The sequence below is a fragment of the Cohnella nanjingensis genome, assembly GCF_014212125.1.
Classification (GTDB): Bacteria; Bacillota; Bacilli; order Paenibacillales; family Paenibacillaceae; genus Cohnella; species Cohnella nanjingensis.
On sequence record NZ_JACJVP010000018.1, the window covers coordinates 1 to 57,671 of the forward strand.

Annotated in this window: 52 protein-coding genes and 1 pseudogene (1 of these 53 running past the window's edge); 35 read left to right on the forward strand and 18 right to left on the reverse strand. The window is 62.8% G+C overall.

Features of this window, described 5'->3' with window-relative positions; translation table 11 throughout:
* Window positions 1-383: 383 nt before the first annotated feature.
* Together H7C19_RS10745 and H7C19_RS10750 are read right to left on the reverse strand one after the other, a co-directional pair.
* Window positions 384-674, reverse strand: coding sequence for a transporter (locus H7C19_RS10745; RefSeq protein WP_185142654.1), 291 nt, complete (start codon window positions 672-674; stop codon window positions 384-386).
* Window positions 675-719: 45 nt separating this feature from the next.
* Window positions 720-1,148: a hypothetical protein gene (locus H7C19_RS10750; protein ID WP_185142655.1), complete on the reverse strand. Its 429-nt coding sequence runs from the start codon at window positions 1,146-1,148 to the stop codon at window positions 720-722.
* Window positions 1,149-1,415: 267 nt separating this feature from the next.
* Here H7C19_RS10750 and pyrH point away from each other — a divergent pair, with 267 nt between their 5' ends.
* Window positions 1,416-2,150 (forward strand): UMP kinase, encoded by a 735-nt coding sequence (gene pyrH / locus H7C19_RS10755; RefSeq protein ID WP_185142656.1) that lies wholly within the window; start codon window positions 1,416-1,418, stop codon window positions 2,148-2,150.
* A gap of 64 nt (window positions 2,151-2,214) precedes the next feature.
* Here pyrH and H7C19_RS34700 read toward each other — a convergent pair whose 3' ends face one another.
* Window positions 2,215-2,313, reverse strand: coding sequence for a sporulation protein YjcZ (locus H7C19_RS34700; protein WP_313731558.1), 99 nt, complete (start codon window positions 2,311-2,313; stop codon window positions 2,215-2,217).
* A gap of 101 nt (window positions 2,314-2,414) precedes the next feature.
* Window positions 2,415-2,627: a TetR family transcriptional regulator C-terminal domain-containing protein gene (locus tag H7C19_RS10760; RefSeq protein WP_185142657.1), complete on the reverse strand. Its 213-nt coding sequence runs from the start codon at window positions 2,625-2,627 to the stop codon at window positions 2,415-2,417.
* Between H7C19_RS10760 and H7C19_RS10765 the strand changes: the two genes are divergently transcribed.
* A complete protein-coding gene (locus H7C19_RS10765; RefSeq protein WP_221469176.1) occupies window positions 2,619-2,816 on the forward strand; it encodes a hypothetical protein in 198 nt (65 codons plus the stop codon). The genes H7C19_RS10760 and H7C19_RS10765 overlap by 9 nt on opposite strands.
* Before the next feature lie 121 nt (window positions 2,817-2,937).
* On the opposite strand, the gene H7C19_RS10770 is transcribed toward H7C19_RS10765, so the two are convergent.
* The gene (locus H7C19_RS10770) at window positions 2,938-3,861 is read right to left on the reverse strand and encodes a phosphotransferase family protein (RefSeq protein ID WP_185142659.1); all 924 of its coding nucleotides are present in this window, start codon (window positions 3,859-3,861) and stop codon (window positions 2,938-2,940) included.
* Between the two features lie 212 nt (window positions 3,862-4,073).
* Between H7C19_RS10770 and H7C19_RS10775 the strand changes: the two genes are divergently transcribed.
* The 8 genes from H7C19_RS10775 to H7C19_RS10810 are packed head-to-tail and all read left to right on the forward strand — an operon-like array spanning window position 4,074 to window position 11,276.
* Window positions 4,074-4,541 (forward strand): hypothetical protein, encoded by a 468-nt coding sequence (locus H7C19_RS10775; RefSeq protein WP_246469428.1) that lies wholly within the window; start codon window positions 4,074-4,076, stop codon window positions 4,539-4,541.
* Window positions 4,538-5,560, forward strand: coding sequence for a CehA/McbA family metallohydrolase (locus H7C19_RS10780; RefSeq protein ID WP_185142660.1), 1,023 nt, complete (start codon window positions 4,538-4,540; stop codon window positions 5,558-5,560). The genes H7C19_RS10775 and H7C19_RS10780 overlap by 4 nt, the downstream gene beginning before the upstream one ends.
* Entirely contained in the window at window positions 5,557-6,306 is a 750-nt protein-coding gene (locus tag H7C19_RS10785; protein WP_185142661.1) for a glycerophosphodiester phosphodiesterase, read from the forward strand. Before H7C19_RS10780 ends, H7C19_RS10785 begins: the two co-directional genes overlap by 4 nt.
* Complete coding sequence (locus H7C19_RS10790; RefSeq protein ID WP_185142662.1) at window positions 6,303-7,304, forward strand: LacI family DNA-binding transcriptional regulator; 1,002 nt, start codon at window positions 6,303-6,305, stop codon at window positions 7,302-7,304. Before H7C19_RS10785 ends, H7C19_RS10790 begins: the two co-directional genes overlap by 4 nt.
* A 21-nt stretch (window positions 7,305-7,325) precedes the next feature.
* Window positions 7,326-8,150: an ABC transporter permease gene (locus tag H7C19_RS10795; protein WP_185142663.1), complete on the forward strand. Its 825-nt coding sequence runs from the start codon at window positions 7,326-7,328 to the stop codon at window positions 8,148-8,150.
* A gap of 31 nt (window positions 8,151-8,181) precedes the next feature.
* Entirely contained in the window at window positions 8,182-9,225 is a 1,044-nt protein-coding gene (locus tag H7C19_RS10800) for an ABC transporter ATP-binding protein (protein ID WP_185142664.1), read from the forward strand.
* Window positions 9,226-9,240: 15 nt separating this feature from the next.
* Entirely contained in the window at window positions 9,241-10,440 is a 1,200-nt protein-coding gene (locus H7C19_RS10805) for an extracellular solute-binding protein (protein ID WP_185142665.1), read from the forward strand.
* A complete protein-coding gene (locus H7C19_RS10810; protein ID WP_185142666.1) occupies window positions 10,437-11,276 on the forward strand; it encodes an ABC transporter permease in 840 nt (279 codons plus the stop codon). Before H7C19_RS10805 ends, H7C19_RS10810 begins: the two co-directional genes overlap by 4 nt.
* Window positions 11,277-11,363: 87 nt before the next feature.
* Here H7C19_RS10810 and H7C19_RS10815 read toward each other — a convergent pair whose 3' ends face one another.
* Together H7C19_RS10815 and H7C19_RS10820 are read right to left on the reverse strand one after the other, a co-directional pair.
* Window positions 11,364-11,615, reverse strand: a complete 252-nt coding sequence (locus H7C19_RS10815; RefSeq protein ID WP_221469177.1) for a hypothetical protein — start codon at window positions 11,613-11,615, stop codon at window positions 11,364-11,366.
* 540 nt (window positions 11,616-12,155) lie between these two features.
* Complete coding sequence (locus tag H7C19_RS10820) at window positions 12,156-12,506, reverse strand: hypothetical protein (protein ID WP_185142668.1); 351 nt, start codon at window positions 12,504-12,506, stop codon at window positions 12,156-12,158.
* 156 nt (window positions 12,507-12,662) lie between these two features.
* Between H7C19_RS10820 and H7C19_RS10825 the strand changes: the two genes are divergently transcribed.
* Window positions 12,663-13,400, forward strand: coding sequence for a MerR family transcriptional regulator (locus H7C19_RS10825; protein ID WP_185142669.1), 738 nt, complete (start codon window positions 12,663-12,665; stop codon window positions 13,398-13,400).
* A 366-nt stretch (window positions 13,401-13,766) separates the two neighbouring features.
* Here H7C19_RS10825 and H7C19_RS10830 read toward each other — a convergent pair whose 3' ends face one another.
* Entirely contained in the window at window positions 13,767-14,720 is a 954-nt protein-coding gene (locus H7C19_RS10830; RefSeq protein WP_185142670.1) for a nucleoside hydrolase, read from the reverse strand.
* Between the two features lie 632 nt (window positions 14,721-15,352).
* Entirely contained in the window at window positions 15,353-15,892 is a 540-nt protein-coding gene (locus tag H7C19_RS10835; RefSeq protein WP_185142671.1) for an NAD(P)H-dependent oxidoreductase, read from the reverse strand.
* Window positions 15,893-16,104: 212 nt separating this feature from the next.
* Between H7C19_RS10835 and H7C19_RS10840 the strand changes: the two genes are divergently transcribed.
* Window positions 16,105-16,485 carry a winged helix-turn-helix transcriptional regulator gene (locus H7C19_RS10840; protein ID WP_185142672.1) on the forward strand — a complete coding sequence of 127 codons (381 nt, stop codon included), beginning with the start codon at window positions 16,105-16,107 and terminating at the stop codon, window positions 16,483-16,485.
* 32 nt (window positions 16,486-16,517) lie between these two features.
* Window positions 16,518-16,808 carry a DUF6509 family protein gene (locus H7C19_RS10845; protein ID WP_185142673.1) on the forward strand — a complete coding sequence of 97 codons (291 nt, stop codon included), beginning with the start codon at window positions 16,518-16,520 and terminating at the stop codon, window positions 16,806-16,808.
* Window positions 16,809-16,815: 7 nt separating this feature from the next.
* Here H7C19_RS10845 and H7C19_RS10850 read toward each other — a convergent pair whose 3' ends face one another.
* Window positions 16,816-17,202, reverse strand: coding sequence for a DedA family protein (locus H7C19_RS10850; protein WP_185142674.1), 387 nt, complete (start codon window positions 17,200-17,202; stop codon window positions 16,816-16,818).
* 263 nt (window positions 17,203-17,465) lie between these two features.
* Here H7C19_RS10850 and H7C19_RS10855 point away from each other — a divergent pair, with 263 nt between their 5' ends.
* Window positions 17,466-19,244: an ABC transporter ATP-binding protein gene (locus H7C19_RS10855; protein WP_246469429.1), complete on the forward strand. Its 1,779-nt coding sequence runs from the start codon at window positions 17,466-17,468 to the stop codon at window positions 19,242-19,244.
* Between the two features lie 142 nt (window positions 19,245-19,386).
* Window positions 19,387-21,198 carry an ABC transporter ATP-binding protein gene (locus tag H7C19_RS10860; RefSeq protein ID WP_185142676.1) on the forward strand — a complete coding sequence of 604 codons (1,812 nt, stop codon included), beginning with the start codon at window positions 19,387-19,389 and terminating at the stop codon, window positions 21,196-21,198.
* A gap of 649 nt (window positions 21,199-21,847) precedes the next feature.
* Here H7C19_RS10860 and H7C19_RS10865 read toward each other — a convergent pair.
* A complete protein-coding gene (locus tag H7C19_RS10865; RefSeq protein WP_185142677.1) occupies window positions 21,848-22,738 on the reverse strand; it encodes a LysR family transcriptional regulator in 891 nt (296 codons plus the stop codon).
* Window positions 22,739-22,867: 129 nt separating this feature from the next.
* Between H7C19_RS10865 and H7C19_RS10870 the strand changes: the two genes are divergently transcribed.
* The 8 genes from H7C19_RS10870 to H7C19_RS10905 all read left to right on the forward strand — a co-directional run bounded on the left by H7C19_RS10870 (window position 22,868) and on the right by H7C19_RS10905 (window position 35,780).
* Window positions 22,868-23,938 carry a branched-chain amino acid aminotransferase gene (locus tag H7C19_RS10870; protein WP_185142678.1) on the forward strand — a complete coding sequence of 357 codons (1,071 nt, stop codon included), beginning with the start codon at window positions 22,868-22,870 and terminating at the stop codon, window positions 23,936-23,938.
* Window positions 23,939-24,807: 869 nt separating this feature from the next.
* Entirely contained in the window at window positions 24,808-25,644 is an 837-nt protein-coding gene (locus H7C19_RS10875; protein WP_185142679.1) for a carbohydrate ABC transporter permease, read from the forward strand.
* Between the two features lie 270 nt (window positions 25,645-25,914).
* A complete protein-coding gene (locus H7C19_RS10880) occupies window positions 25,915-27,288 on the forward strand; it encodes an ABC transporter substrate-binding protein (protein WP_185142680.1) in 1,374 nt (457 codons plus the stop codon).
* Between the two features lie 71 nt (window positions 27,289-27,359).
* Window positions 27,360-28,268, forward strand: coding sequence for a carbohydrate ABC transporter permease (locus H7C19_RS10885; protein ID WP_313731555.1), 909 nt, complete (start codon window positions 27,360-27,362; stop codon window positions 28,266-28,268).
* Window positions 28,269-28,314: 46 nt separating this feature from the next.
* Window positions 28,315-30,702 carry a DUF5005 domain-containing protein gene (locus H7C19_RS10890; RefSeq protein ID WP_185142681.1) on the forward strand — a complete coding sequence of 796 codons (2,388 nt, stop codon included), beginning with the start codon at window positions 28,315-28,317 and terminating at the stop codon, window positions 30,700-30,702.
* A gap of 46 nt (window positions 30,703-30,748) precedes the next feature.
* Window positions 30,749-32,188: a DUF5005 domain-containing protein gene (locus H7C19_RS10895; RefSeq protein WP_185142682.1), complete on the forward strand. Its 1,440-nt coding sequence runs from the start codon at window positions 30,749-30,751 to the stop codon at window positions 32,186-32,188.
* Between the two features lie 19 nt (window positions 32,189-32,207).
* Window positions 32,208-33,146: an ROK family protein gene (locus H7C19_RS10900; RefSeq protein ID WP_185142683.1), complete on the forward strand. Its 939-nt coding sequence runs from the start codon at window positions 32,208-32,210 to the stop codon at window positions 33,144-33,146.
* 12 nt (window positions 33,147-33,158) lie between these two features.
* The gene (locus H7C19_RS10905) at window positions 33,159-35,780 is read left to right on the forward strand and encodes a glycoside hydrolase family 38 N-terminal domain-containing protein (RefSeq protein ID WP_185142684.1); all 2,622 of its coding nucleotides are present in this window, start codon (window positions 33,159-33,161) and stop codon (window positions 35,778-35,780) included.
* Window positions 35,781-35,886: 106 nt separating this feature from the next.
* On the opposite strand, the gene H7C19_RS10910 is transcribed toward H7C19_RS10905, so the two are convergent.
* Window positions 35,887-36,786, reverse strand: coding sequence for an AraC family transcriptional regulator (locus H7C19_RS10910; RefSeq protein WP_185142685.1), 900 nt, complete (start codon window positions 36,784-36,786; stop codon window positions 35,887-35,889).
* 184 nt (window positions 36,787-36,970) lie between these two features.
* On the opposite strand from H7C19_RS10910, the gene H7C19_RS10915 reads away from it, so the two are divergent.
* From H7C19_RS10915 to H7C19_RS10930, 5 genes are all read left to right on the forward strand, one after another.
* The gene (locus tag H7C19_RS10915) at window positions 36,971-38,707 is read left to right on the forward strand and encodes a class I mannose-6-phosphate isomerase (RefSeq protein ID WP_185142686.1); all 1,737 of its coding nucleotides are present in this window, start codon (window positions 36,971-36,973) and stop codon (window positions 38,705-38,707) included.
* Between the two features lie 22 nt (window positions 38,708-38,729).
* Window positions 38,730-39,683, forward strand: coding sequence for an ROK family protein (locus H7C19_RS10920; RefSeq protein ID WP_185142687.1), 954 nt, complete (start codon window positions 38,730-38,732; stop codon window positions 39,681-39,683).
* A 3-nt stretch (window positions 39,684-39,686) separates the two neighbouring features.
* Window positions 39,687-41,120 carry a sialate O-acetylesterase gene (locus H7C19_RS10925; RefSeq protein WP_185142688.1) on the forward strand — a complete coding sequence of 478 codons (1,434 nt, stop codon included), beginning with the start codon at window positions 39,687-39,689 and terminating at the stop codon, window positions 41,118-41,120.
* 3 nt (window positions 41,121-41,123) lie between these two features.
* Entirely contained in the window at window positions 41,124-41,330 is a 207-nt protein-coding gene (locus tag H7C19_RS34260; RefSeq protein ID WP_221469178.1) for a hypothetical protein, read from the forward strand.
* Between the two features lie 334 nt (window positions 41,331-41,664).
* On the forward strand, window positions 41,665-42,780 hold the full coding sequence (locus tag H7C19_RS10930) for an MBL fold metallo-hydrolase (RefSeq protein ID WP_185142689.1): 1,116 nt from the start codon (window positions 41,665-41,667) through the stop codon (window positions 42,778-42,780).
* A 13-nt stretch (window positions 42,781-42,793) separates the two neighbouring features.
* Here H7C19_RS10930 and H7C19_RS10935 read toward each other — a convergent pair whose 3' ends face one another.
* From H7C19_RS10935 to H7C19_RS10960, 6 genes and pseudogenes are all read right to left on the reverse strand, one after another.
* Window positions 42,794-43,882: a lipocalin-like domain-containing protein gene (locus tag H7C19_RS10935; RefSeq protein WP_185142690.1), complete on the reverse strand. Its 1,089-nt coding sequence runs from the start codon at window positions 43,880-43,882 to the stop codon at window positions 42,794-42,796.
* A 204-nt stretch (window positions 43,883-44,086) separates the two neighbouring features.
* Complete coding sequence (locus tag H7C19_RS10940; protein ID WP_185142691.1) at window positions 44,087-44,983, reverse strand: RNA polymerase sigma-70 factor; 897 nt, start codon at window positions 44,981-44,983, stop codon at window positions 44,087-44,089.
* 4 nt (window positions 44,984-44,987) lie between these two features.
* Window positions 44,988-46,313: a phytoene desaturase family protein gene (locus tag H7C19_RS10945; RefSeq protein ID WP_246469430.1), complete on the reverse strand. Its 1,326-nt coding sequence runs from the start codon at window positions 46,311-46,313 to the stop codon at window positions 44,988-44,990.
* Window positions 46,314-46,464: 151 nt separating this feature from the next.
* A pseudogene (locus H7C19_RS10950) lies at window positions 46,465-46,590 on the reverse strand (carbohydrate ABC transporter permease); the annotation flags it as partial.
* Between the two features lie 283 nt (window positions 46,591-46,873).
* Window positions 46,874-47,923: a response regulator transcription factor gene (locus H7C19_RS10955; RefSeq protein ID WP_185142692.1), complete on the reverse strand. Its 1,050-nt coding sequence runs from the start codon at window positions 47,921-47,923 to the stop codon at window positions 46,874-46,876.
* Complete coding sequence (locus H7C19_RS10960; RefSeq protein WP_246469431.1) at window positions 47,895-49,727, reverse strand: sensor histidine kinase; 1,833 nt, start codon at window positions 49,725-49,727, stop codon at window positions 47,895-47,897. Before H7C19_RS10960 ends, H7C19_RS10955 begins: the two co-directional genes overlap by 29 nt.
* Before the next feature lie 376 nt (window positions 49,728-50,103).
* Between H7C19_RS10960 and H7C19_RS10965 the strand changes: the two genes are divergently transcribed.
* The 7 genes from H7C19_RS10965 to H7C19_RS10995 form a co-directional block, all read left to right on the forward strand.
* Window positions 50,104-52,263, forward strand: coding sequence for an Ig-like domain-containing protein (locus H7C19_RS10965; protein ID WP_313731556.1), 2,160 nt, complete (start codon window positions 50,104-50,106; stop codon window positions 52,261-52,263).
* 67 nt (window positions 52,264-52,330) lie between these two features.
* A complete protein-coding gene (locus H7C19_RS10970; protein ID WP_376775350.1) occupies window positions 52,331-53,719 on the forward strand; it encodes an ABC transporter substrate-binding protein in 1,389 nt (462 codons plus the stop codon).
* Window positions 53,720-53,746: 27 nt separating this feature from the next.
* The gene (locus H7C19_RS10975) at window positions 53,747-54,700 is read left to right on the forward strand and encodes a carbohydrate ABC transporter permease (RefSeq protein ID WP_185142695.1); all 954 of its coding nucleotides are present in this window, start codon (window positions 53,747-53,749) and stop codon (window positions 54,698-54,700) included.
* 33 nt (window positions 54,701-54,733) lie between these two features.
* Window positions 54,734-55,558 carry a carbohydrate ABC transporter permease gene (locus H7C19_RS10980; protein WP_185142696.1) on the forward strand — a complete coding sequence of 275 codons (825 nt, stop codon included), beginning with the start codon at window positions 54,734-54,736 and terminating at the stop codon, window positions 55,556-55,558.
* Between the two features lie 48 nt (window positions 55,559-55,606).
* The gene (locus H7C19_RS10985) at window positions 55,607-56,485 is read left to right on the forward strand and encodes a sugar phosphate isomerase/epimerase family protein (protein ID WP_221469179.1); all 879 of its coding nucleotides are present in this window, start codon (window positions 55,607-55,609) and stop codon (window positions 56,483-56,485) included.
* Entirely contained in the window at window positions 56,478-57,560 is a 1,083-nt protein-coding gene (locus H7C19_RS10990; protein WP_185142697.1) for a Gfo/Idh/MocA family protein, read from the forward strand. Before H7C19_RS10985 ends, H7C19_RS10990 begins: the two co-directional genes overlap by 8 nt.
* A 5-nt stretch (window positions 57,561-57,565) precedes the next feature.
* A protein-coding gene (locus H7C19_RS10995) for a Gfo/Idh/MocA family protein (RefSeq protein ID WP_185142698.1) crosses the window boundary here: on the forward strand, window positions 57,566-57,671 show its 5' portion. It continues 944 nt past the right edge of the window; the window shows 106 of its 1,050 coding nt (coding positions 1-106); the start codon lies at window positions 57,566-57,568; its stop codon lies beyond the right edge, outside the window.

Here is a 57,671-nt window from a genome sequence, read left to right on the forward strand (position 1 = left end):
TGCATTGGCGGTCGGGGGGCTGGAGCGACAGATGTGCGTATGTAAACTACCTACATTGGCGGTCGGTTGGCTGGGGCGGCGAATGTGCGTATGTAAACTACCTACATTGGCGGTCGGAGGGCGGAAACGGCGAATGTGCGTATGTAAACTACCTACATTGGCGGATGGCGGGCTGGAGCGGCGAATGTGAGGAAATAATGTACCTACATTGGCGGATGGCGGGCTGGAGCAGCGAATGTGAGGAATTAAACTACCTACATCAGCGGTCAGAGCGGGCTTAACCCGCGACAGCCACGTACAGCGATGAGGCTGTTTCGCAGGTCATTTTACGACCTTAGGAGACAGCCTCTTCGCGAGTCTTCGCCGCAGCCATTTGCTCGCGTTTAGAAGCAGGTGAACACTTCGATCCGCTGCAGATCGATACCCGTGTACATCCAGAAGAACCCGGTCCAGCGGAAGCCCGCGACCGACGTTCTCCCGACGAATACGGGGTAGAACCAGAAGCCGGTGCCATTCCGCAGCCAAACGTACGTATTGCGGAACAAGCAGCCGCGGATCGCGCCGGGATCGACGGCGAAGGTCGTCGACAGCGGCTTCTGCGGGACGGTTCGGGGCGGCGGGGACGACGGCGCTTGCAGCGCACCCTGCGGTCCTTGAGGCGGCATGAATGCCATGACGATCAGCTCCTTTCGGATTAGGCGACGCTCGCTTCGCCGGGATTACACCAGCGTGATGGCGAGCAGGTCGAAGAGAACGAGAGGCAGCACGAACCTGCCCGGTCCGAAGCCGAATCCCGGTCCGAAGCCGGGTCCGAAGCCGTGACCGAATCCGGGGCCAAAGCCGGGTCCGAAGCCGGGTCCGAAGCCGGGTCCGAATCCCGGACCGAAGCCGGGACCGAAGCCCGGGCCCGGGAAGAAGCCGCGGGCGGGCTGCTCGATCTGAACGCTCAGGTAGACGATGCCCCGGTGAACATGCGCCAACGTCCCCTCGAAGACATCCCCGTCCAGGGTCTCCACCCGCACATGACGGTCGCCGCAGTGGCCGCAGACTGCGTGCAAGTGATCGCGCAGGGACATCAGGGACTGCGCCATGCTCGGGTCCGCCTTGTATAGCGTGCGGCTCGGTTCGGCCGCGTTGGGCAAGCTCATCGCTAGTACCTCCAATATGCGAGAATCGAACTAAGCCATCATATGCAGATGCCCATGGATAGGTGTTCGCCTGGGGCTGCGCGAACGCCGCGTTGCCTTTGCGGCCGATAGCGTATAGAATAGGTTGAGATCTGAATGGGGGTGGAGACATGAGGACAAGACCGGTCCGAATTCGCGAATCGGCTTTTCCTTTCCGTCCCCCCCTTTCATGGAGGCGCTAGAGCATTTATGCTTTAGCGCTTTTTATTTGGCCTGGAGGTGCTAGGGATGACGAAGTACAGGAGAGTCTTGGTCAAATTGAGCGGCGGCGCGGTAGCGGGGGCGAGCGATTCGGGATTCGATCCCGGCCGGCTCGAGCATATCGCCAGCGAGATTCTGTCCGTGGCGAATCGGGGGCTGGAGGTGTCCGTCGTCATCGGCGGGGGCAATATCTTCCGGGGCAACATGGCGGAAAGCTGGGGGATCGAGCGGGCGGAAGCGGACAATATCGGGACACTCGCGACCGTGATCAACAGCCTGATGCTGCGGGGCGTCCTGAAGGCCAGGACCGACAAGGAAGTGCGCGTCATGACGGCGCTGCCCGTCGCCTCGGTCGCGGAGCCGTACATCCGGCTAAGGGCGGTTCATCATCTGGAGAAAGGCTATATCGTGATCTTCGCCGGCGGCAACGGGCAGCCCTACGTGACGACGGATTACCCTTCGGTTCAGCGGGCGATCGAAGTCGGCTGCGACGCGCTGCTGGTCGCCAAGCAGGGCGTCGACGGCGTCTACAGCGCGGATCCGAAGCTGGACCCGGACGCCCGCAGGTTCAAGACGCTTCACTATAACGACGTCCTGGCCCGGGATCTGAGGGTGATGGACCAATCCGCGTTTATCCTGGCGAGAGATTACGACCTGCCGATCCACGTCTTCAACTTCGACCGTCCGGGCGCCATGGCCGACATCTGCGACGGCGGGCTGAACGGTACGTTCATCGGCGGCCGCGCGAAGCTGGACTACTAACCGAAAATGAAAAAACCGGCACGCGATCTCTCGCGTGTCGGTCGACAGGTGAAGCCTTGCAATCTCAATAGAAACCAGCACGAAGGATAATGACAAGCAGGACGAACAGGACCAGAGCGAATGCTGCGCCGCTACCACCATATCCAGAACAACTGTAACCCACTGCAATCACCACCCGATGCTTATTGTGAGATCGATTACGATGTCACTTCGTCAATATATGCGCGGGTAGCTGTTCGGTAAGTGCACCAGCCTATCCGCGAATCAAGATTCGGCGCGCCGCAGGCAGCACTGCTCCAGGTACGCAGCGAAGCTCGCCCGGTTCGTCCGAACATGCCGGTTGGAGCCTTCCAGCTTGCTCATCATGATGCTTCCTTCCTTTGAGGCGAGGGTGAATCCGGCCAGCGCTTCGACATCCAGATCGTCCTTGAACTCCCCGCGCAGGGCAAGCGGAACGGCTATCTCTTGATGTGCCACCAGGCCGGCGGGATCGTCGGCGCGCTGGTCGGGGGCATCGCCTTCGACGCCTTCGGCAGCTACCAGCTGCTGATCGCCTTGGACCTGGCGATGTGCGCGGCGGCGGCCGGCGGCTATCTCTGGCTGCAGGCGCGGGCGAGCTTCGCCACGGGGGCGCGACCGGTTCAGGCGCCAGGGCATACCGGCTAGGCGGACGACGCGTCTGCGGGGCATCGCCGGCCGGATGGCCGGAGGTCCGGTCTCGCGGCTTTCTCGCTGCCGGTCTCGGAGTTCCGGCTCCCGGTCTCGCGGCGTTCCGACCGAACGCCGGTCAGCCTCCCCGGGCGAGCAGCCCGCGTTTCACCAGCTCGTAACCCTCTCTGTGGTTCTGCTTCGCGTAGAACCGGAGGCCGTCGAGCCCCTTGAAGAGCAGGGCGCACCGCAGCCGTTCGCCGAGCTTCGGGATGTCGCGCCCTTCTCGCGCCCAAGCTTCGCGCACCCGCTCGGGGAACCGCAGCTGCGGATGCCAGAGCTGCTGCGTCGCCAGGTCGAAGACGAAGTCGCCGTACATCGCCATCTCCCAGTCCACGATGCCCGTCACCGCCGGCCCGTCGGCGAGCATGTTCCCCAGATGGAAGTCCCCGTGCACGAGATAGCGCTCCGCAGGCGAATGCCGGACGAGATCCATCATCTCGCCGTAGAGCTCCTCGTAGAGGCCGCGCTCCAGGAAGCTGTCCGCGAAGAGCGCGTGCCAGTCCCGCCAGAATCCGGTCTGCTCCTCCTGGAAGAAGGAAGCGAGGAAGTCCGCCCAGCTCGCGTGCGAGCCGTCGCCCGTCGGTCCGATCCAGCCGTAGCCGCACGTCCCGGCGATCCGGATCAGGTTCATTGTCGCGAACCGTTCGACGAGATCGGGCATCGCCCGCTGCTGCTCCGCTTCCGGACAGCGCGCGATCGATTGCCCCGCCGCCTGCTCGGCAATGGAATAGTACAGCGCGCCGGCCCTGCCGGCGTCCACGATCTTCGGGATCGGGACGCCCGCGGGGCTGAGCGCGTCATACAGGAACTTCTCCTTCTCCGCGCGTTCCCCGTCGCCGCTGAAGTGAACGACATAGCCGCTCGCCCCGTCGAGGAAGCGGTACACCCTGCACAATTCCCCTTGATCGATCGGCTGTACGTCGGACACCTGTCCGGACCAAGCGCCGCGCAGGAAGGCTTCGGCCTCGCGAATGTCCATTTCCGGCTTGAACGACTGCATCTTCGGCGCTCTCCTTTCTGCAACCCTTATCTACCTTATCCTATCCTTCTCGAGGCGAGAGAGGTAGCCCCAGAATACTTTACACACATTTATTACTTCAAAGACATCGTTCTAACATTCGGGCCATACAATGGAACTGTGATATGGGATCGTTCCCATAGGTGACTTTCGCCTAAGGGACCGTTCCCACACGGGAGGAGGCATGCCACGTCATGCGCATGGAGATTATGGGCGAAGCCGGGCCCGACGACGCCCGGACGCATCGCCGTTATCCGTTCGAGCTCCGGGAACCGAGCGACGGCCTTCATATCCGCTTCGCCTATTCGCCGAAGACGCTGGAGGACAGGGAGGAATCGCGCCTGCTCATGGAGCGGAGCATCGCGCTCTACGTCGCGCCGGATCAGCAGGCGCGGGCGCTCGAGAATGTCGACCGGTATTATCCGCTGAAGAATCTGATCACGATCTCGGTAGATGACGGCCGCGGATACCGGGGCGCCTGTCATCGCCATGACGCGGAACAGCGGCTGTTCCTCTCCGAAGAGGAGGCGTCTCCGGGATTGACGAGAGGTCCGGTCGAGCCGGGCCGCTGGTGCGTCACCTTGAGCCTGCATGCCATCGTGACGGCATCCTGCTCCTATCGGCTGGAAGTCTGGACGGCAGAGGAGGGCGAGAACCGATGAGATGGATCGCCTGCGAGCTTCATACGCACACCGCGCACAGCGACGGACGGCAGAGCCTGCCCGAGCTGGCGGCCGGCGCGGCCGCCCTCGGATTCGAATGCATCGCGCTCACCGACCACAATACGATGTCCGGCTTGGCGCAGCGCGAGGAGGTCGAGCGGGAGACGGGGATCCGCATCCTCCCCGGCATGGAGTGGACGACATTCTACGGGCACATGGTCACGATCGGCGCGCGCGCGTTCGTCGATTGGCGCGAGGCGCATCCGCAGCGCATCACGGAGGGCGCGGCGGAGGTGCATCGGCACGGGGGCGTCGCGGGACTCGCGCACCCTTATCGGATCGGCAGTCCGGCGTGCACCGGCTGCTACTGGGAATACGAGATCGCGGACTGGAGCGATCTGGACTATATCGAAGTCTGGTCGGGCACGTGGGCGCCGATCAAGACCGACAATCTGCGGGCCTACGCCCTCTGGACGGAGCGGCTGAACGCGGGAACGCGCATCGCCGCCACCTCCGGACGCGACTGGCACGCGCAGGAGGAGACCGACGAGCCGCTGTCCGTGACCTATCTCGGCCTGGAAGACGAGCGAACGCCGTTCGAGGACGAAGCGGTACGAGCGCTGCGCCGGGGCCGCGTCTCGGTGACGATCGGCCCGCTCCTCACGCTGGAGGCGTCGCAGGGCGGGCGGACGTACGGCATCGGAGACGTCTTAGTCCGCAGTGCGGAAGAGACGGGCGAGCCGATCGAGGTCGGCGTGTCCTTGCAGTTCTCCGCGCGGGAGGGCCGCTGGTCGCTGCCGCCGCAGACGTTCAGCCTGCGCCTCGTGGGCGACGGGGGCATCCTGGCGGAGCGGGCCGTCGATGCGGTCGACGGCGGCTATCGTCTGGAGACCCCGGCCGGCGGGACGACCTGGCTCCGGGCGGAGCTGTGGGGCGTCGTCCGGGGCGCAAGGGCGCTGATCGCCTTCACGAATGCCATCTATTACGAAACGGGCGAGAAGGGAGCGCGGACGCCATGAACGACTTTCCGCTGATCACGGCGCACACGGGCTGCATGGGGACGCTCGACAATTCGCTCCTGTCCGCGCGGACCGCGCTCGCGCTCGGCGCGGACATCGTCGAGGACGATATTCGCGCGACCCGGGACGGGGCGCTCGTGCTGAGCCATGACGACCGCGTTCCGCTGGCGGACGGCAGGGACGGGAGCGTCTCGAGTTTGACGCTCGCGGAGCTGAACGACGGGGCCGCCGAGCCGCTCGTCCCGCTAGAGCCGGTCCTCGGGATGGTGCGGGACGCCGGCCGCCGGATGAATCTGGACCTGAAGGACGATGCCTGCCTCGAACCGGTCGCCCGGCTGATCGGCCGGCTGGAGATGACGGACCGCGTCTTCCTGTCCGGCTGCGGTTACGGCCGGGCGCTCGCCGCGGCGCGGATCGTCCCGCACCTTCGCAAGCTGCTGAATGTCGACGTGCAGCCGTTCCTGTCCGCGATCGGCGTGGAGGCGGGGCTGCATGCGGCGGCGGAAGCCTGCGAGCAGGCGCTGTCGGCGGGCTGCTTCGGCCTGAACGTCCCGTATCCGCTCGCCCGGGAGGAACTGATCGCCCTGGCCGCCGAGAAGGGGTTGGACGTCTACGTCTGGACCGTGAACGACACGGAGGGCATGCGGCGCTGCGTCGATCTGGGCGTGCGGTCGATCACGACCCGCAACGTGGAAGCGCTGGTCCGCCTGCGCGCGGACCGGGCGCGCCCGGAGGCCGGCGAATGAGCCACAACATCAAGGAGATCGCCCTGCTCGCGGGCGTCTCCAAATCGACCGCCTCCCGGGTCATCTCGGGCAAGGGCTATGCGAGCGCCGAAGTGCGGGAGCGCGTGCTGAGCGTCGTGGAGCGCCTGCAGTACAAGCCGAACGCCGTTGCGAGAGCTATGGTCGCGAAGCGGACCCACGATATCGGCGTCATCGTCTTCCGCGACCGGCAGCCGATCGTCTCCCATCCGCTGTATGGCAAGCTCATCGACGCGATCCTGATGGCCGCCGAAGCCCGGGGCTACTCCGTCTTCCTGAAGACGGACCAGGAGATGTCGCTGCGCTCGACGGACTACATGCTGGAGCGGCGGGTCGACGGGCTGATCCTGATCAGCCGGCTGCGGAAGAACGTCATCGACTACGTGAAGAAGTTCAACCTGCCGTACTTGATGGTCAACGGCTCGACGGACGACCCGGACGTCATCCACCTTGTCAGCAACGACGAGGAGGGCGGCGAGCGGGCGGCGGCTTACTTGCACGGACGCGGGCACCGCAAGTTTTTCGTGATTGCAGGCCCGCAGGAGCACCGCAGCCACAATCTCCGCTTGACGGGCTTTCGCAGAGGCTTGGACAGGTTCGGACAGATCGAGGCGGCAGAGGTCGTGTATTCGTCGGAGTCGGATTTCGAATACGGCTCGCGGTTGATGTCGGCCCATTGGGAGGCGTTCGCGCGCGGGGGCTACACGGCCCTGTTCACGACGAACGACATGCTCGCGCTCGGCGCGATGAAGGTGCTGCAGGCGCGGGCGGTGGCCGTGCCGGGACAGGTAGCCGTGATGGGCTTCGACAACGTCGCCTACGCCGGGATGCATACGCCGTCCTTGACGACGGTCCGGGTGGATACGGACAGCATGGGCCGGGACGCCGTGGACATGCTGGACCGCCTCATCCGCCAGGAGGAAGACCTGCCCAAGCTGATCGAATACGCAAGCGAATTGATCGTACGAGAGTCCACCTGACTGGAGAGGAGATGCTGTATCGTGCGTTGGTACTTCGGTGCCGTAGGTCCGCGTCGGATCATCGAGTTTTTGCTGCTGACCGTTTTCGCCGTCTTTTTCGCGGGTCCCCTGTTGAATCTGCTCGTGCTCGCCTTCAGCGGACAGTGGGCTTACCCGCATATGCTGCCCGACCAATGGTCCTTCAAATGGTGGAACTTCGTCCTGCGGAAGGACGATGTCGCGCACTCGATCGGCCTGTCGTTCCTGATAGCCGCCATGGTGACCGCGCTGTCCATCGTGCTGTGCATCCCGGCCGCATACGCGTTTGCCCGGCTGAGATTCCCGTTCAAGCGGTTCTTCCTGTTCTCGTTCCTGCTGACGCACGCCTTCCCGAAGATGGGGCTGTACGTCTCGATCGCGGTGTTGTTCTACCAGTTGAATCTAATGAACACGCTGCTCGGCGTCGTCCTCATCCATATGATCAACGTCCTCATGTTCATGACCTGGATCCCGACGGCGGCGTTCCGCAACGTCCATGCCGCGCAGGAGGAATCCGCGAGAGACGTGGGCGCGACGCCCTTCCGCGTCTTCCGCAGCATCACGCTGCCGATGGCGATGCCGGGCATCCTGGTCGCCTCCGTCTTCACCTTCCTGAACTCGCTCGACGAAGCGCAAGGCACGTTCCTCGTCGGCATTCCGGACTTCAAGACGATGCCGATCGTCATGTACTCGATCATCTCCGACTTCCCGAGCAGCGCGGGCGCCGTCTTCTCGATCATCCTCACGGCCCCGACGATCATCCTGCTCCTCGCGGCCCAGCGGCTCGTGAGCGCGGACGTCATGGCCAGCGGATTCCAAGTGAAATAGGGACACCAGTTCCGGAGAAGGAGGCGTTCACATGAGCGCGCAGCTAGCGGTTCGCAACATGACCAAGCGATACAAGACGGGCGAAGGGGTCACCGGCATCCATCTCGAGGTCGCCAAAGGAGAGCTCGTCACGCTGCTCGGCCCCTCGGGCTGCGGCAAAACGACGGTCCTCCGGAGCATCGGGGGCTTCCTCGAGCCGGATTCGGGCGACATTCTGATCGAGGGCCGCGACGTCACCAAACTCCCGCCCGAGCAGCGGCCGACGTCGATGGTGTTCCAGAGCTACAACCTGTGGCCGCATATGTCCGTCTACGACAACCTCGCCTTCGGGCTGAAGATCCGCAAGATGCCCAAGGCGGACATCCGGGCAGCCATCACGGACGCGCTCCGGCTCGTGCGGCTGCCCGGCGCGGAGAAGAAGTACCCGAGCCAGCTGTCCGGCGGCCAGCAGCAGCGCGTGGCGCTGGCCCGCTCGCTGCTCCTGAAGCCCGCGGTGCTGCTGCTCGACGAGCCGTTCTCCGCGCTCGACGCCAAGCTGCGGCACGAGATGCGGGAGGAGCTCCGGGAGATTCAAGCCCAGACGGGACTGACGATGGTGTTCGTGACCCACGATCAGGAGGAGGCGCTGTCGCTGTCCGACCGCATCGTGGTCATGAATCACGGCCATATCGAACAGATCGCCGCGCCCAGCCAGATCTACGATCGGCCGGAATCGCTCTACGTCGCGCAGTTTATCGGCAAGATGAACTTCTTGGAGGGGGTGGTGGAGGAGGATCGGATCCGCGTAGGCCGGCTCGATTGGCCGAACGATCAGCGCCTCGAAGGACGCGTGAAGGTCGCCGTCAGGCCCGAAGACGTCGGCATCAGGCCTTTGACCGAGGATGGGGAGGGGTTGACCGGGACCATCAAGCAGGTCATGGTCCTGGGGCATTACGCAGATGTATCGCTCGACTTGGGGGAGCACGGCGTCATACGGACGTTCCAGCCCAAGGAAGTCATCAAGACGCTGCAGACGGGTCAGCGCGTCGACGTATCTTTTGCCGGCATATTGGCTTATCCCACTCAAGATCAATGAGGAGATGATGAGAGCATGGTACGCATGAACAAAAGCTTGACGGTATTGTCCGCGGTGACGCTGTCTCTGGCGGTGCTTGCAGGCTGCGGCGGCAAGGATGACGGGTCGAAGAACGCGGCAACGGGGACGGCATCGCCCTCCGGTTCGTCCGCCTCGCCTTCCGCGAGCGCGTCTTCCGGCGATCCGGTCGAATTCCAATTCTACTTCACGGGCTCGCAGAACGTGAAGGATCTGTGGGATACCCTCATCCCGATGTTCGAGAAGGCGCATCCCACCGTCAAGGTCAAAGAAGTCTACGTCCCGCCGGGCACGGGCGCCCAGCCGACCTACGACCGGATCGTCGCGGCGAAGCAGGCCGGCAAAGGCGCGGGCGGCATCGACCTCTACGAGGACGGCATCAACGTCGTCACCCAAGGCGGCAAGGACGACGTCTGGGACAAGCTCGACGCGAGCGCGATTCCGAACCTGGCCAACGTCGCGGCAGCGACGATGGGCGACGTGAACAATCTGGCCGTCCCCTACCGCTCCTCCGCCGTCGTCCTCGCCTACGACAGCGCCCGGGTGAGCGAACCACCGAAGACGATGGATGAGCTCATCGATTGGATTCATAGCCATCCGGAGAAATTCGCCTACAACGACCCGTCCACCGGCGGCTCCGGCAGCTCGTTCGTCACGACGGTCCTCTACAAGGACTTGCCGGAATCGGCGATCCATGACAGCGATCCGTCGATCATGAAGCAGTGGGACGGCGGCTTCGCCGTGCTGAAGGATCTGGGCAAGTACGTCTACGGCAAGGGTATCTATCCGAAGAAAAACCAGGGCACGCTCGACCTGCTCGCGAACGGCGAGGTCGATCTCATCCCGGCCTGGTCCGACATGGTGCTCCAGCAGTTGAACGAAGGCCTGCTGCCCAAGACGGTGAAGCTGCAGCAGATCACGCCGGGCTTCAACGGCGGACCGACCTACCTGATGGTGAACAAGCAATCGGACAAGAAAGAGGCCGTCTATCAATTCCTGGACTTCGTCCTCTCTCCCGAAGCGCAGTCGGTTATCGTCGACAAGATGAATGGCTTCCCGGGCATCGAGCTGACTCATATGCCTCAGCAGATGCAGGATAAGTTCAAAGGCGTCGCCGAAGGCTTCCGCACCTTCAATATCGGCGACCTCGGGACGGAGATCAACAAGCGCTGGCAAAGCGACGTAGCGGCCCAATGAAGAAGAACCTGAGACAAGCGGTATGGGGGCTGATCCTGGTCAGCCCTTCTTTTCTCCTGCTGCTCGTGATCGTCGTCATCCCGATCGGGCGATCGATCGTGTCGAGTCTCGTGAACGAGTCCGGCGGCTACGATCTGAGCCGCTACGCCTTCCTCTTCACGGACAAAGGGATGCGCGCGAACATCCTGTTCACGCTGCGCGTCACCGTCATCTCGTGCGCGCTGGTACTCGCGGTCAGCTACTCGCTCGCGCTGTACATGCGCTTCAGCTCGGGCCGGCTGTCCGAGTGGATTCGCAAGACGTACATGATTCCGCTCTTCATCCCGGGCGTCATCGCGACGTACGGCCTGATGAACCTGCTCGGCAACCACGGCTGGCTCGCCCGCCTGCTGCTACCGCTCGGCATCGACCTGCCGCGGATCATCTTCGATCAGAAGGGAATCATCATCGCCAATCTCTGGTTCAACATTCCGTTCGCCACCATGCTGCTGACCTCCGCGCTCGCGGGCATCCCGGCCTCGATCATCGAGAGCGCGAAGGACGTCGGAGCGGGGCGGCTGCGCATCTTCCTGCAATTTATCTTCCCTTTGTCCTATAAGACGTTCCTCGTGGCTTTGACGTTCGTGTTCATGGGCGTCATCGGCTCCTTCACGGCGCCGTTCCTGCTCGGACCGAACGCGCCCCAGATGCTGGGCGTGTCCATGGAACAGGTATTCGGGGTATTCCGCGAACACGAGCAAGCCGCGGCGATGGCCGTCTTCACCTTCCTGCTCTGCTCCGTCCTCGGCTACTTCTATATCCGCAACATGGCCAAGGAAGAGTCGGGCCGGCTCTAAGACGCCGTGCTCGCCGTGCCTGGCGCGCCTGGCGCGCCCGCAACTGCAACGAACGCCTACGAACGCCGCGTTGTCGTCCGGCGCCGCTCAAGTGGTTGCGGCATCGGACGGCTGCCTGGAGGCGGGCTGCATCCTGGCGTTGAACTCGGTCTGGCGCGCATACGTCCCACCGTTGTTGAACCCGACTTCATACGCCCAGTTGACGAGGCATTCCGACTGAATGAGCTGCAGGTCGGTCATGCCGAAGCGGGTGCGCAGATCCATGAAGTACTGCCGCTTCACCTCCTCGAACGATCGCTGGTTCTCGCGCTTCTGTTGTTCGGCGTCGAGCATATGCATCCCTCCCAATCTATCTATCTCTCATTATGGTCCGATTGTCCGGCTTCTAGACTTCATAGGCACGCCAACAAGCGCCAGGGGCAATATACCCGTGGCGCTTGGGTTTGTTGTATGCTGTTTGCCGTCTGCTGTGCGCGTCGGAACCCATGTAGGTAGTCTACATACGCACATTCGGCGAAACAGTACGTCGGAGCATCATGTAGGTAGTCTACATACGCACATTTGGCGAAACAGCGCGTCGGGGCGTAATGTAGGTAGTCTACATACGCACATTCGGCGAAACGGAGCGTCGGGGCGTAATGTAGGTAGTCTACATACGCACATTTGGCGAAACAGCGCGTCGGGGCGTAATGTAGGTAGTCTACATACGCACATTCGGTGAAACAGTACGTGGGAGCATCATGTAGGTAGCTTACATTCGCACATTCGGCGAAAGAGCGTCCTGTGACGGGAAGTGACGTCTGGCGCCGACGATCGGCTCGTCCATGCGAGCAGCTGCTATTACGTTTGGACGCGAGCGCCTATTCCTTCGCCTGCCAGTCAGCGCATGCGGCCGGACCGGCGGAAGCGGGGCAGAGGCTTGAAGCCGGCGGCCGCCACGAGGTACAGCGCGAGGAGAACGAGGAAGACGTTGAAGTAGCTAGGAATGGCGGCGACGCCTAGATAGAGTCCGCAGGGAAGCGACCAGGCGAACGCCGCATACATGAGCAGCCGCGACCGCAGCGCGGAGGCGACGAGACCTAAGCAGGCGGGGAGGATCAGCATGTAAGTCAAGGCGCGAACCGTCCCCGGTTCGGGCGGATCGGAGGAATACGGATTCCAATAGAGAAAGACGAGGCACGTGAGGATACAGCCTACGGAAGCGGCTATGCCGAACAGGATGGATCTCATGGGAGGGACGCCTCCTTTTGCTCGATTGGTTTCTATTTTACATTAAATGGAGGCTCTGCGTCTTAACCTTCTTCGCCGCTCAATAGGCAAAATGGGTGTTGACTCTCACGTTACGTGATACTCTATAGTGAACGTTGAAGGGAGGCTGTCACCGCGGTGAAAGTCAAAGAAGTCGCCGACCTGGTCGGCATCAGCGTGCGCACGCTGCATCACTACGACGAGATCGGGCTGTTGAACCCGGCGAATACGACGGAATCCGGATACCGCCTGTATGACGACCGGGATCTCGAGATGCTACAGCAGATCCTGTTCTTCCGGGAGCTGGGCTTCCCCCTCAAGAGAATCAAAGAAATCGTCGGCAGTCCGACCTTCGATCGGCAGGCCGCGCTGGAGCTGCACCGCAAGATGCTGCTGGAGAAGCGCGACCGGCTGGACGAGATGATCGCGACCGTCGAGAAAACGATCAAGCACGCTAAAGGAGAGGTTCGGATGACGAATTCGGAGAAATTCAAAGGGTTCGACTTCAGCGGAGGCAATCCCTACGAGCAAGAGGCGCGGGAGCGCTGGGGCGACGAGGCCGTCGACAAGGCGAACGCCAAAGCCGCGAACAAGGAGTGGCAGAACGAGATGGGCGGGAAAATGAACGCGGTCTACGCCAAGCTGGCCGAGCTGCGTCACGTTTCGCCCGAATCCGAAGAGGCGCAAGCCGCGATCAAGGCGTGGTACGACCTGCTGAACGAGATGGGCACCTATTCGCTGGACGCGTTCAAAGGACTGGGACAAATGTACGTCGACGATCCGCGCTTCACGAAGAACATCGACCAATTCGGGGAAGGACTGGCCGTCTTCATGCGCGACGCGATGGCGGCCTACGCCGATCGGAACCGGCCTTAGTCGGCCACCGATCGTGCCCTGCCGACCACAGGCTCATGGGCGCACGGCCATTCAGTCTTGAGCTAGCGGCGAACCGGCGATAGGCCAGCGGCCAACCTGCCAAAGGCTACCGGCCATAGGCGATCACTAAAAAGGCCTTAGGCTAGCAGCGAACCAGCGTTTGGCCAGCGGCCAACCCGCCAAAGGCTAGTAGCTTACCGGCCATAGAGAACTCAGCAACCCGGCCTTAAGCCGAGTTGCTAACGGCCCCCACCGCGACGACAGGCATCAAGCCGCGCCAACGGCGACAAGGCCCGCTGTCCGACGAACCGTCGGAGCAGCGGGCCTTGTCTTTGCTTGCTACGCTTGAAAAAGGTGCAACTGCCCTTAGATGAACGCGGCCAGCATCTTGCCGACGGCGCGCTCCGCGTCGACGTCTACGCTGACTTGGATCGGCGCGCCTACGATCGGATTGCGCCGCAAGTCCGCCACCGTCATGCCCGCGCACAGCGCGCTCTCGCACTCGACCTTGACGTGCATCGTCTGGTTGACGACGATCCCCGGCTCTTCCGCGACGAGAACGGTCAGCGGATCGTGCATCGGCGCCGAATCGATGAAGTAGTTCGAGCCCCGGTAGAACTCGAAGTAGAACGGGAGCGACGCGCAGATGAAGTCGACGATCGCGCGGTTCTCCTCGCGGCACGTCCGCTGCAGGAAATCGAGGTGCTGGCGGTTGATGTTCGTCTTCATCGTGACGTCGAGGCCGACCATCGTGATTGGCAGGCCCGAAGCGAAGACGAGGTCCGCCGCTTCCGGATCGCCCCAGATGTTCGCTTCGGCGACCGGCGTCACGTTGCCCGGCGCATGAACGGTGCCGCCCATGACGTAGACGTGCTTGATCTTGCCGGCGAGGGCCGGGTCCTTTGCCAAAGCGTGGGCGACGTTCGTCAAGCGGCCCAGCGTGACCAGGACCAGCTCGCCGCCGAGTTCGCCCGCTTTGCGGACGATGAAGTCGTCGGCCTTCTCCGCCAGCGGCTGCTGGGTCGCGGGCGGGAGCACGGCGTCGCCGATGCCGTTCGCTCCGTGCACGTTGGTCGAGAAGCCCTCGAGCTTCCGCTTGAGCGGCTTGTCCGCGCCCGGGGCGACGGGAACTTCATACGGCGCGCCCGCCAGTTGAATGATGCGAAGCGTGTTGTCCGTCGCTTGGGCGACGTCGATGTTGCCGAAAACGGTCGTGATGCCCTCGACGCGCAGCCGCGGCGACTTCAAGGCGTACAAGATGGCGAGTGCGTCGTCGATGCCGGTGTCGGCGTCGATGATGATCTTCTGAATAGGATTCAAGGGGTTGGCTCCTTCTCATGCCTAATATCCGTTGCGCATACAGGCATTATAATACGCCGGGAACCTCCGCACCAGCGGCCAAGCGACCGCCGCAGCCCGCCGCTGCGCGAGAGCCGATCGGATGCAGCCCGTCCGGCCCTCTAGACCGGCGTCCGATCGTAGAAGTCGCTGCCGGATTCGCTACCGCATTGATTGGCCGCCTGTCCCCGCCATGAACGCATGAGCAAAGACCCACCCCGCGATCCCAAGCGGCTTGCCATTGGCGAATTCACGTGCGCATAGCCGGAAGTGAGGAAGATTTTACTGCACATTGGCGCATTTAGGGGCGCATAGTCGGATGAGCGGAAGATTTTACTGCACATCGCCGCATTTACGGGTACATGGCCGGAAGTGCGGAAGATTTTACTTCACATCGCCGCATTTACGGGCGCATAGCCGGAAGTGCGGAAGCTTTTACTGCACATTGGCGCATTCTCCGGCACATGACCGAATCGCACATCCCCGCATTCTGATGAACCGAATCGCACATCCCCGCATTCTGATGAACCGAATCGCACATCCCCGCATTGTAATGAACCGAAAAGGAATGGCTTGCTTCCGGATCTCCTGCCCCTGACGCAGCCAGCCGCCGCTTAATGGGCGGTTGCGAGAACGGGCGTACGGACGTAAGCCGCATAGCGGAGCGCTTCCTGCGCGAGCTCGCCGTCCGAGAGATGGGCGGCGCCGTAGCTGACGAAGATGGGGAGGTACGTGCCGTGACAGCGCATGATCGTGTTCTGGATCGACCGCAGCAGCTCTCCCACCGTGAACGCGTTGTAGCCGCCGGGCTGGTAGCCGTTCTCGGGGCCGCCCGTCGTCGTGGCCATCACGAACTCCTTGCCCTTCAGATGCTCGCCGCCAGGTCCGAACGCCCAGCCGTACGTGAACACGTCATCCATCCATTTCTTCAGGAGAGGCGGACAGCTGTACCAGTAGAACGGAAACTGGAACACGATCCGGTCGTATTGGAGCAGCTGCCGCTGTTCCTTTTCCACGTCGATGCGCCAGTCGGGATATTCCAGATAGAGATCGCGAACGTCGACATCCGCATGGCCTTGAAGCGCATCTGCCAACGCCTGATTCGCGCGGGAATCCTTCAAATTGGGGTGCGCTACGATTACCATCGTTTTCATGAGACATCTTCCTCCCTGGGGTTTGGATCGTTTTCGCTTGCATGGCCCCATTATGAGACGGAAGGTCGTTCATTGTGAAGTACGCTCTTTTATCGTACATAGTCCTGAAAAACGTACTAAGTATGAATAGTCGTCGTACTGTCGCAAATCCGCATACTCTGGTACATTAACAGGAGACGATAAGACCGCGGAAGCGAAAGGAGGCGGGGAACATGCCCGAGCGCACGCACGATTCTCCGGAGACCCAAGGGGTGCTGGCTACGCTTACGGCGATCGGCGGGAAGTGGAAGCCGTTGATCCTGTTCATCCTGCTGCAGGAAGGGACCAAGCGGTTCGGAGAGCTGCGCCGCCTGCTCCCGGAGGTCACCCAGGGCATGCTGACGAATCAGCTGCGGGAGCTGGAGCGGGACGGACTGGTCGTACGCACGGTCTATCAGGAGATTCCGCCCAAAGTCGAATACGCCCTCTCCAAGCACGGGAAGACGCTCGCGCCGGTCCTGGGCGACATGTGCACCTGGGGGTTTCGGCATCTCGACTTTCTGAACGGCGTGGAAGGCGCGTATGGATCCTCCCGTCCTTCTGGTGTAGAATAAGAGACCGATCGATAACCGAGGAGGCAAGAACCGTGAATATTACGGAATACAGCGCGGAGTTGGTCAAGGACCCGTTCCGGATCCTGTCCGGCAAGCGCTATGAATTTCTGCTCGATCTGGACGTGGATGAGGAGGACGAGCTGTATAACGAGAACGGCGTATACGTCAAAGTGGTATTCAAGGTGGATGAAGACAAGTCCGGGATCGTGACGTACCACCTGATGGAGAAAACGACGAACCGGTACCTCGATTTCGATCTCGAAGCCGAGGAAGAGGCCGAACTTGCCGAGTTCTGCAGGACGCATCTGCCGGAGGAAGACTGAACGGCGTTTATTTGCCGGCGAGCAGCCGCTTGCGCGAGGCGAAGGTCGGGATCGAGTTCAGGCTCCAAAGGAGTGGAACCAGCCGGCAGAACAGCACCGTCCATGCGCCGTACTTGGCGAACCAGTCGTTCGCCTTCAGGGTGTCCTTCGGCGTCAGGCGCAGGATTCGGCCGTTTCGCTCCACGATCCGCTCCAGCCGCTCCATGTTCAGCAGCCGACCGGCCCCGTACAGCAATATCGCCCCGAGACGGACCCCCAGCGTAGACGATACGATGATCACCGCCATCGCATTAACACCTGATGAGATCGGCGGGAAGAGATACTCCAAGGCGATGAGCAGTAAGATACCCATGAAGCCGTACGCGTCCATCAACTCGGTAATCCGCTGTACCATTTCTTGCCCCCCTGTTTCGCCTTTTCGATGATTCAGACTCAGATTCCGATCAATCGGGCCCTCCCATTCCGGGAGTCTGCGCCATCGGCAAAGGTCCTCGCTTTGAACGGATTGATCGCTTCCCGGCGGTTTCCTCCTTCGCCCCAATAGTTGGCCGCCTCCAGATAACCATGACGGTGAAGGCAACCGTACAAGGCGCCTGTCGAAAAAATAGTGCGAACCCGACAAGAAATGCCAGTCAGCTTCGTCTATAATAGGAGGGCATGTCATGCTCGCTCATCCGAATCGAGGTGGAATCTTTGTCCTTCGTAACGCGGCTTCAATGGTTTTTTAGAGAGAGATGGGGCAGCTATGCGCTGGCGATCGGGCTCATGACGATCGTCAGCCTGCTAACGACGATCCCGCCCAAGCTAATCGGCAACACCGTCGACCATATTCGCGACGGAGACTTGACGCGCGCGGGCTTGACCCAGACGGTCTTGATTCTGGTGGGACTTGCCCTGCTGCTGTACGGAATGGTCTATGTGTGGATTACGACGTTGTTCGGCAACTCGGCGCTGATCGAGAAGCTGCTCCGGGGGCGCATGCTCGGCCATCTGACGAGAATGACGCCTTCGTTCTACCAGCGCAACAGTACGGGGCAGCTGATGGCCCTGGCGACGAACGACATACTCGCCATCGGGCAGACGGCCGGCTACGGCGTCATGACGCTGGTGAACACGCTCGTAGGCGCCACGGTCGTCATCGTCACGATGATCTCCTTTATCGACTTCAAGCTGATGCTCGCGGCGCTGATCCCGCTGCCCTTCCTGGCGGTCGTGATCAACCGGCTGGGCCGCAAAGTGCGTGTGCGCTTCATGGAGGCGCAGGCCTCGTTCGGCCGGATGAACGAGCATGCGCTGGAGTCGATCTCCGGCATCCGCGTTATTCGCTCGTACGTGCAGGAAGACGCCGACCTCGCCGCGTTCGGCCGCGTCACGACGGAGGTCATGAACAAGAACAAGCAGGTATCCAAGCTAAACGCGCTCTTCCAGCCGCTCATCTCGCTCATCGTCGGCGTGAGCTACTCCATCGGGATCGGCTACGGCTCATACTTGGTCATCGAACAGCAGATCACGCTCGGGCAATTGATCTCTTTCAACATCTATCTGGGCATGCTGATCTGGCCGATGATCTCATTCGGCGAATTCATCAACGTACTGCAGCGCGGCAGCGCCTCCGCGGACCGGCTCGAGACGGCGCTCTCCCAGGAGCCGGATATGAAGGACGCCGACGCGCCGGTCGACGTCGCGATCCCCGCGCAGATCGAGATGAACCATCTGACGTTCACTTATCCGACGGCGGCCCACCCTAGCCTCTCGGACGTCTCGTTCAAGCTGGAGCGGGGAGAGACGCTCGGCATCGTCGGGCGGACGGGGAGCGGCAAGAGTACGCTGCTGAAGCAGCTGCTGCGCCAATACCCGGTCGATCCGGGGCAGCTCCTCCTCTCGGACGTCTCCGTGGAGCGCATCGCCATCGACCGGATGAAGAGGTGGGTCGCCTACGTGCCGCAGGAGCATCTGCTGCTGTCCAAGTCGATCCGCGACAATATCGCGCTCGGCAAGCCTGAAGCTACAGAGGCGGAGATCGCGAAGGCAGTCGAGATGGCCTCGTTCACGGAGGACATCGCGGGCATGGCCCAGGGGCTGGATACGATCGTCGGCGAGAACGGCGTCATGCTGTCCGGCGGGCAGAAGCAGCGTCTCGCGATCGCCCGGGCTTTGCTCGTGGATTCGGAGATCCTGCTGCTGGACGACGCGCTGTCCGCGGTCGACGCCCGCACGGAGGCGCGCATCCTCCGGCACATCCGGCAGGAGCGCGCGGGCAAGACGACGCTGATCGCGACGCACCGGCTGTCCGCCGTCAGCCACGCGAACTGGATCCTAGTACTGGACGAGGGACGCGTCGTCGAGGAAGGCACGCATGAACAGCTGCTGCTGTTCGGCGGCTGGTATAGGGAGCAGTGGGACCGGCAGCAGATGGAAGCGAGTCTTGAAGAGTGAGCGCGGGCGCGCGCGGAGAGAAGAAGCGTACTGACGCGTCTGAGTAGAAAGGATGAGACGTTCATCCTGGCCGAATAGTAAGCAATTAAAGTTCGCATATAGATCTTATGAATAATGGCGACCCTGACCTAGGAGGCTGTTCATGAATTCGAAGCAATCCACGGCGAGACGGCTGCTCGGGTACGCGCTCGCCTACAAGTTCCGGATCGCGGGCGCGCTGCTCCTGCTTGTCGTCGCCGTCGGCGCCGAGCTTGGCGGACCGTATATTACGAAGACCATCATCGACCGCCATCTGACGACGAACGGGACGAGCGGCGACTGGTCGGCCGTGCTCGGGCTGCTCGCCCTGTACATGGGGCTGCTCCTGGCCGCGAGCGTGTGCAATTACTCGCAGTCGTATCTCCTGCAGTCGACGGCGCTCCGCATCATCCGGAACATGCGGATGGACCTCATGGGCCATATTCACCGCATTCCGCTGCGCTACTTCGACAACACGCCGATCGGACAAGTCGTCTCCCGGATCGCCAACGACACGGAAGCCGTTCGCGACCTGTTCATGAGCTTCATGGCGACGTTCGTCGTGAGCCTCATCCAGCTCGCGGGCATCTTCGTCGCCCTGTTCATCCTGGACGCGCGGCTGGCGTTGTTCTGCCTGCTGCTGCCGCCGCTATTCGCGATCATCATGGCGGTTCATCTGAAGTACTCGAAGGTGTTCATCACGATCATGCGCGCCCGGCTCAGCGATATGAACGCCATGATCAACGAATCGATCACCGTTATGCCGATCATTCAGGCGTTCCGCCGCGAACGGAAGACGCGCGAGGAGTTCGAGTCGCTGAACGTGGACCGCTACGTGAACCAGATCAAGCAATTCCGCGTCTTCTCCCTGTCTTCCCGCAATATCGTAGGCACGATCGGAAGCTTGGTGACCGCGATGGTCATCTGGTACTTCGGCGGCGAGTCGCTCGCGACGGCGGCTTTCTCCTTCGGGGTGCTGTATGCGTTCATCGACTACCTGGGCCGGATCTTCCAGCCGATTATCGGGATCTTCGATCAGTTGACGAACGCGCAGCGGGCATTCGTATCGGCGGACAAAGTGTTCGCGATCCTGGACATGGAGGGCAAGGAGGTCGAGCAGGCGGACGACGCCGCTCGTCCGGAAGGGGTCGTGCGGTTCCAGGACGTGACCTTCGCCTACAAGACTGGGGAGAATGTGCTGAAGGGCATCTCCTTCGAAGCCCGCCGGGGCGAGACGGTCGCGTTGGTCGGCCACACCGGCTCCGGCAAGAGCTCGATCATGAACCTGCTGCTCGGGTTCTACGAGCCGGATCAAGGCGTCATCACGATCGATGGCCGCGACATCTCCACGCTGTCCAAGCAGGAGCTCCGCAAACACATGGGCATCGTGCTGCAGGATCCGTTCCTGTTCGCCGGCGACATCAAGTCCAACGTCAGCCTCTACAACCCCGACATCACGATCGATCGCGTAAAGCGCGCGCTGGCGGAGGTTGGGGCGGCAGCCTTCGTCGAGCAGCTGCCGAACGGCTACGACGAGCAGGTGGTGGAGCGGGGGAGCACGCTGTCCTCCGGTCAGCGCCAGCTCATCTCCTTCGCCCGCGCCTTGGCGTTCGATCCGTCCATCCTCATCCTGGACGAGGCGACCGCCAGCATCGACAGCGAGACCGAAGGGCTGATCCAGCGGGCGCTCCAGGTCGTCAGCCACGGACGGACGACGCTCGTTATCGCGCACCGGCTGTCGACGATCCGGGAGGCGGATCAGATCCTCGTGCTGCATCGAGGCGAGATCGTCGAACGGGGCAACCACGACGAGCTGATGGCGCTGCAGGGCCGTTATTTCAAGATGTATCAGCTGCAAAAAGGGGAGAAGCCGGCGGTCGGTTCTCCGGCAAGCGCCACTTGGTCGGAGAGATCCGCAGCGATCGTCTCCGACTAAGCGGCGCGGTGGCGAGGTCCTGCCGTGATCCTACGACAGGACCTCGATTCGCTGGGTGCCGGGTTCCCTTCGGGCGAGCAGAAGTTTTGACCGTCGCCCGTCCTTGTCCAGATGGCCTAAGGCAACGATTCTCCAGAGCAACAGCCCTCGTATGCGGGCTAAAGCCTAAACAGGCGAACGTCCGAGCCCGGACAAGGTAAGCGCATTCAAAAAGCGAGCAAAGCGTTAAAAAACGGAGCGAAACCTCGGTTCACCCGGTTCGATCGGCGGAATAGGCTTTTTTTGTCGAAATATGAATAGTCAGAATATTTGAATAATAATTGTCCGTCGGCTATAATGAAACCAACCAAAAGGAAAGGGGATAGTCCAATGGGCCAGGAAAGCGAAGCATATCCGGGGATGGAGAAAGCGCAGCAATTACTCCGCCCAGCATCTGCTTGACTCGGCGGCACGGATATGCGGGAACTCAAGAAGCAGTTCGCCAGTTCGCAGGACGAATCTCCAATACCTAAGATAGGAGCGTAAAGGAAAAATTGAATAGCGAGGATGAGGAAGGATAGGGCGCCCGGTTATCAGCTGTTAACCGGACGCCCTATTACTGTGCGTTTTTTGGTCTCCTGCGAATGGAGGGGGGCGCCTAGAACAAGTCCTAGAACAAGTCGATGAAGCGCCGAGCGCGCTTGGAGAGATACCGGTCCTTCAGCCAGACGATACCGACGTCGGATTCGAAGCCGGCGCTGGCCAGCTCGAACATCCGGATATCGGTCAGCGGGAACGAAGTCAGGACGGACTTCGGCAGAAGGGTCGCGCCGATGCCGGCCGCCACGAGCGCGAGCGTAATGGCGACGCTCGAGCATTCGCAGAGGACGCGCGGCGCAAGGCCCGCGTCGGCGAACGCCCGCATGACGCTCCCGTGCATAGCGACCGTCCGTTCCGTCTTCAGCGTGATCAGCGGGTGGCCGGCGAGCTCGTCCAGGCTCAGGCGGTGCGCAGAGCCGTCCGGCCGCAGCGTCCAGGAGCGGGGGACGAGGGCGACGAACGGATCGGAGGGCAGGGGCTTCACGGCGTAGCGGTCGGATTCGCCGGGCGCTTCGAAGGGGAGGCGGGCGACCACGAGTTCAATCTCCCGCTTGTCGAGCTGCTCGCCGAGCAGGAAGTGGTCGCCTTCCCGAATCTTGAAGGTGACGAGCGGATACTGCTCCCGGAACTTGCGGAGCGTGTCGGGCAGCAGGGAGATGCAGGAGACGACGGCCCCGACTGCGAGCACGCCCTGCACGCCTTCGTCCAGCTCCTGCACTTCCTTCAGGCTCTCGTCGAATTGGTGCAGCAGCTGCTCGGCCCGCACGCGCAGCAGCTCCCCGGCGTGCGTCAGCTTAAGACGCTTGCCGCTGCGGTCGAACAGCGTAACGCCAAGCTCCTGTTCCATGAGCTTGAGCTGCCGGCTCAGCGGGGGCTGCTCCATATGGAGCAGCTTGGCCGCGCTCGTGACCTGTCCTTCTTGCGCCACCGTCAGGAAGTAGCGAAGCTGTCGCATATCCACCGAGTGCCGCCTCCTTTCGAATCCATACCTTAAGAGTATGTTTGAAGTACAAAACAGATATTTCAAATATACAATCGGTTGGCATACGATACAACTAAGCGTATATCGTCCGAGGAGAGGGGCACACGCATGGCCTATACGATCGCAAGAGAGCCGGCGGCGAGCAAGAAGCCGAAGCCGCCGCAGCAGGAGCTGGGGTTCGGCACCCATTTTACAGATCACATGTTCATGATGGATTATGACGCCGGCATCGGATGGCATGACCCGCGCATCGTGCCCTATCAGCCGCTCGTGATGGATCCGGCGGCCAAGGTATTCCATTACGGGCAGACCGTCTTCGAAGGGATGAAGGCGTTCCGGGCGAAGGACGGCCGGATCCGGTTATTCCGGCCGGATGCGCATCTGAGCAGGATGAACCGCTCCAACGTGCGCCTCAGCGTTCCCTTGCTGGATGAGGAGCTGGTGCTGGAGGCGCTGAGGCAGCTGATCTTGGCCGATCGGGACTGGGTCCCGGGCACCGAGGGCACGTCGCTGTATATCCGGCCTTTCATCATCGCGACCGAGCCCTTGCTCGGCGTGGCGCCGTCGCGGCAGTACCGGCTGATCGTCATCCTGTCCCCCGTGGGCGCCTACTACGCGGAGGGGATTCGTCCGGTCCGCATCCACGTCGAACCGGACTATGTCCGGGCGGTCGCCGGCGGCGTCGGAGCAGCCAAGACGTCGGGCAACTACGCGGCCGGGCTCAAGGCGCAGGAGGAAGCGTCGAAGCTGGGATACGCTCAGGTCATGTGGCTGGACGGCGTGCACCGGAAGTACATCGAGGAAGTCGGCAGCATGAACGTCTTTTTCCGGCTCGGCGAGACCGTCGTTACGCCCGCGTTGAGCGGCAGCATCCTCGCCGGCGTGACGCGGGACTCGGTGATCCGACTGCTGCGCCATTGGGGCATCGCCGTCGAAGAGCGCAGCCTCTCGATCGACGAGCTTGTGGAAGCGCATCGCGCGGGCACGCTGCTGGAAGCGTTCGGGACGGGGACGGCCGCCGTCGTCTCGCCGATCGGAGAGCTGCAGTGGCAAGGCGAGCCGCAGGTGATCGGAGGCGGCGTGACGGGGGCGCTCGCGAAGCGGCTCTACGACGCGGTCACCGGCATCCAGCGCGGCAGCGAGTCCGATCCGTTCGGGTGGATGGTCGATTTGATCTGAGGATCGCGACGCAGATGGGGGAAAGAGCGGCGGTGAAAGGGCGGCTCCTTGCGCTTGGCGCGGGAGGCGCTTTTTTTATGGCATCGGACGGAGCGCGGCTTCGCGAAGTTGGCCGAGGGGCTTCGGATCCTGCAACATTCGCGCGCGCCATCGAATTAAGCTGGTCGTGGCTTCGGACCTTGCATTCGAGCCATCGAATTAAGTTGGCCGAGGCTTCGGACTTTGCATTCGCGCGTCCCATCGAATTAGTCGCATTTGTACAACTTATTTCGGCGATGGAGGGGGTTTAAACCGAATTAGTTGCTTTCGTACAACTTATTAAGGCCGATTACGGGAAATCGATCGTTTTTCCCTAAAAAAGATGTACTTTTACAACATATTGGCATTTTTATCGCGATTGCTGCCGAAAAGTTTGTACTTTTACAACTTATTTGATGTCCGGTGTTTGGCTCCGACCGAAACGGAACCATCATCCCCCTCGTTTTTCTCTTCCTTCCCCAAACTTGCCCATCTCGACCAGCCAGCCACAACGCTCACCTTTCCCAGCATCCCCAAACTCCCACCTGCCTCGTCTTCGTTCAACTCCCCACCTTCCGTTTCACCCCTATTCCCGCCCGTCACGATCACCACCCACTCCCACCATCCTCAACTCCCGCCCGTCACGATCACCACCCACTCCCGTCCTCCCGTTTCCCCTAACCCCCGACCTTCCGTTTTCCCCCGACTCCCGCCCGTCTCGTTTGCCTCTACCTTCGCATGTCTCGATTTTGTAAAAACGCGACGCCTAAACAAAAAGACGAATCCGAGCGGCGGGCTTTAAAATGGGATTGATGCTGTAAGCGGATTCATAGGAGATGGGAGATTAGAATATGGCACTGAAATCGGACACAATACTCCATCGAATCGTGGTCTACGCGCTGCTCCTGCTCGGAAGCGCCGCCTTTATCCTTCCGCTCGTGTGGCTGCTGTCGACCTCTCTCAAGGGGGATACGGGGCTCTTCGAGATTCCGCCCAAGTGGGTTCCGGACCCGTTCCACTGGGATAACTACAAGAAAGCCGTCCATTCGTTCCCGTTCCTGCGCTATACGTGGAACACGGTGCTCATCACCGTGCTGTGCATGATCGGCTCCATGCTGTCCTCGTCGTTCGTCGCCTACGCCTTCGCCAGATTGCGGTGGCCGGGCCGTGACGCTTGGTTCGTGGTGATGCTGGCGACGATGATGCTGCCCGGACAGGTGACGATGATCCCGCTGTTCATCCTGTTCAAGGAGCTCGGGTGGATCAACACGTATCTGCCGCTCATCGTGCCCTTCTTCTTCGGCAGCGCGTTCTACATCTTCCTGATGCGCCAGTTCTTCATGACGATCCCGAAGGAGCTGAGCGAAGCGGCCAAGATCGACGGCTGCACCGAGCTCTACACCTGGTGGCGGATCTTCATGCCGCTGTCGAAGCCGGCGCTCGCGACGCTCGGCATCTTCACCTTCACCCTCGTCTGGAACGACTTCCAGGGACCGCTCATCTACCTCAACGATACCAACAAGTTCACGCTGATGCTCGGGCTGCGGAGCTTCCAGCAGCAGTACGGCACGCGGTGGAACGTCATGATGGCGGCCTCGCTGCTCGTCATGCTGCCGACGCTGGCGTTGTTCTTCTCCTTCCAGCGTTACTTCATCGAAGGCGTGACTTTGACCGGCGTGAAAGGCTAGACCAAAGGCACTGGCACTGGCACTGGCACTGGCACTGGCACTGGCACTGGCACTGGCACTGGCACTGGCACAGGCACAGGCACTGGCACAGGCACAGGCACTGGCACTGGCACTGGCAAAGGCAAAGGCAAAGGCAAAGGCAAAGGCAAAGGCAAAGGCAAAGGCAGTTGCCACTTACGCATGAGAGGGGGGATGCGGCTCTTCGCGGACAGCGATGGATATCGGCTAGTCGGAACCAGGATTATCGAATCGCTCAATATGGGAGGTCACATGGAAACGATGAAACAGAAAAAAGCACTCGTCCTCATGCTCACGACCGTCATGCTCTCGTCGATGCTGGCGGCTTGCTCCGGCAACAAAGACAACAACGGGAACGCAAGTCCGTCCGCTTCGCCCAGCGCGCCCGCATCCGGTTCGGCTTCCGCCAGCGCTTCTCCGGCGGATGAACCGGTCACCATCTCTTATTGGCACATCTACACGGACGGCCCGATGAAGGACCTGACCGATCAGCTCCTCAAGGACTTCCACGACCAGCACCCGAACATCACGGTCGAGCAGCTCGGCGTGAACTTCTTCGATTACTGGACGAAGCTGTCCACGGCGATGGCGGCGGGCAGCGGACCGGACCTCGCCCTGAACGACACGAGCACGGTGCCGTCCCGCGCCAAGACTGGCGCGATCCTGAGCACGGACGACTTCATCCAGCAGGACGGCGTCAACCTGGGCGACTACTTCCCGGTGCTCGTCGACCTTATGAAGTACGAAGGCAAGATGTACGGCATGCCGAACGACACGGACGTTCGCGTCCTTTACTACAACAAGAAAATGTTCACGGACGCGGGTCTCGATCCGAACAAACCGCCGGCGAACTGGGATGAGCTCGAGCAGTACGCCGACAAGCTGACCAAGTGGAACGACAAGAAAATGCTCGACGTCATCGGGTTCTCCCCGGCGCTCGGCAACCTGCACTTGTGGACGCTCGCTTGGGCGAACGGCGGCGGCTTCTGGGATGACGAAGGCAAACCGACCTTCAACAAGCCGGAGAACCTCGAAGCGCTCCAATGGGAGAAGAAGATTCAGGACAAGTACGGCGTCAAGGCGATGTCCGCGTTCAACTCGCAAGCGAGCGCGCTCGGATTCAGCCCGTTCATCGCAGGTAAGGCCGCGATGATCGTCGACGTCAACAACCTGTACCAGGAAATCAAGACCCGCGCGCCCGACCTCGAATTCGGCGTCGCTCCGATCCCGTACACCAAGACGCCTGCCAGCTGGTCTGCCGGCTTCGACCTCGAGCTCGTGAACAACAAGGACGACAAGCGCGCGGCGGCGGCATGGGAGCTCATGAAGTACCTGACGAGCGCGGACGTGCAGGTGAAGATCCACGAAGCGTCCGGCTCGCTCGTCTCCAACATGAAGGCGGCCCAGGATCCGAAGTTCATGGAGGATCCGAACTGGAAGATGATCGTCGATCAGATGCAGTATTCGCGCTTCATCGAGTATATCGAAGCGATGCCGTCGTGGCATGGCAACCTCGACCCGGTCGAGCAAGCGGTTCTGAACTCCGGCAAAGATCCGAAGGAGTTCCTCGACGGCGCGCAAAAGAATGCCGAGAATGCCGTCGCGAACTTCAACAAGACGAAATAAGAGACCTTCGGTTTCGTCCGTCCGCCTCTGAGGCGGGCGGATGAAACGCTCAGAAAGGGGTACGATTCGCCGTGCGCGAAAGACGAGCGATGAAGTTAAGCACCAGGGAAGCGCTGAACGGTTATTTGTTCTTCTCGCCGGGATTGATCGGGTTTCTCATCTTCATGGGTTTCCCGATTCTGTTCTCGCTCTATTTGAGCTTCACCTCGTACAACATCTACAGCGCGCCCAAGTGGATCGGGCTGCTCAATTACAAGTTCATGTTCACCCAGGACCCGCTCTTCTTCAAGAGCTTGGGCAATACGCTGTACTACGTCGCGCTGAGCGTGCCGCTGAACACGGTCCTCGGCGTGCTGGTCGCCATCCTGATGAATCAGAAGGTGTTCGGCATCCGGGTGTTCCGGACGATCTTCTTCCTGCCGAGCGTCGTCTCCGGCGTCGCCGTGGCGCTGCTGTGGCAATGGATTCTGGACGGCAACTTCGGCCTGATCAACACGTTCCTCGCGAACTTCGGCATAACCGGTCCCGGATGGCTGACCGAGGAGCTGTGGGCCAAACCCTCCATGGTCCTGATGAATCTGTGGGCCGTAGGCGGCACGATGATCATCTATCTGGCCGGATTGCAAGGCGTGCCGAGAAGCCTCTACGAAGCGGCGACCGTCGACGGGGCGGGCCGGCTCCGCCAGTTCTGGAACATCACGATCCCGATGCTCACGCCGACGATCTTCTTCAACGTGATCATGGGCGTGCTCGGCGGCTTCCAGGTGTTCATCCAGGCTTACATCATGACGGGCGGCGGCCCGAACAACGCGACGATGTTCTATGCGCTGTATCTGTACAACAAGGCGTTCAAGGATCTGCAGATGGGCTATGCGTCCGCGCTGGCTTGGGTGCTGCTGATCATCGCCATGGTGCTGACGCTGATCATTATGAAGACGAGTTCGAGATGGGTCTATTACGAGGGCTCCGACCAGAAGTAGCATGCGGTTCGCGAGCGCGGCAATGGGCGGAAATGGGGTTGCCCCGATGATAAGACGAATGCGGTACGTCCTAGCGGGCGCGGCAGCGGTCGTCGTGCTGGCTGCAGCCTCGTGGTGGGCGGTAGGTCCGCTGGGCAAGGGGAGCAAAGCCAAGGCCGCGGAGGCGGTCGGCTACGGCTCGTTCATTCCCGTCGCCGCCGTAGACGGCAAGGCGATGGACAAGTGCGCCGCGAATCGCGCGGCGGATCAGTCCGGCATGTCCGGCGCGGAAGCCAAGTCGCATACGCACGGCAACCGCGGCGGCACGATGTGGTGCGTGCGCACGGAAGCGGGCGAAGCGGCGGCCCTGACGTTCGATCTGGGACGCGTGGAGCCGCTGGGAGAGATGTGGATCTGGAACTACAACGAGCAGGACAACAATTCGCCGGGCGCGGGGCTGCTCGATCGAGGGCTGAAGGACGTCGCCGTCTCCCTCTCGGCGGATGGAGATATATGGGAGGAATGGCGGGGCGACGGATACCCGTACCGGCTCGCCAAAGCCGACGGCTCCGACCGTCTCGGCCCGACGAATCTGGATGACGGCCGGCACAGCCCGATCCGCTTCGGCGGCGTTCCGGCCCGCTACGTCAAGCTGACGGCGGCGGAAGCGCCGGGCAACGGGAATTGGGCCGCGGCGGAAGGCGGTGCGGACGCGCGCGTCTTCGGACTCGCGGAGGCGCGGTTCTATCGTTATGCCCGGGAAGTGGTCTACGGCGGACTCATCGACCCGGTCGGGGCGAGCGACGCCGGCGGCGAGGCCGAGGCTTCCCATCCGGAGAACGCCGTGAACGGCTATGGCCTGTCCGGCGCGTCCGGCAAGAACGCCGCGCACGGCAACGATCCGCGCACGATGTGGCTGCTGCGCGCCGGTCCGTCTGGCGAGGCGTCGATTACGGTCGATCTCGGCGGCACCTATCCGCTCGGCGAGATGCGGATCTGGAACTACAACGGCAAGGACGAGGCGGGCAGCCCGCTCGGCGCGCGAGGGCTGCGCGACGTCGGCATCTCCTACTCGATCGACGGCGAGACGTGGTCCGAACTGAAGGGCAAGGGCTATCCGTACCGGTTCGCTCAGGCCGACGGGAGCGACCGGCTCGCGGCGACCAATCTGGACGGCGGGCATGAAGCCGTCGACTTCGGCGGCGTGCCGGCCCGCTACGTGAAGCTGGTCCCGCAAGGCGGAGCCGGGCAGGGCAACTGGGGCGCGGAGGAAGCGGGTCGGGCGCTCTATGGCCTCAGCGCGCTTCGCTTCGTCGCCGGAGCCGGCGTCGCGGCCGAACCGGCGCCCGAATGGACCGGGCTGTTCAGCCGTTACGAGGGCTGGACGGGGGCCGACGGGATCTTCTCCGTCCCGCTGGGAGACGCCTCCGACCAACCCGGCTCCGCGGGAGCGGACACGAAGACGCTCTTCCTCTTCAGCGATACGTACGCGGGGCAGGTGCAGCCGGTATCGCGGGCGAGGGAGTCCGGGGCGATCGTCAACAATTCGGTCGGCCTGCTCGCCGGGGCGCTGCCGGATCCGGCCGCCATCCGCTTCGAATGGGTGCCGAAGTCGGCCGACCTGTCGCTGTTCTCCCCGCACACGGAGCAGGCGAAGGCGCTGCCGGGCAGCTGGTACTGGCTGCAGGACGGGATCGCGAAGGACGGACAGCTGCATCTGTTCCCGCTGCTGATGGTCAAGGACCCGGCCCAGCCGCCGGGCTTCCAGTTCGCGATCCGCGGCGTGACGCATATCTCGGTGCCGCTGAAGGACGGCGTCCCGGACTATGCGGCGCAGAAGCAGTCGGATACGCCGCTGTACCGCAAGCTGCCGGACGGCGGCGAGCTCGTCTTCGGCGCGGGCATCCTCGACAACACGAAAGAGGCGGGCGCGCCGCAGCCGGACGGCTATATCTATACGTACGGCTACAAGGCCGAACCGACGGGCGACAAGCGGCTCCTCGTCGCCCGCGCGCTGCCGGCCGCTCTCGGCGATCCGTCGCAGTGGCGCTTCTGGGACGGCCGGACATGGTCGGAGCGGATCGAGGATGCCGCGCCGCTCGCGGAAGGCGTATCCCCCGAACTTAGCGTGACGCCGATGAAGGCGGGACGCTGGCAAGGCAAGTATCTGCTCGTCTGCGAGCGGAATTCGACCGGCGGGGTTGTCGCCTATGCGGTCGGCGATTCGCCGGCCGGTCCGTTCGGGCCGATGACGGCGCTCTACCATACGCCGGAGCTCGGGCAGGGGCAAGACATCGTGACCTACAACGCCAAGGCGCATCCCCACCTGTCCGGGGAGGGCGAGCTGCTGGTCACCTACAACGTCAATTCGACGAGCTTGGCCGAGAATGCGAGCAACGCCGATATCTATCATCCCCGCTGGATTCGGATCCGAGAGATCGGTCCCGCGTCCTGAGGGCATCCATACCATTCATCGACCAGAGAAAAGGGGGACTTCGAAGATGAACGACAACCGCCATACGCATCCCCCCCTTCGGCAGGGAGATCCGATCTCGTTCGTCCGCGTGCGGCAAGCGGACGGCGACCGGAGCGGGGAGGAGACGATCTACGACTTCGGCGCGACGTATCCGCTCGGAGAGATTCATCTGACGGAAGGCGGCGCGTCCGCTTCCGCTTCGCCCGCGAGGGTCAGCTATTCCTTGGACGGCCGGGCGTGGAGCGAAGCTTTCGCGGCGGCGCTCGGCGGCGTTATCCAGCTGGAGGACGCCGTCCACGCCCGATATGTCCGGCTGACGGGAGAGGCGGGCCGGTTCGCCGCAGGCCGCGGCTACGCCGCCGAGCCGGCGGAGGATTGGACGCGGCTCTTCCATCGCAAGGCGGGCTGGACCGGCTCCGACGGGATCTATTCGATTCCGTTAAACGGCGTGGAAGCGCAAGGGCGGGCGGCGGACGGCCGCACGCTGCTCCTGTTCGGAGACACCTTCATCGGCGGGGTGGACGAGGCGACGGACGCGCGGGTGAACGCGGTCATAATCAACAACTCCTATGCGCTGCTGGACGGCGACCGTCCGGATCCCGCGGCGATCGCCTTTCACTGGGAGCAGGACGGAGAGGCGCCCGAGAGCGCGATCGTTCCGAGAACCCCGGGCGCGCTGGCGCACGAAGATACCTACTACTGGCTGCAGGACGGGACGTCGGTCGGCGGCAAGTTCCACTGCTTCCCGCTCATCATCGGACCCGATCCGGACGGACCGGAGGGCTTCCAATTCGCGGTGCACGGCATTACCCATGTCTCCGCTCCGATAGGCGAACAGGGTCCCCTGCTGGCGGAGCAGGAGCAGGCGGATACGCCGCTCTACTTCCGCTCGGCGGGCGGGCATACGACCTATTTCGGCGCAGCGATCCTGCCTCTGACGGAAGAAGCCGGCGTGCCGAACCCGGATGGGTTCGTCTACGTCTACGGGCTGCAGAACGACGGGGCGACCCGGCTGGTCGCCGCCCGGGTGCCGGCCGATGACCTTGCGCGTTTCGAGCGATGGACGTACTGGGACGGCCGCGAATGGACCGACCGCAAGGAAGACTGCGCGCCGCTCGTGCCGGAAGTGTCGTCGGAGCTGAGCGTGAGTCCGATGACCGGCGGCTTCCTGGACGGCAAGTACGTCATCGTCTGCCAGCAGGGCGGCATCTCGGGCAATCGCGTGGCGCTCTACGCGGGAGACAGCCCCGTCGGGCCGTTCGGTCCCGCTATTCCGCTCTACGCCGCATCGGAGTCGGAAGAAGGCAACGGCATTTACACGTACAACGCGAAGGCGCATCCGCATCTGTCGCGGCCGGGCGAGCTGCTCGCGAGTTACAACGTCAATACGACAAGCTGGGACGCCCACGAGGCGTTCGGCGGCATCTACCGTCCCAGGTTCATCCGGATTCGGCAGATCGTTTAAGCGGATGGGAGAGCAGGTCATGAGAAACTACGCAATCGTATTTGATGTCGGCGGACTGTTCATCAAAGCCGCCGTCGTGAACGATCAGGGACGGCTCGTTCCGGGCACTTATATGATCTATCCCGCCAAGTCCAAGGAATCCAAAGAGCAGCTGCTCGGGCATCTCGTCGATCTGGTCAAGCAGCAGACCAACCGGATCATGGCGCGGTCGTTCCGGGTGGAGGGCATCGGGTACGCCTTCCCGGGGCCGTTCGACTACGAGCGGGGCATCAGCTACATCCGGGCCGTGGACAAGTTCGAAGCGATCTACGGGGTGAACCTGCGGGAGGAGCTGGCGCACCGGCTGGCGCAGGAGAGCGCGTTCGCCGCCAAGCGTTCGCCGGGGTTCCACATCGTGTTCGAGAACGACGCCAACCTGTTCGCGCTGGGCGAGTACGAGTCCGGCAAGGCGGGGCCTTACGCCCGGGCGCTGTGCCTGACGATCGGTACCGGCGCGGGATCGGCGTTCCTCGAGCGGGGCGAGCTGGTGAAGTACCGGCAGGATGTGCCCGAGCACGGCTGGATCTACAATCAGCCTTTCCGGGAATCCGTCGTCGACGACTACATCTCCAAGCGGGGCATCGTCCGGCTCCTGCAGGAGGCCGGGTTCGACGGCGACAGCCTGGACGTCAAGAATGCCGCCGAAATGGCCAAAGCGGGCGATGAACGGGCCATCGCGGTGTTCCGGCGATTCGGCGCCATGATCGGGGAGATGCTGCTGCCTTTCCTGCGGTCGTTCCGGCCCGAAGCCGTCGTCATCGGCGGCCAGATCGTCAAGAGCAAGGAGCTGTTCCTGGAGAGCGCGCGGGAAGCGCTAAGCGAATTCCCCGTCGCCCTCGAAGTGTCCGACGAGACGTCTATCAGCACCTTCGCAGGCGTATCCAGGCTCCTGCAGCAACAGAAGAAAGTCACGAAGTGAGGGGAAGCGAACATGTCCAAGATTCGGGAAATTCTCGTCTATCAACACAGTCATCTAGATGTCGGCTACACCCATCCGCAGCCCGTGCTCTGGGAGTTGCAGAAGTCCTATATCGACCAAGCGATCGATCTGTGCGAGCAGACGGCCGGGGATCCGGCGGACGACCGGTTCTACTGGACCTGCGAGGCGACCGCGCCGGTGCTGCGCTGGCTGGAGACGGCGGACGGCCGGCAGGTCGAGCGATTCGCGGCATGCGTCGGGCGCGGTCAGATCTGTCTGACGGCCGTGAACATGCACAGCACGCCGCTATGCTCCGCGGAAGAGATGATGCGCGCCCTCTATCCCGTGAAGGCGCTTCGGGAGCGGTTCGGCGTGCCGATCCGTACGGCGGTGAACCACGACATCAACGGCCAGCCGTGGACGTTCGCGCAGATTCTGCTGGACGCGGGGATCGAGCTGTATACGACCGGCATCAACACCCACTTCGGGGGGATCCCGTTCAAGCGTCCGAGCGCGTTCCGCTGGGCGGCTCCGGACCGCAGGGAGCTGCTCACCTTCCATGGCGAGCACTATTCGCTCTTCACGCAGTTCGGCGAGCTGTGGGAGAACGACATGGCCAAGATGAAGGCGGGGCTCGACCGCTACCTCTCGCGTCTCGAGAGCGAAGGCTATCCGTACGATTTCGTCTACCTGTCGGCGACGAACATCCCCATGCTGGACAACACGCCGCCCGATCAAGAGCTGCTCGGCATGATCCGGCGCTGGAACGCGGACGGCCTAGGTCCCCGGATTCGCATGGTGACGCCGGAGATGCTGCTGGACCGCTTGAAGGGACTTCCGCAGGAGCAAGTGCCCGTTCATCCGGGCGACTGGACGGACTATTGGAACTTCGGCGCGGCCAGTTCCGCGGACGAGACGCGGCTCTCCCGCCGGTCGAAGACCGCGCTCCGGAGCGCGGAGTTCCTCGCCGCCTTCCGCGGCGAACCGGCGCAGGAGGCGGAGGCGCGTCTATATGACGACGCCTGGGAGCAAGTGCAGCTGTACGACGAGCACACCTGGGGCGCCAACATCTCGGTCACCGAACCCGACGCCGCGTATACCAAGGTACTATGGGGGCACAAAGCGCATTTCGCCTACCAGGCGAACAGCCTGAGCGGCTACTTGCTGAACCGGGAGATGGAGCGGCTCGCCGGGAATCCGCTGCAGTCGGGCGCGCCCGACGGCGTTCTCCTCGTGAATCCGACCTCGGCGGAGCAGACCGTGGACGTTCGTCTGCCGGATTACTGGTACTTCGAGGGCCGTCATACGGCCGGCGGCCGGTTTCACGTTCACCGCAACAACCTGGACACGGACTGGTCCAAGCCCTCCGCCGGCACCGTGACGCTGCCGGCCTTCAGTTGGAAGAAGGTCCCCGTGGCCGCGCTCGCTTCCGAGGAGTGCCGCCCGAGCGTAACCGTCTCCGCTGGCGAGGGTCGGATCGAGACGCCTTATTACAGGCTGCGCTTCGAACCGGAGACGGGACGGATCGCGGAGCTGTTCGACAAGCGGGCGGACTGGTCCATGATCGATCCGGGCAGTCCGTGGACGTGGTTCCAATACGTGCATGAGATGCCCGACCCGCTGGCGCACCGCCGCCACCGCGAGACGCTGTTCCTGCGCGAGATCGACAAGTGCAACAACAGCATTAGCTGCTGGAACCGCGAGTGGACGGCCAGCCGGCGCGGGGCGGAGAAGCTGCTGTCCTGCGCGGTCAAAGAGCACGACAGCGGCGCGACGCTCGCGCTGGTCTGGGAGGCGCCGGGCGTCCGCAGGCTGGAGCAGCGCATCACGCTGTTCCGCGACCGTCCGGGCATCGAGCTGCAGGCTACGCTGGACAAGACGGACGACCGGGCGCCCGAGTCGCTGTACTTCGCTTTCCCGCTCCGCCTGGACGCGGGCTGGGAAGCCGCGTTCGATACCGCGGGCACGCTTGTCCGGCTGGACGACGACCAACTGCCCGGCGTCTGCCGCGACTGGGTGACCGTAGATCAGGCGGTCTCGGTGTTCGACGGCCGGCATGGCGTCACGTTGGCTTGCCCGGACGCGCCGCTCGTGCAGATCGGGGGCTTCCACTTCGGCCGGGAGCAGGCTGCGATCCCGCGGGAGGCCGATCCGGTGCTGCTCGCTTGGCCGCTTAACAACTACTGGGACACCAACTTCCGCGCCAGCCAGCCGGGTCCGATGAGCTTCACGTACGTCATCACGCCGTTCGCAGGCCCTTTCCGTTCGGAAGAGATGCATCGGCGGGGCATCGAAGCCGCGCAGCCGGTGCAGCTGTTCCCGGCCTATGCCTGCACGGAAGCTTCGGACGGCACGCTGCTTGAGGTGACGGGCGAAGGCGTCGCGGCGATCTACGTGAAGCCGGCAGAGGACGGAGACGGACTGATCGTCCGGCTGCAGGACGTCCGCAGCGCGGAGGAACGGGACGACGCGGCAGCTTATACGATCCGGGTGCCAGGCGCTAGGGTTGCGGGCGCGTTCCGCGCCAATGCGCTGGAGGAGGATGCGGCCGAACTGGACGTGACGGACGGCGCGATTCGCGGACTGCTCGAGGGCGGCGGATTGGCAACTGTACGGATTCGTCTAGAACGCTGATTTGCCGCTTGGCTTCGCATGGCCAACCCAAGAAACCTCCAATCCCGCTTGGCCGAAGCGGGATTGGAGGTTCTGTTATCGTCCTGACCTGGCTGGGCCGATCCGGCTAGAACATGTCCGTATGCTCCCGCAGCTTCTTCAGGAACTGTCCCGGCGGCTCGCCCATCTCGGACTTGAACACGGTGGTGAAGTAATGCACCGTATCGAAGCCGGTCTCCTCCGCGATCCGCTTGATCGACCACTCCGTCGTGGTCAGCAGGGTGACGGCCTGACGGATGCGCTCCCTGCGCACATAGGTCGAGTAGGACTGGCCGAGCTCTTCGCCGAACAGGCGGGAGAGATGCCGGGGGGATACATGCAGGTAATCGGCCACGGAGGACAGCTTCAGCTCCTGGGCCAGATTGTCCCGGATATACAGCTTCGCCCGGTGCACGAGGGTGGAGGCGGAAGGCTGCACCGGCACGGTCCTGGCCGGTCCGCGCTGGTCGGAGAACGCGTTCTCGAACGAGGTCAGCAGCGCGCAGGCCAGCCCTAAGACGCCGTCGTCGAAAAAGCGCTGCGCCACTTCGGTCTGCTTCAGCAGCGCGAGCCACATCAGCACGGCGGGAAGCGCTTGCGCGTTCTGGAGCAGGAAGACGCGGGACTTCTCCAGGCTCTGGAACCGGCGTACCCCTTCCTCGGAGGAGTCCGAGGGGATCAGCTCGAACGCGACGAACACGATATACAGGCCGTCCTCGCTGACGATCTGATGCTTCAGGTGCGGACGCGACATGAACAGCGTGCCCGGCCCGATCGGCAGCCGGTTCGCGCCTTCTTCGTAGGCTCCCTCTCCGTCGAGCACGTAACAAATTTCGAAAAAGGAATGCTTGTGCACATGGTTCGTGTACAGCTTCCTCTCGCCGCCCCAATAGTGGACGTAGAAGGAGAGATCGGAGCCGTTCAGATTGGCGGCATAGTCGTTAAGTATGGCGTTTTTATGATTCAGTTCCTGTTGCGTGAATTCCATGGGCGAACACCATCCGTACTACACATCTTACCGGGTAGCCCTGTCGAATACAATGACCGCGGGGCAGGAACGCCGGTTTCTGTCCACTTTTTATAAATCGCCGTCTTCAACCTGAAAAGAATTCGACCGGGCGATATTCTATCATGAAGGTCAGTTGGGATACCAAAAGAGGGGGTTGGTTGGCATGGCATCTTACGAGAAAGAACCGGTCATCGCGATCGACGGTTGGCAACAGGAAGCGTGGGCAGGCTACGGCGATATCGCCAGACTGCTGGCGGCGCATGCGCAGCGGCGGACGAAGACGATCTTCGTCGTCGAATGCTACCCGGCCGTCCGCATCGAAGAGATCGTGAACGGACTGAGCGGGCTGAATCCCGCGCTGGTGGTGCGTGCCGAGCAGGCGGCGCACGACGCCCCAAGACTTCAAGAGAAACTGGGACGCTATCTGACGGAGGATCGCGTATTCGGCTACAAAGCGTCTTTTACGATAGATGAATTCTACGACGAAGAGCGGCTCGCGGCGGCGGCCCGCCAGGTTCGCGAGGTAGAGGAAGGCGTCGTGCTCGTGATCGGCTTCGGCGCTTCGCTAGTCGCCAAGGGAGACGTGCTGATCTACGCCGATCTGGCGCGTTGGGAGATACAGCAGCGCTACCGCAGCCGGGAATTCGGCAATTGGCGCGCGGACAACGAGGATGAGGACATCCTGCGGAAATACAAACGGGGGTTCTTCGTCGAGTGGCGGACGGCCGACCGGTTGAAGCGATCTCTGTTGGGCGGTGCGGACTACTATCTGGACACGAACCGCCGGGACGATCCCCGCATGGTGACGGGCGCGGCGCTGTTCGCGGGCATGCGCCAGACGGTGCAGCGGCCGTTCCGTCTCGTGCCGTATTTCGATCCGGGCGTCTGGGGCGGGAACTGGCTGGAGGCGCATATCGGGCTGGAGCCGAAGGGCAACCCGTATGCCTGGGGCTTCGACGGCGTGCCCGAGGAGAACAGCCTCCTCTTCCTGTACGGAGACGTACAGATCGAGCTGCCGTCGATGAACGTTGTCTTCTTTGAATCGAAGGCGCTGCTGGGCGAGCGTGTCTATGCGCGGTTCGGGGCCGAATTCCCGATCCGCTTCGACTTCCTCGATACGATCGGCGGCCAGAACCTGAGCCTTCAAGTCCATCCGTTGACCGACTATATCCAGCAGCATTTCGGGATGTCCTATACGCAGGACGAGAGCTATTATATTCTGGAGGCCAAGGAAGGCGCGAACGTCTATCTGGGGCTCAAGGAAGACGTCGATCCCGACGCCATGATGGCGGATCTCGAGCGCGCGCAGGCGGGCGACCGTTCCTTCCCGGCCGATCGGCATGTGAACGCCTTCCCGGCGCGCAAGCACGACCACTTCCTGATCCCGGCCGGCACGGTTCACTGCTCCTGCACGGACACGATGGTGCTGGAGATCAGCGCGACGCCCTATATCTTCACCTTCAAGCTGTGGGATTGGGACCGCCTCGGGCTGGACGGCAAGCCGCGTCCGGTCCACCTGGAGCACGGCCGCCGCAACATCCAGTGGGACCGCCGAACCGAGTGGGTGCGCGAGAACCTGGTGGACCGGATCGAACCGGTCGCGGCAGGCGAAGGCTGGTCCGAGGAGCGAACGGGGCTGCACGAGCTCGAATTCATCGAGACGCGGCGGCATTGGTTCACGGATACGGTCCCCCACCATACGAACGACGGCGTCCAGATGCTGAATCTGGTCGAAGGGGAAGAAGCCGTCGTGGAGAGCCCGACGGGCGCGTTCGAGCCCTTTGTCGTCCGGTACGCGGAGACGTTCATCGTGCCGGCCGCCGTAGGCGCCTATACGATTCGGCCGACGGGCGGGCCGCAAGGGCGGCTCGGGACGATCAAGGCGTACGTCAGAACTTGAACTTGGCTTAGGGGGAACCCGCGTGAACGTCACCATCGACTTTGGCGGTACGAACATCAAGATCGGACTGGTCCGCGAAGGCTCGGTCCTGGTGAAGACTAGCATCCCGGCGCTATCCGACAACGGGCTGTTGACGCGTCTGCCGGACGTGGAGCAAGGGATACGCCGGTTGCTGAGCGGTGCGGGCGTATCGCTGGCAGACTGTCGCGGCATCGGCATCGCGCTGCCCGGCATCATCGACGGAGAAGGCAAGACGCTTCTCTCCATCAAGGACAAATATACGGATGCGCTCGGCTTCGACTTCGCCGGTTGGTCGGCATCGCAGCTAGGGCTGCCGCTCGTCGTGGAGAACGACGCCCGCGCGGCATTGCTCGGCGAGATCGCCTATGGCAACGCTCGGGGAGAAAAGGACGCCGTGCTGGTCATCTTCGGCACCGGGATCGGGACGGCCGCGATGATCGGCGGCGAGGTCGTGCGAGGGAGACACGGGCAGGCCGGCATCCTCGGCGGACACTTGGCTACCGATATCTACGGGGAGCGCTGCAACTGCGGCAATCCGGGATGCTTGGAAGCGCAGGCGAGCCACTGGGCCATTCCGCTGCGGGCCGCGAAGCTGCCGGGATTCGCGGACAGCATGCTCGCGGGCGAGAAGGACTGGGGATACGAGACGATCCTTCGCGCCAGCGAGGAAGGCGACGCGTTCGCCGCCCGGCTGGAGGCGGATCTGCTCCTGCACTGGGGCGCGGGCATCGTGAATCTCATTCACGCGTACGACCCGGAGGTCGTCATTCTGAGCGGCGGCTTGATGAAGTCCGCGGATCGTCTCCTGCCGCGGTTGGCGGAGCGCGTCCGGGAGACGGCATGGACGCCGTGGGGTACGCCCCGCTTCACGGTAGCGGAGGATCCGGAGACGTCCGTCCTGCTGGGCATGTCCTACCTGGCAAGTCGGCAGCAACATGCATCGAAAGGAGAATAGAAGATGGCTTCGATCGCGAAGGCAAGCGGCCTGTTTATCGAGGAGGGCCCGGCGTCATGGACGATCCTCCAGCAGCGGGAGGGCTTCGCCGAACTGGCGCTTCGGGGAAGCTGGCATGCGGAAGGAGAATTCGATCCGGAGCGGGCGCAGGCTTACGTACGGGTCATGCGGGAAGAGGACGGCGAGGCGGTCCTGCCTTGGCAGTCCGGCGAGATGGCGGATGATCGCCGTTGGTCGATCCGGCTGGCCGTGCCTGCCGGGGGGCTGTATCGCGTCGAGACGTGCCTGCGCATTCGCAAGGACGACCCGGCGATGGAGTGGCCCGTGCGCGGCGACATGATCCATCATCTCGGCGTCGGCGACCTCTGGCTGATCGCCGGACAGAGCAATGCGGCCGGCTACGGACGGGGGCCGCACGACGACAACCCCGAGCTCGGCGTCCACCTGTTCCGACTGAACGGGCGATGGGATATGGCGACCCACCCGTTGAACGACCCGACGGATACGCGGTTCCCGCCGAACCGGGAATGGTCCAATCCGGGCCATTCGCCGTTCCTCGCGTTCGCCAAACGGTTGAAGCGCGAGCTCGGCTACCCGATCGGTCTCGTGCCGGCGGCGCTCGGCGGTTCGCATCTGCGCAGCTGGAACCTGGAAGAGACGGGCGAGCTGTACCGGAATCTGCTGGATATCGTACGGCATGCGGGAGGCGGCGTGAAGGGGATGGCCTGGTATCAAGGCTGCTCGGACGCGAACGTGCCGGAGAGCGGCGAGTCGGAGACGTATCCGGATCGCTTCAAGCGCTTCGTCGGTCAGCTGAGAGAGGATCTGGACGATGCGGAACTGCCGGTGCTGACTGTACAGTTGAACCGCCTGATCGGATGGGAGACGTCGGATGCGCTCGACCGCTGCTGGGGTCGGGTGCGCGAAGCGCAGCGGCAGGCGGCCGAGCGTATTCCGGGCGTTCATGTCGTGCCTTCGCTCGACTGCGCGGTATGCGACAACATCCACAACGGCCCGGAGGGCAACGTGAAGCTCGGCGGCAGGCTCGCCAAGGTCGCGCTGGGAGCCGTCTATGGACGCGGGCCGCTCCATCGGGCGCCGCGCGCCGTCCAGGCCGAATACGACTGCGACCCGGAGACGGGCGAGTCTCGCATCGTGCTTCGATTCGCGAACGTGGCGGGTCATCTCCTGGCCCATACGACGGAGAACGTGTTCACGGTCGAGGACGCTTCGGGGCGCGCGGAGGTGCGGGCATGGCAGGTCGCGGGACCCCGCGAGATCGCGCTGAAGCTCTCCCGAGCGCTGGCAGGCGAGGCCGTCGTCCATGGCGCCTTCGAGACGAACCCGGCGTATTACGTTCCGTTCGACGACGCGACGCGGTGGCCGATGCTGGCCTTCTACGGGCTCAGAGTGGAGCTGGGCAACCCGTCGTCATGACGGATGAGCCCAATCAAGACGGAAAGGGTAATTACCCTTATCCGTCTTTTTTTTGCCCCTGCAACCAGCCCGCGGCTGCCAGTAGGAGCAAAACGCTCCAAACAGCCAGCGCAGGTGTCTGGTGGAGGGCGATGGTCGAAAAAATCGACTATCTCGCCTCATGAAGGTGCGTGGTGGCAGGTGATCGTCGAAAAAATCGACTATTACTGATTGTGGAGGTACCTGGAGGTGGCTGGCCTCTCAGCCATCTTGCTGGAGCCAGTAGGAGCAAAACGCTCCTACTGTGGCGCTACAGCCATCACGTACCCGTCAGTAGGAGTAACCGCTTCAACTGTGGCCTCGCATCCGCTTCGAGCGCGCCGGTAAGCGTAAAACGCTCCAACTGTCCGCTCGCTGCCGCCCCAAAGCCTCCTGCAACCACGGCCTGCTCGTCGAGGTCAATTGCACGATCGGGCCCTGCCTCCTTTGTATTCGCATGCGTATACTGGTATTCTCATCATAATAGAAACCAAATTGCCGGGTTCGGGAAAGAAGGAGAATTCGTATGATAGCTTTCTTAATTGTCATCGGCGTGCTTGCAGCGCTCGCGCTCGCGACGCTGCTCGTGCTGCGTTACTATCCGGCTTTCGGCGGCAGGCCTGGCGAAGCCGCACGGGCGCGAATGCGCAGCTCGCCTCACTATGAAGACGGGAAATTCGTCAATCTAGTGCCAACTACGATGAACATGTCGTTACGCGAGAATCTGGCGATCATGCGGGACTTCATGAGAGGCCGGCCGGGCGGCAAGCCCGACCAGCCGCTCGCGACGGAGCTGCTGAGCCCCCTGTCCTTGAAGCGGGACGGCGCGGACAGCCCCCAAGCCAAGGTCACATGGTTCGGCCATTCCGCGCTGCTGCTGGAGCTGAACGGACGGAGACTGCTGCTCGATCCGATGCTGGGCCGTACCCCTTCGCCGTTCCCGGGCATCGGCGGCAAGCGGTACAGCGACCGGCTCCCGATCGAGATCGAGGACCTGCCCGCGATCGACGCGGTGCTGCTCTCGCACGATCACTACGATCATCTGGACTACGGCTCGATCAAGCGGCTGAAGGAGAAGGTCGGGCGGTTCTTCGTCCCGCTGGGCGTCGGCGCCCATCTGGAACGGTGGGGCGTGGACCCCGGCAAGATCGAAGAGCACGATTGGTGGGACGAGGTCGTCTGGGAGGGTTTCACGCTAGCTTGCACGCCCGCCCGTCATTTCTCCGGGCGCGGCTTGACGGACCGCAACGCCACGCTGTGGTGCTCATGGGTCGTCGATGGCGGGGGGGCGAAGGTCTTTTTCAGCGGGGACAGCGGATACGGGCCGCACTTCCGGCAGATCGGAGACAAGTACGGCCCCTTCGACCTCACGCTCATGGAGTGCGGGCAGTACGACAAGCGCTGGGCGGCGATCCACATGCTGCCGGAGGAGACGGTGCAGGCGCATCTCGACGTGGGCGGCAAGGTCATGATCCCGATCCACTGGGCCGCCTTCACGCTCGCGCTTCATGACTGGCGAGACCCCGTCGAGCGCGCGGCGAAAGCCGCCCGGGAACGGCGCACGTCGATCGCGACGCCGCGCATCGGGCAGACCATCTTGATCGGAGGCGCCTCCTACCCTTCGGCGGCATGGTGGCGATAACCGCTCAACTTCCTCAACTCTCCATCTGCGGATAACCGACCAACTCGACGAATCCCCGGCCGGTCACCGGGCGGATCCCTCCGTCCGGCGACCGCGTTTCCCCGCTCACCTCGCAAGCCCCCTCCCAGATCGCCCGCAGCGGACCGGCGATGCGCATCTCTTGATGCGCCATAGCCGGCGCGACGCGAAGCGTCATACGAAAGTCGGGCAGCTCGATTCGCCAGGCGATCGGGTAGTCGGCGCCGGTCTCCGGACTGCGCCAGGATCTCTCCGGGGCCAGGCCGACGCGCTCCGACGTGACGACCGTCCCGTCCCGCCGGATCAGCTTCGCGGCCGAATACGGCGCACCGCCGCCCGGACGCAGCCGGCTGACGAGCAGGTCGTTCCCGTCCTGCAGCTGCAGGCCGAACCAATCCCAGCCGTCCCTCCGCAGCAAGCCGTAGCTTCGGCCCCATTGATGGTCGAACCAGCCTTCGCCCCGCACCGTTTCGACGCGGCCGGCCGTATAGAGCTCCCCGATGACGCGATTGCGCGTCACGGAGTAGTAGCGCAGCCCGTTCAAATCTCCTGCTTCATCGATGAGCGCGACCGGCTTCGTCGGCGTATAGTTCAACCGCAGGCGAGCCGTCCCGGAGGTTAGTTGAAGCTGGAAGCGCGGGTCGAGGTCGTCCTGGAACAGCAGATGATTGTCGCCGTAGACGACCCTCGTCGGATCGGAATGAACGGCGGAGGGGCCGAGCAAGCGATGAGGAGGCGGCGGGCTGCCCGTCAGCACGTGCTTGTATTGCTCCCAGGTGTGTCCGTCCGTCGGATTTATGAAGAGATACGCCGGCAGATAGAGGCCCGCCATCTGGCCGACCAGCATTCGGTCCAGCTCGGATTGGCTCTCGAATTCGCCGCGGTCCGGTTGAATCAAGGAGTGAATCAGGTAGTGGCCCTTGGGGAACGCCAGCTCCCCGACCCGGAAGAAGGAGGCCATCGCCGCATAGCGGTTGCCCCGGTCGCCCGTCAGAAAGGCATAAGCGTACCACCACTCCACGTTGGAGGCCGGGTGGCTGCCCGCATCCTCAGGCAGCGCGATGAGATCAGGTCCGCGGTACATGCGCCCACTCCCGTTTTTTAATTCAGCGTATGTGGGCGAAGAGGGGCGCGTGACGGCATTTTGGATGCGCGAGGATACGAAACAGCCGCTTCCTCATGAGGAAGCGGCTGGACGTGCCGGATGCGATCGGATCGGAATCCCGCAAGGGGAGGACAGAATTCGGCCATTTTCGCCGAGAGCAGCCGCAACGGCAGTCTGTTGTCCTCATTGGACGCGCGTTAGTTTCTCCGGGTTGATGACGATATAGATGTCGGCGATCCGGCCTTGCTCGGCGCGGAAAGTGAGAACCGTCACCGGTTTCCCGTCCGCGTACGTGACGATGCCGGGTTCGCCGCCCACGACGGCTTGCCGGTACGTAGAGCCTGCGGATTGCTTGGCGTAGACGCCGGCGATGAATATGGCCACGCGGTCCCTGCCCAGAATCGGCCGAAGGGCGGCGTGTACCTTGCCGCCGCCGTCCGAATAGGCGGCGGCGTCCGCAGACAGCGTGCTTAACAGCAGGCCGGTGTCGCCGGTCGACAGGGCCTGCACGAATTGGCCGATGAGCCGCGCGAGCTGGTCGTTCATGGTACTCGCAGACGCGCCGCTCTCTTCGGACGAGGGGCGATGCTCCGCCAGGCCGCGCCTGGCCCGGTGGAAGATCTGGCGGCAGTTGGCCGCGCTCTTGCCGACGATCTCGGCGATCTCGTCGTACTCGTAGCCGAGCGCCTCGCGCAGCAGGAAGACGGCCCGTTCGACGGCGGACAGCTGCTGGAGCAGGAGAAGGTAGGCGGTCGACAGGGACTCGTGCCGGGCCAGCGCCTGGTACGGTCCGTCCTTCTCCGTCAGGAGCGGCTCGGGGAGCCAAGGGCCGACGTAGACTTCCCTGCGGTGGCGGGCGGACTTCAGCGTGTCGAGGCATCGGTTGGTCACGATCCGGCATAGATACGCCTTGACGTTGCGGATGGCGGCCGGATCGGACGCATTCAGGGCGATAAAGGCTTCATGCGAGATATCCTCCGCATCCATCACGCTTCCCAGCATGCGATAGGCCAGCGAGAACAGGAGCGGCTTGTATGCGTCGTAGACTTGATTCGTAAGCAGACCGTTATCCAATCTCATCACCTCAAGCTGGTTGAAATGCCGCCAAACCCGTCTCCGTCCGCAGAACGTCCAAGGCTTGGCGGGCGGCCCGTTCGGCGCTCGCGGCGGCGGCGTCTACGAGCATTTCGCCGTGGCTCGCCCAGTCTCCTGCCACGTAGAGCCCCGGCAGCTCCGGGACGGCCGGTCCGGGCAAGGGACCCGTTCGGCCTACATGCATGTAGTCGCGGGAGACGGCAATGTTCGGCAGATACTGCCGGGCGACGACCTCCTGACGCCAGCCCGGATGAATCAAGGTCATCGTCTCCTCCAGCAGCCGCTCGTCGGCGTGGGGGTCGCTGTCTCCGGCGCCATTGTACTTGAGCAAGTGCATGACGAGACGGCCATCATCGCTCAGACGGGCTACGCGGGAGTGATGGGAGAAGTACACCGGCTGGTCGAGACCGATGACGAAGTGACGGTTCGGCACAGGCAGCCGACCCAGCGCCAAGTCCAGACTGGCAGCCATGATCGGACGGGCTTCGTCCTTCCAGCGCTGCAGCGACGTCCGCTCGGCGCCCCGCACGAGCCGATACGTATCTGCGGGTCCCAGCGTGCTGATCACCGCCGCGGCGGATAGCATCTCGCCGTCCTTGAGCTGCACGCCGCTCACGCGCCCGTTGTCATGCGCGATGCCGGAGATGGCCTTCCCGGTTAGCACGGTCGCTCCCGCCCGCACGGCCAGATCGCGCAGTTGATCCGCCAAAGGCTGCCACCCGCCGTGCAGGTAGAGGACGCCGCCTTTCATCGAACGCTGCACTTGGAGCAGGGCAGGACCGGCGAGCTGATGGTCGATCTCCTTGTTGTACGTCCCCGTCCGGCTCAGCGCGTAGAAAATATGGCGGACCATCGGATCGCGAATCTCGCGCTCGGCCCACTGTCGCAAGCTCATCTTCGGCAGCGCGGCGGGATCGAACTTGTGGAGGCGCGTCATGAACCGGCCGAGCTCCAGCTTCCCCGACCAGGAGAGCAGCTTCGAACGCAGCAGCTTCATCGGATCGCCCGGCAGCGGAACGAGCCGGCCTTGCCAGATGCCGTAGCCCTCGGCCGACGGGGCGGCGCCGTCGATCGTCACGCCCAGATCGCGCAAGATGCGATAAGCTTCTCCGCCCCGGTAGAGCGCATGGGGGCCCAGATTGAACAGCGCGCCGTTCTTCTCATGGGTTATCCCTCGCCCGCCGAACCGGTTCGATCGCTCCAGCAAGACGACCTTCCGATTCACGCGCGCCAGCTCCGCCGCGGCGATCAAGCCGGCGAGCCCGCCGCCCACGATCGCGACCTCATAGGAATCCGTTCCGCTTGTCATTTGCATTCCCGTCATCTCCTCTTCGTCTTTCTTGCACACAAGACGAGGAGAGGGACCCTCTTGTGACAAATGTTCGCCGCAAATCAAACGGAGCCCTTGCGCGCCCCTCGGTTTTTCACATGAATCCAACGTCTAATCCGACTGTTCGCAAGCTTCCTCAGCCCTTGACCGCCCCGGCGACGACGCCTTTAACGATGTACTTCTGCAGGAAGATGAATACCACGATCGAAGGCAGCACGGCCATGACCATCGCGGTCATCGCGTATTGCCAATCGGACGTGTACGCAAACCGACGACGAAGCTGCTGCCGCTCATCGACGCGGCCGCCGAAGCGGCCTTAGATGCGGACTTTGGGGGTGCGATAGTCGAAAAAATCGATTATCTCCGGTGCAGACGCGGACTTTGAAGGTGCGATAGTCGAAAAAATCGACTATCTCCGGTACAGACGCGGACTTTGGGGGTGCGATAGTCGAAAAAATCGACTATCTCCGGCGTAGACGCCGTTCGCCGGCAAATTCCCGAGGCTCGCCGATACGTAGAACAAGGGCATAAAAGCGTTAACGTCGTCATCTCGATGACAGCTGCTTGCGGAATTCCGATGGCGTAAGACCGAAGTGCTTCTTGAAGGTCTTGCTGAAATGGACGTAGTCCGAAAAGCCGACGCGGAAAGCGGCTTCGGTCGTTTGGACGGAGGTCTCCCGCAGCAGCCGCGCCGCCATATCCATGCGCACGCCGATGAGGTATTTGACGAACGTCACGCCGATCTCCTCCTTGAAGGAGCGGCTCAGATAGGGGACCGACATGCCGAGCCACTCGGCGACGTCCTTGAGCGACAGATCCTCCCGCGTGCAGTTCTCTTGGATGTAGCGCGCCGCCTTACCCATCGTATATCGGGAGCCGAAGTTGCGAGAGCCCTTGATCTCCGCGATTCGCTGCCGGCAAGCCTCCAGCGCCCACGCCGGACATTCTTGCTCGCGCTCCGGCAGTTCTTCTTCGGACGGCGCCTTCGGAATCCCAAAGCCCCGCCTGGCAAGTTCCCCGTCCACGGCCCGAAGCAAATCCAGCGCCCATCGGCCCATGCGGAGATCGTCGCCGGCGCTGTCGCGGTAATCCGCGAGATCCTCCCTGATCTTGTCCGCGGCTCCGGCGGTGTCTACCGCCCATAAGCGTTCGGCCAGCTCCTTGACCCGCTGCTGATGCCGCAGGAGCCATTCGCTCTGCCGAGCGACGCGGCTGTCACCGTGCGCGAGCTCCCCAAGCAGCTTGGCCAGCGTATGCAGGAACTGGTCCGGATCGACCGGCTTCAGCAAAAATTCGGATACGCCGTAGCGCAGCGCCTCGCGGGCGTAGTCGAACCGCTCGTACCCCGTCAAAATAATGAATCGAATGCGGGGATGCGCTTCCCGCGCGGCCTTGATAAAAGCCAAGCCGTCCATCTCCGGCATGCGGATGTCCGTCACGACGATATCCGGCGCCGTCTCCTCGAGCATCGCGAGCGCCTCCGCGCCGTCCTCCGCCTCTCCCTCGATTCGGATATCCATCCCGGAGGTCTCTACGAGCTTCCTCAAACTGCGGTGAATCGCTTGCTCATCCTCTACGATCATCAATCTGTACATCGGGATCCGCCTCCTCCTGGGTTGTATCGAGCCGTACATAGGGCAGCCGGAGGACGAACACCGTGCCGCCGTCAGCAGACGAGGATCGAATGCTTAAGCCGAAAGGAGCTCCGAACAGCATGCGAAGGCGTCCGTGAACGTTGAGCAGCCCGATGCCGCCGGTCCGGTCGGCCCCCGCGCTCGGCTCCTCCGCATCGAGCAGCCTTGCGAGCGCTGCAAGCCGTTCGGCCGGCATGCCGAAGCCCCGGTCCGCGATCGATACGCAGTAGGCCTCGGGCTCGGCCTGGCCTTCAATGCCGATGAACGTCGGCTTTTTGTTTTTGTAGCCGTGCAGGAAGGCATTCTCGACAAGCGGCTGCAGCGTGAGACGCAGCGCCCGGACCCGCGCGGCGTCCGGCTCCGGGATATCGATCGCGACCTGCAGCTTCGGGAAGCGCGCTTGTTGGATGTCCAAGTAGGAGCGGATGTGGGCCAATTCATCCCGCAGCAGGACGTCCTGGCGCGTATGATCGGCATTGTAGCGGAACATATGGGCCAGCGACGACGTCATTCGGCTTATCTCCCGGTTGCCGCTCACGATCGCCTCGGAGTTGATGATTTCGAGCGAATTGTACAGAAAATGCGGATTGATGTGCGATTGCATCGCCTGAAGGGCGGATTCCTTGTGCTTGATCGTCAGCTCCCGCTCCTTCAACTTGGCGGAATGGACCTCGAGCCCGAGCCGGTTCAGCTCGCCCACCATGCGGTAAAAGCTGTCGAACACGGAGCCGATCTCGTCGTGCCGCTGCCGGCCGCCGGGCCGGCGGACGACGAAGTCGCCCGTCTCGACCTTGGCCATCAGTTGCTGGAGCCGGGAGAGCGGCCGGGTGAACGAGAAGGAAAAGCCGGAGACGGCGGCCAGGACGACGATCAGCAGGACGGACGCCGCGATCAGCGTCAGGTTGCGCATGCGGATCAAGCCGCCGATGACCTCGTGAAGCGAGGTGTCGGCCACGATGGTCCAATCGGTTGACCGGGAGGGCGCGTACAGAACCAACTGTTCTCCGCCGGGCTGCTCCAGACGGAAAAAGCCGCCGCGCGCCTTGTCCAGTCGGTCCCGAAATTCAGGCTTCAGCCTCGTCCCCATCAACGCGGGATCCGAATGATACAGAATTCGGCCGTCGACGTCGGCGATCCAAACATTAAAGCTGCCGAGCGAAGCGTTTCGGCAAATATGTTCGATCTGCTTCAGATTCAGATCGACGATCAGCAGGCCCTCGTATTTGTAGGTCAAGTTGTTGTACAGCTTGCGCGTGACGGTCACGACCGGCGTCGTGCCGACCGTGCCGGATTTGAGCACCTGGAAGTCGACGAGCTCGCCGATTCGCGACATGAAGCCGGCGTTGCGAATGCGGATATCTCGCATGTCGAGCGGCTCGTCCGAGCTGCTGAAGTCGTGAATCTGGCGGCCGGACGACGTCACCAGCGATATGCCGACGATATCGGAGCGGCCGTAGATCATCTGGGAGAAGAGATCTTCCTCCACCTTCTCGGACAGTTGGAAATAGTCATAGGGCTTCAAAGCGGGGGAAGACAACAATTTTTGAACGAGAGAGTTGTTGGAGAACGGATAGGTCGAGTTAGCCAGGTTCGTCAAGTACAGATCCAGATAGTCGTTCGTCTGCTGGATGAGCCGGGTGTTGGCTTGTATGGCGGATTGTTCGATCGTCTCGGTCGAAGACCGGTACCAGGACCAGCCGATCAGCAGCAGAGGGAAACAAATAAAAAAGACAATGAGCGCGAGCAGACGCTGACGGATCGTCAACGTGACTCGGCGTTTGACCCGCTCCTCCACCGGTCCACCGTCCCTTCTAGCGTTGCCCTGCCGATAGTGACCCACATTATAGCAAAAAAACACAAGTTGTAAAAGAAAAAACATGTAAGATAAACGGACGTTTCTTTATACTCAGAGCAAGCAATGAGGAAGCGGTCGGAATAAGAGCGCTTTACTCTAACACAGCTATGAGGAGGATGCGGAAACCAGATGATTCTAAAATAAACATGTCATGAAATCTAACAAAATTCGAGGCGAGGTGACCCTCTCTATGCGTGTGGATATTCGTAGAGCATGTCTGTGCTTTCTAACGGCGGCACTCCTGGCAAGCGCATTCCTGAGGATTCCAAAAGCCGAAGCGGCGGCCGTGCTGACCTTCGATTCCTTGCATGACGGCGACAGCTTGGCGGCCGGCGTCGTGCGAATCCAAGGCGGCTATACAGGGGCCTACAACGTTCAGTTGGTGGCGAACGGATCGCGGATCTACGATACGCATATGGAGGACCCGGACGGCGATGAATCGGGGACTTGGTACTGCGATCTGGATACGTCCGCGTACGACGGGGAGGTAGAGCTGGCAGTACGCGCCGCCGACGCGGCCACGCGCTACAACGCCTGGTCGGCCTTCCTTCGCGTCACCGTGCATTCGCCGCAGGCGAAGCAGCCTTCCGTTACGATCCTCAGTCCCGCGGACGGATCAACGGTCGGCGGTACGGTGCCGATCCGCGTCAAGGTCGAGGCGACCGGCTTGCCGCAATCCGTCCAAGTGCGGATCGACGGCGGCGATTGGCTGGAGGCTGCGCATCGCGGCGGGGGATTTTCCTACGATTGGGACGCCTCGGGCGAGGGCGACCGGACCCATAGCATCGAAGCGAGGGCGATCGGGAAGAACGGCAAGGTCGGGCGAAGCCTGACGACGTACGTGGATACGGGAGCCGGTTCGCACGAGACGACGACGTTGGTCCGACAGGACCGCGCGATGTGGATTTGGGAAAACGCCTCTTACAACCTCATATACAATCCAGGCTCGCGAGCCGTGCTGGATGCGATGGCATCGGACACGGCGACGTTCGGGCAGGACGCGACGACGACATTGTACCTCGGCGTCGACGCTTACCAAGGGACCGATATGCTGGAGGACGAACGGGAGCGCGTCCGGGACTTCGTCGCTTGGGCGCATGGCCGGGGCTACCGGGTGCAGGCGCTGATCGCGGGGGGCACCAATCCGCCGTACTTCGGCACCTATGCCCGCTATCGCGAGCAAGCGCTGCGCGAATTCGAGAAGGTACTGAACTACAATCTGGCTTCGGATACGAGCGAGCGGTTCGACGGCATTAATCTGGACACCGAACCCTACAGTCTCCCGGATTTCCACTCGGCTTATCCGGACGTGGAGATTCAGTACCTGGACATGCTGGAGGCGCTGATGCAGCGCAAGGAAGCTTCCGGGCTCGGCATCCCCGTCGGTCCGGCGATCCCGCGCTGGTACGATACGTCTGCGTCCGCCCAGAGCATCGCCTGGCACGGATCGGTCAAGTGGCTGTCGCAGCACATCCAGGATACCGCAGACTACATCGCCATCATGGATTACCGGGATCAGGCGGAGGGCAGCGTCGGCATCATCCAGCAGGCGCAAGGCGAGCTGGACTACGCGCAGTCGATCGGCAAGCCGAATTCCGTCGTCGTGGGCGTGGAGACGAAGGATATCGCGGACGGCGGAGATCCGGAGACGATCAGCTTCAACGAAGAAGGACGCGCCTACATGGAGTCCGAGCTGGATAAAGTGTACGCGGCCTTCGGCGATCATCCGGGGTTCGCCGGGATCGCCGTGCACCATTACGATTCCCTGCGCACGCTGCCTTCGGCATGGGGACCGAACGCCGCCTACTGGCAGCCGCCCGCAGACACGCGGCCGCCGGGGGCGCTGAGCGCGGCGCCGGTCGCCTCGGCGTTCGACTACCAGCGGATCGATATCGCTTACGGCCGGGCGTACGATGACGGCGAAGTTCAGGCTTATCGCGTCTACCGCAGCGAGCAGCCGAGCTTCGAGCCGGATCCGTCGCTGCTCGCCGGGACGTCCAGAGGCTTGAGCTTCAAGGACGCCGGCCTGCTGCCCGATACGCGCTATTACTACCGGATCGCGGCCATTGATATGGCTGGCAACGAAGGGCCGGCCTCGGCCGTCGTCTCGGCCCGAACGGGACAGACGACGCTGAAGCCGATGATCGTCAGCGCTATGAGCGTCGCGTACGGCGCCTCCAAAGGGACCGTCACGCTCCGCGTGTCCAACCTGGAGACGGCGGCAAGCATTCCTGCGGCGGCGGTGCACGGCCGATTCACGCACATGGCCGGCCGGTTCGTCGACGCGAAGACCGACGCCGACGGCATGTTCGTCGCCGCCTCGGAGACGACGTCGGCGGCGTCCGGCGAGATCGGGTTCATGCCGGTCCGCATTCTGGCCGCCGGCTATTACTGGGCATCGGCTTACGATACGCCGCATACCGCCTCGGCCAGTTGGCCGTCCTGACGTTGCTGCGAGAGGCTAGTCTTTGACCGAACTGCGTTCATTTAGATCTAGGGGAGATGACGAGACGATGATGAAAAGAGGAAAGAAGTTCATGATGCTCGCGGCTGCGGCCGCGATGACGCTGGCGGCCGCCGGCTGCGGAAGCGAATCCAAGGACGGGAACGGCGCAGCTTCCTCCGCTGCAAGTTCCGCGACAGGCGCCGCATCGGCGTCCGCCGGCAGCGGCGAGAAGGTCGAGATTCTGCTCGGCTATTACTCCGACGAGAAGTCGGATTCCAAGATGAAGGAGCTCATCGGCCAGTTCACGGCGGCGCATCCGAATATCAGCGTCAAAACCCAAAGCGCGCCTTACGGCCAATTCTATCAGAAGCTGGACACGCAAATCGCGGCGGGCACGGCCCCCGACGTGTGGCTGTCCGACGGCGTCTACGTGATGAAGTACGCCGAGCGCGGAGCGGTCAGGGATCTGACCGACTGGATCGCCAAGGACCTGAAGGCCGACGACTATTACGGCTTGGCGTACAACAAGGACGCGGAAGGCAGGTACTGGGGCGTTCCGCAAGGCATCCAGGTCGGCGTGCTTTTCTACAACAAGGATCTGTTCGACAAGGCGGGTGCCGCCTATCCGACCGACGATTGGACCTGGGACGACCTGAAGAACGCCGCCGCCAAGCTGACGGTGGACGCCAAGGGCAAGACCGAGGGCGAGAGCGGCTTCGACAAGAATAACGTAAACCAGTTTGGCCTCACCTTCTTCAGCATCACCGAAGGCTGGTTCTCGGTCCTCAAATCGTACGGCGGCGGCGTGCTGGACGAGACCGGCACCAAGTCGATCATCGATTCGGAGCCGAACAAGAAGGCGTTCGAATGGATGGTGGACGGCATGAACCGAGGCATCATTACCGATCCGGTCGACCTCAAGAGCTTCCAGAGCAATACCGCCGTCTTCCCGAGCGGATCGGCCGCGATGCGTATCGGACTGTACGCTCGGGTGCTGGCCGCCAACGAAGCGGGGCTGAACTACGACGTGGCGCTGCTGCCCAAAGGTCCCGACGGCAAGCGCTCGGCCCCGGTCATCGCCAATTCGTGGGTCGTCAACGCCAAATCCGGAGATGCCAAGGCGCAGGCCGCGTGGGAGTGGGTCAAATACTGGGCGACGCAGGACGACGTGCAAAAGCAGTGGGCGGAGCTTGGGGAAGCCATCCCGGTCAAAAAGTCGATCGCCGAATCGGACGTGTTCCTGAAGGGCGAACAGAAGCCGGCGAACCGCCAAGCGTTCCTGGACAGTCTGATCTTCGCACAGACGCTCGACGTGAATGCCGTATGGGAAGAATGGGTGGGCAAGTTCAACGAAAACGCCCAGCGCGCCTTCCTGGGCGACCAGTCGATCGACGAAGCGCTGAAGAGCGCCAATGCCGATGTGCAAAAAGTGCTGAACGACTTCTACAAGAAATAAAGCCATATGACGAGAGGCGGGATACCGATGGAGCAGACCATCGAACGGACGGGGCGCGCGCAGGAAGGCGGCCGGCCGGTTCCCAAGCGGAGGGGCTCCTCCGAGAGCAGGTGGGGGCTGATCATGGTCTCCCCCTACCTGATTCACTTCGTGCTGTTCGTCGCGGGACCGCTCGGGGCGTCGCTGTACTTCAGCTTCTCGGACTACGACATGCTGAATCCTCCCCGGTGGTCCGGGCTGGACAACTTCGCCCGGATGGGGGGCGATCCGCTCTTCTGGAAAGCGCTTAAGAATACGCTCTATTTTACGGTCCTGTTCGTGCCGCTGCAGACGCTGCTCGCGCTCGTGCTGGCCGTCGCGCTGAACCAGAAGCTCCGGGGGCTCAAATGGTTCCGGATGGCGCATTTTATCCCGGTTATCTCCTCCTGGACCGTGATCCTGTACGTGGCGGACGCCATCTTCAACCCGCGGTTCGGCGCCGCGAACGCGCTGCTGACCCGCCTGGGACTCGATTCGCAGCGATGGCTGCAGGACGAGAAGCTGGCGATTCCCCTGCTCGTGCTGATCGCGGTCTGGAAAGGGATCGGCTACATCATGGTCATCTATCTGGCCGGCCTGCAGAGCGTGCCCGGCGATCTGTACGAGGCCGCCGAGATGGACGGCGCCGGCTCGTATCGCAAGTTCAGATCGATCACGCTGCCGATGATCTCGCCGACGACCTTCCTGGTCGTCGTCATGAGCACCATCACCACCTTTCAGGCGTTCGAGCAGATCTACGTGCTGACCGGCAGAGGCGACATGAGCCAGGCCGGAGGTCCGAACGACTCCACGATGGTCCTCATGCTGGATCTGTACCGGGAAGGCTTCACTTTTCTGCGGATGGGCTACGCGTCCGCGATCGCGTGGGTGCTGTTCATGATCTTGTTCGCCTTGACGATGCTGCAGCTCCGGGTGCAAAAAAAGTGGGTCCACTACGATTGAACGTACCGCGACCGGACAGGAAGGAGAACGAATATGAAGCATAAGAGATGGTCCCGAACGGCCGCCTACCTCGCGGTATCGATCAGCGCCCTCGTCATGATCGTGCCCTTCGCCGCGGCGCTCTTGAACTCGCTCAAGACCTACAAGGAATATACCTCCGTGCCGCCTAAGTGGATCCCGGCGGCGCTGCAATGGTCCAATTACAGCCGGGTGCTGGAGCTCGGCAACTTCGGCCAGTATACATTCAATAGCCTGTACGTCGCGCTGCTGTCCGTGGCCGGCGCGGTGCTCTCCTGCTCGATGGTGGGCTACGCGTTCGCCCGCCTGCGCTTCCCGCTCAAGAGCGCGCTGTTCGTCATGGTGCTCGGCACGATGATGATCCCGCCGGTCGTCATCATCATTCCGCACTTCATCATCTTCAACAAGATGCATCTGCTCGACACGCTGACGCCGCTGTGGGTCATCGAATGGCTGGCCCAGCCGTTCGGCATCTTCCTCATGCGGCAGGCCTTTATGAATATTCCGAAGGAGTATGAGGAGTCGGCCAAGATGGAAGGCTGCAATCCGTTTCAGGTGTACGTGCGCATTTTCATGCCGATGGTCAAGCCGACGATCGCCACGCTCGTCATTTTCACCTTCATGGGCAAATGGAACGAGATCCTCGCTCCGGTCATCTATTTGACCTCCAACGCGAAGTACACGCTGCCGATCGGCATTCTGTCCCTCGGAGGGCAGTGGGTCGGCAACGAGCAGCTCATGGTGGCGGCCGCGCTGATCAGTCTGATCCCGATTCTGGCGCTATTCCTGTTCGCGGAGAAGTACTTCGTGCAAAATCACGCGAATTCGGGCATCAAATAAGCGGTTCCGGATAAGGCCGGACGCCGACAGCAAAGGAGCAACGCGGAAATGCAAACGATCAAATACGCGGCGTTCAGCGGAGCGCTCATGGCATACAGCATTCAGGAAGCGATGGCGACCGCGGCCCGCTTAGGCTTCGACGGCATCGAGATCGCCTGCAGAGAGCCCCATCTGTCCCCCGACACCTCGCGCAGAAGGGTGGACGAGATGCGGACGGTCGCCGACGGACTCGGTCTGGACATCCCGGTGCTGGCGGGGTACATGGGGAATTTCTCGGAAGCCTCGGACCGGGAGTGCGAGGCGGCCTACGAGGCGTTCTGCGCGATGCTGGAGCATGCCGACCGGCTGCGCGCGGACGCGCTGCGCCTGTTCCCCGGCGGACCGAACGCCTTTCTCGCCCACGACTATCACTACGAAAAAGCGGCCTTCTGGCTGCGCCGCTGCGCCGCAGAGGCGGCTCGCAGCGGTAAGCGTATCCTGCTGGAAATTCATAACAACAGTCTCGTCGAAACCCCGGACAGCGCGCTGCGCCTGCTCGGCCTGGTGAACGACGACACGGTCGGCCTGATCCACGACGCCGGCAACATGTACATCGTCGGCACCGGCTTCGGCCGCGAATCCGTAGCGCGGCTGGGTAAGCATCTGCGCCACGTCCACGTCAAGGACGAGAAACGGATCGGCGCTTCGGGCGAACCCGGCACCTTTAAAAACCGGACGGCGCGCGGCGAGGAGCACTTCCTCCAATGCCGCCTGGGCGAAGGAGACGTCGACCACCGCGAGCTGTTCGCGGCCCTGCAGGCCGCGGATTACCGGGGCTGGCTGACGCTGGAGTGCTTCGCTCCCTGGCCGCCCGAAGAGCAGCTGGCTCATGACTTGGCCGTCGCCAAGGCTTGGTGGCGCGACGGAGAGGAGCATCGCGATGATTAGACGGACGTTCGGCATTATCGGATGCCAGCACGCCCATATCGGTATTTTTATCCGCGAGATGCAGCAGCTCGGCCACCGGTTCGCGGGGATCTACGAACCCGAGCCTGCCACGCTCGCCCGCAGGCTCGCGGGGGAATTTGGCGTCCCGCTCTTGCCCGACAGAGAGGCGCTGCTCGGGGAGGACGTATCCGTCATCGGCTGCGCCGCCGTCAACGCGGACAAGATCGGCGTGATCGAATGGTGCGAGCTTCACGGCAAGCACGTGATGCTCGACAAGCCCGCCGTTACCGACCGCGAAGGGCTGGACCGGCTGCGCGCGGCGATCGGGCGCGGCCGCATCGAGATCGGGATGCTCCTGACGGAGCGATTCCGCTCCTCGCTGCTCGCGGCCAAGCGGCTGATCGAAGAGGGCGCGCTCGGAGAGATCGTCCATATCGGCATGCGCAAGCCCCATCTCCTGAACGCGCCGGAGCGTCCCGCCTGGCACTTCGACAAGAAGCGGTCCGGCGGCATTATCGTCGATCTGCTCATTCACGACTTCGATCTGCTGCGCTGGCTGACGGGGCGGGAGATCGCATCCGTCGAAGGCTTCATGGCACGCGAGAGCAGGTCGCCGCACCCCGGCTTCTACGACGCGGCGGGCGTGCAGGCGGTCATGGACGGCGGGACGACGGCGCAGCTGTACGCCGACTGGCATACGCCGCGGAGCAGCTGGACCTGGGGGGACGGCAGGCTGTTCGTTACGGGCACCCGTGGCACGCTGGAGCTCCGGTTGGAGGGCGATCCGCTATTGGGGGGCGGGGAAGCGCTGCTGCTGACGACGGACCGGGAGCCGCTGCGCCGGGTGGCGGACCCGGTTCCCGCTTCCTTGATCACGGCCGATTTCCTGAGCCGGCTGGATGGGGGGCCGTACGAGCTCTCGCACGCCGATCTGCTCGCCGCTTCCGAGGCGGCGATCGCGGCCGACGAGCGGGCCGTCAGGATCGACCGCGCCGTCGGGATCGACGGCGCCGCGTCCGAGCGTCAGGCGGAATGCGATCGAACGAATAGCGTTATCGAAATCGAGAGGATGTGAGCGAAATGAACGATCAAACAACGCCGGTGCGGTTCGGTATCGTCGGCTGCGGCATCATCGCGGAGGTGCATGCCAAATGCCTGTTGGAAATGGCAGGAGCGAAGCTGACCG

Excerpts from the sequence above, each read along its gene's own strand:
- H7C19_RS10745 (WP_185142654.1), bottom strand. The coding sequence starts at position 674 with ATGGCATTCATGCCGCCTCAAGGACCGCAGGGTGCGCTGCAAGCGCCG.
- H7C19_RS10750 (WP_185142655.1), bottom strand. The coding sequence starts at position 1,148 with ATGAGCTTGCCCAACGCGGCCGAACCGAGCCGCACGCTATACAAGGCG.
- pyrH (WP_185142656.1), top strand. The coding sequence starts at position 1,416 with ATGACGAAGTACAGGAGAGTCTTGGTCAAATTGAGCGGCGGCGCGGTA.
- H7C19_RS10765 (WP_221469176.1), top strand. The coding sequence starts at position 2,619 with ATGTGCCACCAGGCCGGCGGGATCGTCGGCGCGCTGGTCGGGGGCATC.
- H7C19_RS10770 (WP_185142659.1), bottom strand. The coding sequence starts at position 3,861 with ATGCAGTCGTTCAAGCCGGAAATGGACATTCGCGAGGCCGAAGCCTTC.
- H7C19_RS10775 (WP_246469428.1), top strand. The coding sequence starts at position 4,074 with ATGCGCATGGAGATTATGGGCGAAGCCGGGCCCGACGACGCCCGGACG.
- H7C19_RS10780 (WP_185142660.1), top strand. The coding sequence starts at position 4,538 with ATGAGATGGATCGCCTGCGAGCTTCATACGCACACCGCGCACAGCGAC.
- H7C19_RS10785 (WP_185142661.1), top strand. The coding sequence starts at position 5,557 with ATGAACGACTTTCCGCTGATCACGGCGCACACGGGCTGCATGGGGACG.
- H7C19_RS10790 (WP_185142662.1), top strand. The coding sequence starts at position 6,303 with ATGAGCCACAACATCAAGGAGATCGCCCTGCTCGCGGGCGTCTCCAAA.
- H7C19_RS10800 (WP_185142664.1), top strand. The coding sequence starts at position 8,182 with ATGAGCGCGCAGCTAGCGGTTCGCAACATGACCAAGCGATACAAGACG.
- H7C19_RS10805 (WP_185142665.1), top strand. The coding sequence starts at position 9,241 with ATGGTACGCATGAACAAAAGCTTGACGGTATTGTCCGCGGTGACGCTG.
- H7C19_RS10810 (WP_185142666.1), top strand. The coding sequence starts at position 10,437 with ATGAAGAAGAACCTGAGACAAGCGGTATGGGGGCTGATCCTGGTCAGC.
- H7C19_RS10815 (WP_221469177.1), bottom strand. The coding sequence starts at position 11,615 with ATGCATATGCTCGACGCCGAACAACAGAAGCGCGAGAACCAGCGATCG.
- H7C19_RS10820 (WP_185142668.1), bottom strand. The coding sequence starts at position 12,506 with ATGAGATCCATCCTGTTCGGCATAGCCGCTTCCGTAGGCTGTATCCTC.
- H7C19_RS10835 (WP_185142671.1), bottom strand. The coding sequence starts at position 15,892 with ATGAAAACGATGGTAATCGTAGCGCACCCCAATTTGAAGGATTCCCGC.
- H7C19_RS10840 (WP_185142672.1), top strand. The coding sequence starts at position 16,105 with ATGCCCGAGCGCACGCACGATTCTCCGGAGACCCAAGGGGTGCTGGCT.
- H7C19_RS10850 (WP_185142674.1), bottom strand. The coding sequence starts at position 17,202 with ATGGTACAGCGGATTACCGAGTTGATGGACGCGTACGGCTTCATGGGT.
- H7C19_RS10855 (WP_246469429.1), top strand. The coding sequence starts at position 17,466 with ATGTCATGCTCGCTCATCCGAATCGAGGTGGAATCTTTGTCCTTCGTA.
- H7C19_RS10860 (WP_185142676.1), top strand. The coding sequence starts at position 19,387 with ATGAATTCGAAGCAATCCACGGCGAGACGGCTGCTCGGGTACGCGCTC.
- H7C19_RS10870 (WP_185142678.1), top strand. The coding sequence starts at position 22,868 with ATGGCCTATACGATCGCAAGAGAGCCGGCGGCGAGCAAGAAGCCGAAG.
- H7C19_RS10875 (WP_185142679.1), top strand. The coding sequence starts at position 24,808 with ATGGCACTGAAATCGGACACAATACTCCATCGAATCGTGGTCTACGCG.
- H7C19_RS10880 (WP_185142680.1), top strand. The coding sequence starts at position 25,915 with ATGGAAACGATGAAACAGAAAAAAGCACTCGTCCTCATGCTCACGACC.
- H7C19_RS10890 (WP_185142681.1), top strand. The coding sequence starts at position 28,315 with ATGATAAGACGAATGCGGTACGTCCTAGCGGGCGCGGCAGCGGTCGTC.
- H7C19_RS10895 (WP_185142682.1), top strand. The coding sequence starts at position 30,749 with ATGAACGACAACCGCCATACGCATCCCCCCCTTCGGCAGGGAGATCCG.
- H7C19_RS10900 (WP_185142683.1), top strand. The coding sequence starts at position 32,208 with ATGAGAAACTACGCAATCGTATTTGATGTCGGCGGACTGTTCATCAAA.
- H7C19_RS10905 (WP_185142684.1), top strand. The coding sequence starts at position 33,159 with ATGTCCAAGATTCGGGAAATTCTCGTCTATCAACACAGTCATCTAGAT.
- H7C19_RS10910 (WP_185142685.1), bottom strand. The coding sequence starts at position 36,786 with ATGGAATTCACGCAACAGGAACTGAATCATAAAAACGCCATACTTAAC.
- H7C19_RS10915 (WP_185142686.1), top strand. The coding sequence starts at position 36,971 with ATGGCATCTTACGAGAAAGAACCGGTCATCGCGATCGACGGTTGGCAA.
- H7C19_RS10925 (WP_185142688.1), top strand. The coding sequence starts at position 39,687 with ATGGCTTCGATCGCGAAGGCAAGCGGCCTGTTTATCGAGGAGGGCCCG.
- H7C19_RS34260 (WP_221469178.1), top strand. The coding sequence starts at position 41,124 with ATGAGCCCAATCAAGACGGAAAGGGTAATTACCCTTATCCGTCTTTTT.
- H7C19_RS10930 (WP_185142689.1), top strand. The coding sequence starts at position 41,665 with ATGATAGCTTTCTTAATTGTCATCGGCGTGCTTGCAGCGCTCGCGCTC.
- H7C19_RS10935 (WP_185142690.1), bottom strand. The coding sequence starts at position 43,882 with ATGTACCGCGGACCTGATCTCATCGCGCTGCCTGAGGATGCGGGCAGC.
- H7C19_RS10940 (WP_185142691.1), bottom strand. The coding sequence starts at position 44,983 with ATGAGATTGGATAACGGTCTGCTTACGAATCAAGTCTACGACGCATAC.
- H7C19_RS10945 (WP_246469430.1), bottom strand. The coding sequence starts at position 46,313 with ATGCAAATGACAAGCGGAACGGATTCCTATGAGGTCGCGATCGTGGGC.
- H7C19_RS10955 (WP_185142692.1), bottom strand. The coding sequence starts at position 47,923 with ATGTACAGATTGATGATCGTAGAGGATGAGCAAGCGATTCACCGCAGT.
- H7C19_RS10970 (WP_376775350.1), top strand. The coding sequence starts at position 52,331 with ATGATGAAAAGAGGAAAGAAGTTCATGATGCTCGCGGCTGCGGCCGCG.
- H7C19_RS10975 (WP_185142695.1), top strand. The coding sequence starts at position 53,747 with ATGGAGCAGACCATCGAACGGACGGGGCGCGCGCAGGAAGGCGGCCGG.
- H7C19_RS10980 (WP_185142696.1), top strand. The coding sequence starts at position 54,734 with ATGAAGCATAAGAGATGGTCCCGAACGGCCGCCTACCTCGCGGTATCG.
- H7C19_RS10985 (WP_221469179.1), top strand. The coding sequence starts at position 55,607 with ATGCAAACGATCAAATACGCGGCGTTCAGCGGAGCGCTCATGGCATAC.
- H7C19_RS10990 (WP_185142697.1), top strand. The coding sequence starts at position 56,478 with ATGATTAGACGGACGTTCGGCATTATCGGATGCCAGCACGCCCATATC.